Raw genomic sequence first — 57,671 nt, 5'->3', positions numbered from 1 at the left:
TAAATCCTGTTTACGCTCACTTCAATAATATCGGCGATTTGAGCTTTATATTGACTTTTGTCCAGTAGTGAAACAGAAAATGTACCCTTAAGTATTTCCTCTTCATTTTCAAGAAAGATAGAGGCGGCTTCTGCAATTAAAGTATTTATTGCAAGCGAACGTAAATATGCTAATCTATCTGATGAAGTTGAAAGCTTATAGTAAACATCACTTTTAAGATTGTTTCTCACTAAATTTATAAGATACTCTAGGGCCACTTCTTCTTCAATCAACCCAAGGTTTATTCCATCTTCAAAATCGATAATGGTATAGCAAATATCATCAGCAGCTTCTACCAAATATGCTAAAGGATGACGTGCATACCCCTCGCCTTCTCTTTTTAACAAACCAAGATCTGAAACTACTTCATCAAAAAATTCAACATCACTTTGAAATACACCAAACTTTTTATCTGCCACGTGTGATGTAGGTTTCTTAGGAAGTGATTGCTTAGGATATTTCATAAAAGCTCCCAAACTTGCATAGGTCAAACGCAATCCACCAGACACTCCATTTTTAGATTCTGTCAAAATTTTGAATCCGTTGGCGTTACCTTCAAAATCTATTAAATCCTGATACTCTTTATCAGTAAGTTTATCTTTAAAACGCTTACCATTCCCATTTAAGAAATAATCTCCAATAGCTTTTTCCCCACTGTGACCAAAAGGAGGGTTTCCTATATCGTGTGCTAAAGCCGCAGCGGCTACTATTGCTCCAAAATCGTTTGCTTGGTAACCGTATACACTTTCAAGATGCGGGTGTTTTTTTAAAATCTGTTTTCCTACAGTCCTTCCTAATGAACGTCCAACAACAGAAACTTCTAAACTATGAGTAAGACGAGTGTGAACAAAAGAAGTTTTAGATAACGGTATAACTTGAGTTTTGTCTTGCAGACTTCTGAAAGCAGAAGAAAATATAATTCGGTCGAAATCAACTTCAAAACCTATACGAGTTTCGTTTTCTTCAATCCTAAGACGTTTGTTTTTATCGCCTTGCTTTCTAAGTGAGAGCAACTGTTCCCATTGCATCATAAGTAATAATATTTTGAAGGCAAGATACTATTTTCAAAAGGGAAGTCAATATTATTTTTTGAATCGCTCTTAACATTAAGCTAACACATTGGTTACTTATTGATAATTCGTAATTAACGTAGACTTTACAAGGTAGAGGTTTCTTTGCACCAATAAATCAAACGACAAAAATGAAAACACTTTTTAAAACTTTATTCTTACTATTTACGTCAATTACATTCGCTCAAAGCGGATCTATCGTTGGACAACTTACCGACACCGATTACAATAACGAACCACTTCCTTTTGCAAATGTATTTTTAAAGGGAACTTCAATTGGAGTAACATCTGATATAGACGGGTTATATTCTTTAGAAAATATTGAACCTGGCACTTACACCGTAGTATATAGCTATGTAGGTTATGAAACTGTTGAAATTCCAAATGTAAATGTTACTGCTAATAAAGTAACTAATATTAATGTACCGATGGGTGCAAGTGCCGCCGCACTAGATGAAGTTGTTATAAAAACTACAACTCGCCGAGAAAGTGCAGTTGCATTACTTCTAGAACAAAAGAAAGCTGTAGGAATTTCACAATCTATAGGTGCCGAAGATCTTTCTAGAAAAGGTGTAAGCGATGCGGAAGGCGCAGTAACCAAAGTAACTGGAGTGAAAAAACAAGCCGGAACCAAAAACGTTTTTGTTCGCGGTTTAGGTGATCGTTACAATTCAACAACATTAAATGGTTTGCCACTACCTTCAGAAGATCCTGAATACAAGAACATTTCTTTAGACTTTTTCGCTTCAGATATTATCGAGAGCGTAGGAATCAACAAAACTTTCTCTGTACCACTTTACGGCGATGTTGCGGGTGCTAATATTGATATAGTAAGCAAAGAACTTACGGGTCCTGGAAGTTTACAATTTTCAATTTCACCAGGGATAAACTCTCGCGCAATCGGGAAGGATTTCTTAACAATGGATAACGCCAAATATATTGGTAACATCCACAATACTAATGTTCCAATTACAAATTTAAACATTCATTCTTTCGACAATAATTTTAAACCAGAAACTCAGAACGCACAGCTAAATGGCAGTTATTCACTTTCTGGTGGAAAACGATTTGAGCTTGGAGAAAATCAATTGAGCTTTTTCGTTGTTGGAAGTTTAGATAACAATTATGAATATCGCGAAGGTGCTTCAGACAGAATAAATGCAGCAGGTGGATTTAATCAGCAGTTTGATAAAACTGAATACAACTATAATGTATCCAAACTTGCAATGGCAAATGTAAAATTTCGTTTTGAAGAAGGAGATTACATTGCTTTAAACAGTATGTTCATCAAGAGTAATACTCAAAGCATTTCAGATTATTACGGTTTAAAATCTGGATTAACTGAAAACGATGAGCCTGGAAATCCAGTTCGTGCTTTTATTAGAAGACAACAGGAAGAAGAAAACAATCTCTTTGTAAACCAGCTTTTAACTTCACTTACACTTTCAGAGAAATTAAGTTTAGATGCGGGTGCTTCATTTAATACTATCCGCGGATACGAGCCAGACAGAAGAACAAATACGTATGTAATCGATGTAAATAGCGACGTGGCAAAAGCTGCTTCTGGAAGTGCATTAAACAATCGTTTCTACTCAAATCTTGAAGAAGATGATTTAGCTGGAAAACTTTATTTAAACTATGCTTTAAATGGAGAAAACGAATATAGCAACAACAGTAAAATTCGCTTAGGGTACAATTACAGAAACACCGATCGCTCTTTCAATTACACTCAGATAAACTATATTTTAGACAGTCCTACTGTAGTGGATATAGACAATCCAGACTCATCATTATTTAACCAACAGTCTCTGAACGATGGAATTTTCAGACTTACCACCAATCGCGGGGATGGTCGTGACGGTAAAGATCCTTTTAATCCGTTTTCTTATAATGGAAAGAGAACTATACACTCTGGTTTAGGAGAAATTAGCTATGATTTTTCAGAAAAATTTTCAGCGAATATTGGGATGCGTTATGAAAAAGTAAAGCAAGAAGTGTTTTTCGATACTAACCTTGCAACTACAAACGATCCAAATACCGATCCTTCGCTAATTGATGAAAACTTTATCCTTCCAAGTTTCAACTTGAAGTACAATTTCAATGAAAACAGCATATTGCGTTTGGCGGGAAGTAAAACATATACACTACCACAGTTTAAGGAAGTAGCTCCTTTCTTATATGAAAATGTAAGTTTCAACAGCTTTGGAAACCCGTATTTATTAACTGCTGATAACTACAATCTAGATTTAAAATACGAATACTATTTCAGTAGAAGTGAAATAATAGCTGTAACAGGTTTCTACAAAAACATTCAAAACGCAATTAACCGAATTGAAGTTAATTCGGCTGCTGGAGAACTATCATATGTAAATACGGGCGATGCAAATATTGCGGGAGTAGAACTTGAATTGAGAAAAGACATCTTAAATATTACAGATGAATCAGACAACGAAAAGAAATTGACATTTGGTTTAAATGCTTCATATCTGTATTCAAATCAAAAACTTGAGGATGTTCCAACAGATAATCTTACTGTGAGATTTACAAATAAAGAAGATGAATTAGAAGGTTCTTCTCCATTCATTTTAGGAACCGATTTAACGTTTAACTTAAATAAAAACAATAGCGGAATTACAAGTTCAGTTGTTTTCAACTACAACAGTAAAAGTATTTACTCTCTAGGAACAGGTGGTGACGATGCAAATCCTGGTTCTGGAAAGAGCAATATTATGCTTGCTGCTGTTCCTACTTTAGATTTCATCAACAAAATTGCCATCAATAAAAACTTAGGAATCAAACTTAACATTAAAAACATATTGGATCCTGAGTATAAATTGACGCAAGCAGTAAACAACATTGGTGTTGCTAATCCTGCATTGCCTAACGGACAAGAGATTCCAGTTGAAAGTTATAAAAGAGGAGTTTCTTTTAGCGCAGGAGTTTCATATTCATTCTAAAATCATACTGCCAAATAGCAGAAACTATTAACCCAAACTTAATATTAACCTAAACCAAAGGAAACACTACAACAGTTTCTTTGTATCAAACTTTTAAATCAAAATGAAAAAAATGAAAAAATTACTTTTATCAACCTTTGTATTAGCAGCCTTAACAATTAGTAGCTGTAGTAAAGATGATAGTAGCGATCCAGTTGCTGTTACTTGTAATGACGGAATTCAGAATGGAGATGAAACTGGAGTAGACTGCGGTGGTTCTTGCGAGCCATGTGCTGTGGAAGGTCAAAAAGACGGAATCATAAACTCTCAAGACGATCCAGATTTAGATGCATCAGATCTTAAAGGAAATGTTACTGCCGATGTTCGCCTTACAAATGATACTGTTTGGGTTTTAAGTGGTCCATTAAGCGTAAAAGAGGGGGCAACTTTAAGCATAGACGCTGGAACAACAATTAAAGCTGTAGCCGGAGGCACTAACGTTTATGTGGTAATTGAGCAAGGTGCAAAAATTAACGCAGAAGGAACTACTGATGCGCCAATTAGATTTACTTCAAATGCTTCTAACCCTCGCTCTGGTGACTGGGGAGGAATTCTTATAATCGGGAAAGCACCTCTTAGTGGTGGTGGAACTGCTACAACTGAAGTTGTTGATCTTACTTACGGTGGAACAGATGAAAACGACAACTCTGGAGTAATGAAATATGTAGAAGCTTCTTACACTGGTGCTAGAATAAATGGTGATAAAGAATTTAACGGAATTACTTTTTACGGTGTTGGAAATGAAACAGTAATTGAAAACTTAGCAGTTTTTTACTGTGATGATGATGCTTACGAGTGGTTTGGTGGTACTGTAAATGTAAAAAACCTAATTGCAGTAAACATTAAGGATGATATGTTTGACTGGACTCAAGGTTGGACTGGAACTGCAAAAAACCTTTATGGATTACGTGAATCTGACTTTACAGCAATTACTGAAGACCCTCGCGGATTAGAAGGTGATGGTAACCTAGATGGTAACTCTCCTGGTGATACTGGACAGTCTAACCCTACAATTGATGGTTTAGTTTTAATAAACGGATCTATCATTGAAATGGCAGATATGATTAAAGTACGTCGTGGAAGCGGACTTACATTAACCAATGCTTATGTAGCATTTGCTAACGAAGATGCTAAAGCTTCAGACTTTATCGATCTACAAGACGGTAAGGGTAATGCAAATGGATCACTTGTAAACATATCAATTGTTGGAAATTCTTCAACAGGACTTGATATAACAGACGTAAAATCAACTGAAAATGCTGTAATTGAAGTATTAGACGGGACTACTCCAACTGTTAGTAGAGACCTTTTCAATTGGACAGCATACGATTTTGAATAAGTATTTGAATTAGCAAAAACTTAAGCCCAGTTTCATTTGAAAACTGGGCTTTCTTTTTTTTAACAATTACGAATAACATAAAACCAATAGATAATGAACACTTCAATTTAACCATTTGGTAATATCATGTTTACCATAAATAAACATTGAGTTTGTTTCTTTGGTTCAGCTTTAAGAGCAAATTTAAAATCGTTTTAGTTTTTGTCGACTAGATTTTAAACCGGGCTTCACTTCATCGTGAAGCCCTTTTTTGCTTGGTATTAATTATTTAATTCCAATCCTTAACATTCAGGTAACATTAAATTCGGTTCTTTACAGCGACAAAAACTAAAAAACTGATTTTTTAATGCCACACAAGCGCTTGTTAATTAGCATCTTGATACTTTTCTGTTCAGTTGTGTCTGCTCAAGAAGATTCAGGAAATCCATTTACTTTTAAATGGGAAAACGGCTTCAAACTCACTAGCCAAGACAATCAATTCGCCTTAAAATTTGGCGGTCGAATAATGGTCGACCACGCTTATTTGTTTCAGAGCAGCGAACTAAATGATAGTTTTGGACCATTAATCTCAAAAAGTGGAACTGAAATTCGCCGCGCTAGAATTTATTTTTCAGGAGATATTTATAAGAACACCTTTTTTAAGTTTCAAGTAGATTTTGCTGGAGATCAAGTATCGTTAAAAGATGTTTACATCGGATTCAAAAATATCCCAATAGTTGGGAAAGTAACTGTCGGACATTTTAAAGAACCTCTTCGACTTTCTGCAATAAACAGTAGTAAATACACAACATTTTTAGAGCCTGCTCAAAATATAGATTTTGCACAAGTTCGCAATAACGGTATTCTTCTATCCAACGATTTTTTAAACCGTCGTTTATCCGCACAATTTGGAGCTTTTAGAAATGCCGACAATAATAGCAATGATGTTTTTGCAGATGACGGTTATGTAATTGGGGGAAGAGTTACTGGATTAGTAATTAATGAAGAAGAGAAGAACCACCTATTGCATTTAGGAGCAGCTTACAGCTATAGAAACCCAGAAAGCAAGGAATATAGCGTTTCTGTAAGACCAGGTGTACACCTAGCCCCTAAGTACCTCGCTACAGGCCCTATTGAAAACTTAGACTATGTTGGACTTACAAATTTTGAATCTGCATACATTCAAGGAGCTTTTTCATTTCAAGGAGAATACTTAACAGCATCGGTAAACACCTACTCCAACACTTATAAATTTTCAAATTATTACGGGGAATTCAGTTATTTCTTAACAGGGGAAAGCAAGAAGTTTAAAGGATCTTATGAAGGTTTCGACCGAGTAACACCTAACAAAAACTTCGGTGGAAATGGCAAAGGCGCTGGAGCTTGGGAAGTAGCATTACGATATTCTGAAACAGACTTAACAGATAAATCAGTTCTTGGTGAAAATCAAAAAGATATCGCCTTAGCACTTAATTGGTATCCAAATCCAGTTACGCGATTGATGCTAAATTATGTTTGGGCGGATGTTGAAAATAAAGGCCAAGGAAATTATTTACAGGGAAGATTACAAATTGAATTTTAAATTGCATAGTTAACAATTTGGTAACAAACACTCCTTTTTTATATAGGAAATTTGCACCAATTTAATAATCGACAAAAATGGACAATATTTACTTATTAATGATAGTTGCACTTGTTGCTTTAGCCATAGCAGATTTAGTTGTGGGTGTAAGTAATGACGCTGTAAACTTTTTAAACTCAGCAATTGGCTCAAAAGCTATTCCGTTTAAAGGAATATTAATTATAGCCAGTTTAGGAATCTTTATTGGAGCCGTATTTTCTAGCGGAATGATGGAGGTCGCCCGAAAAGGAATCTTCGTCCCCGGGGAATTCTATTTCGATGAAATTATGATCATATTTATGGCAGTAATGATCACCGATATCTTACTGTTAGATTTTTTCAACACTATTGGTTTACCAACATCTACAACTGTTTCAATTGTATTTGAATTATTAGGAGCTGCAGTAATCATGGCGCTTATTAAAATTGGCAATAACGATGCTGAAACAATCTCTTCACTTTCAAAGTATATAAACACTGAGAAAGCAGTTGAAATTATTGTGGGAATTCTCCTTTCCGTCGTCATAGCCTTTACGGTCGGGGCGATAGTACAATACCTATCTCGATTAATTTTCACCTTCCATATAGAGCAAAAGATGAAATATTTCGGAGCTATTTTTGGAGGGATTGCATTAACTGCAATTAGCTACTTCATCTTTATGAAAGGACTAAAAAGCACACCTTTTTACAGTACTTTTAAAGGAGTAGTAGAAAGTAATACAGCTTTAATAATTGGGATAAGCTTTATTATTTGGACCGTTTTCTCGCAACTATTTATGATGGTTACTAAGAAAAGTATCCTGATAATAGTAATTGCAGTAGGAAGTTTCAGTCTTGCTCTAGCATTTGCTGGTAACGACTTGGTTAACTTTATTGGTGTACCAATGGCAGCTTACCACAGTTATATAGATTGGTCTACATCTGGTATTGACCCTTCTGCCTATGCAATGACAAGTCTTGAAAAAGCAGTACCTGCAGAACCATTTTTATTGTTTGCAGCTGGAGCAATTATGGTGTTGACATTATGGTTCTCTAAAAAAGCAAGAACGGTATCTGACACAGAGATCGATTTAGCACGTCAAGGTGATGGTCACGAAAAATTTAGCCCGAATATGTTATCAAGGTTTTTAGTTAAAACCAGTACATATATAGCGACCTATTTTGATCATATTCTTCCAAAATCAATGCAGGAGAAAATAGATAAGCGATTTGAGAAACCTGTTATTGAATTACCAAAGCACAAAGCATATGAGATGCCTGCTTTTGATATGATTCGTGCTTCTATCAACCTTGTTGTTGCAGGTATATTAATTGCTACTGCAACTTCAATGAAGCTTCCTCTATCAACAACTTACGTAACTTTTATGGTTGCCATGGGTACATCGTTAGCAGATAGAGCTTGGGGTCGTGAAAGTGCTGTTTACCGCGTTGCAGGTGTATTAAATGTTATTGGAGGATGGTTCTTTACTGCCTTCGTTGCATTTACTGCAGCAGGAACCTTAACTTACCTAATCTATATAGGAAGAGGAACTATGATTGCTGTACTTCTTCTATTAGCTATTTTATTGTTAGTTAGAAACTACATTTCTCACAAAAACAAGGCTAAACTTAAGTTGAACAAAACAGGTTTAAAGAAAACCGAAAGTAAAACTGTTCAAGGTATTATTCAGGAAAGTGCTGAAAACATCAGTAATGTTGTTTCTCGCTCAAATAAGATTTATACCGATATGTTGCGAGGCCTTGCAAAACAAGACACTAAAAAATTAAAGAAAAGTAAAAAAGGTGTTACAAAACTAAACGAAGAAGTTGAAGAGTTACGTGACAACTTATTCTATTTCATTAAAAATCTTGACGATACAAGTGTTCGTGGAAGTAACTTCTACATCATTATCTTAGGTTATTTAACGGATATAGCTCAATCATTAGAATTCATTTCTAAGGCAAGTTACAAGCACGTTAACAACAACCACAAAGCACTTCGTTTCAACCAAATTAAAGATCTACAAGAAGTTGATAGACATCTTGAGGGCTTATTAAATGAAATTGAAGATATATTCGACAAGAAAGAATTTGAACGTATTGGTCAGGTTTTAAACAGAAAAGAGGAGATTTATGCTAGTCTTTCAAATAAGATTGAAAAGCAAATTGCTCGAACCAGAACTGAAGAATCTAGCCCGAAAAACACTACTTTATATTTCAGCTTACTGCTAGAAACAAAAGACTTAGTGAAAGCCTTGATGAACTTGATGGAAGAGTATCACTCAAGTTATAAAAAAGCGTAATTCATCGCTTTAAAATAAAAATCCCTCAGTAAAACTTTCTGTTATTACTGAGGGATTTTTTTATTCACCTTTTTTAATCGTTCCCTTTTTTAACTAAAACAAAGATTGTTGTTGCGAAGGGTTTTCATGTTCTAACAACCATTTCTTACGATGTAGCCCGCCAGCATAACCCGTTAAGGATCCATCACTCCCAATTACTCGGTGACAGGGAATAATAATCGAAATTGGATTTTTACCATTTGCTGAAGCTGCAGCTCTTATAACTTTGGGATCGCCAAGTTTATTAGCCACTTGCTGATAATTAAGTGTTTTCCCAAAAGGAATATTCAAAAGTTCGTTCCAAACACGTTTTTGAAAATCTGTACCCTTTGGAGAAATTTTCACATTGAAGGTTGAACGTTTACCTTCAAAGTATTCTTGAAGCTGAGTAACCACATCATTTAATTCCTTAGGAATAGTTTCTGAAATAGCTAAGGAATCATCATCCTTAAAAAGTATGGACGATACTCCTTCTGAATTCCCTACAATTTCTATAACTCCAATTGGAGATTGCATAAAAACTGTGTGCATTACTCCGATTTATCTTGAGGTTTGTCAATATCATTAATTTGAATTCCTATTCGCTTAGCTCGTTTTTCCCAATTCTTTCGGGCTTGTAGTTGCAAATCTTCAATATTATCACTCTCGTCCATGATTTCGAGACCTAAAAGAGTTTCTATGATGTCTTCCATAGTAACTACCCCAATAGTATTGCCAAAATCGTCCACTACGGCAGCGATGTGAACACGTTGTTTAATAAACGTCTCAAACAAGTCTGGAATTGGTTTTTCCGCCGAAACCATAAATATTTCTCTCCTGATATCGCTTAATAACTTGTCGCCACGTTCTTCAACAATTTCCTCCAAAATATCATCTCTTAGTACAAAACCAGTAATATTATGCGTTTTATCTTTATAAACAGGAATTCTTGAAAACCTTAGATTTTTATTGGTTTCATGAAATTTTTGAAGAGTCATTTTTTCATCTTCTAAGGTTACAACAGGAAATGGTGTCATTACATCTTTTGCTTGTACACTTTTAAAAACCAAAAGATTTTTAATTACCGTAGTCTCATTTTCTTCAAAAACACCTTCTTCTTCGGCAGCATCGGTAATCGCCATAAATTCTTCGCGGCTCATAGTACTTACATGGGCCGATTTTCCAACCATTTTGGTTACAATCATCAATAGCCAAAGTATTCCCGTATACTTTAAAGGGAAGATTATTATCTTCAAAAACATAGCTGTAAAAGAGCCTAAACTCTTCCAGTATGTAGCTCCAATTGTCTTTGGGATTATTTCTGAAACTATAAGAATTAAAATTGTCATTATAGCTGAAACAATTCCAACTATATTCATTCCAAAAATCTCAACTTTATAGGGTAGTTTCTCTGCTTGTACTCCTACCAAGATTGCACCAACAGTATGTGCAATTGTGTTGATAGTAAGTATTGCGATTAAAGGCTTATCTATATCCTTCTTGAAATTGGTGAGTGTTTTTGCATAGCCTTTTCCTTCTTTGGTTTTCATTCGTAAAAACGTAGGAGTGAAACTCAACAATGCTGCTTCTAAAATCGAGCATAAGAATGAAAATAAAATCGATAAAACCGCATAAACTATTAATAACGTCATATATAGATGGATATTTTTTTTGATAAAAATAAAGATTTATAAACGTTATTAACGATAAGGTCTTGTTAATTACATAAAAAAACCGCCTCATTGGGCGGTTTTAAATGAATTATGTTTAAGAAGCCTTTAATAACGGTCTTAATGTATTTTCCCAACGTTTAGCGTTTTGCAAACTAATAAATGGGTCTGTACTTAGTTCCTCATCATCGTATTCGTTGTAGAAAGTTATTTCTTTACTGCCGGTGTTTTTAATAATTTCAAGCCCAACCCAATCTAATGTTTTTTCGGTTTGCTTGACACTCTTTACTCGGCAAGCTTTTACCTCCTCCATGTTTACAATAGTAAAATCGGCTACTGGATTTTTCTTAGTAGAATAAACCATTTTTTTAGTGTTAGGATCAACACCAATCACTACATTTCCGAGGATTTCTACATTGTCTAACCTAATTCCATTTTTTTCAGAAAGGGAGTTGATAGTTTTTTTTACTTTTCTATCAAGTCCTGATGCGTTTATAATCATATACCCTACAGGTACAGCTATCAGCAATAATATTATTAGCCCAATTAGGGATGCACTTATTTCCATAATAAATAATTTTTTAGATGAATAAATTGAATAAATAATGGCTTGAAAATCAATTCAAACCAGACGAATTAATCATCAAAAATTACCAGAAGAAATGAAATGGAAAGAGATATTGAAAAATCAGTTCACGTTTGTCCTTTAATGAAAAAGAACATTTAATAACTGAAGAATTACAGGTATTTGGAAACTCTTTATTAGAATAAAAAAGCCCGGTTAATCCTGCATTCGAAGATTCATTTTGGGTGATAGTTTGAGAAGCCTCTCCAATTGATACCTTATTAATTTCAAAAGGCTTCCTATTATCATCTTGTTGTAACTGAGAAACAACAACAGCTTTATCTGTAGTAGAAAGTACTTCACTTGCAATAGCAACATTCCCGAATACCAAAAAAGTGGCAATCGTGATTAAGAATGTATTTATATGTTTTTTAGCAAGTTTCACTAAACAAATGTAATCTAAAATTGAATTCGAAAATTTAAATTTTTGCTAATTATTAAATCCACTAAAATATTAAGAGCGATACTTTTTAGACTATAATCTAAAAAACATCGCTCCTATTATCTTATAAGGTTCGCGCTATGAAATAATCTTCACAACGTCTTTAGCAAAGTAACTTGCAATCATAGAAGCTCCAGCTCTTTTTATAGCTGTAATTTGCTCCATCATAACTGCATCGTGATCTAACCAACCTTTTTCGGCTGCAGCTTTTAACATAGAATATTCTCCACTAACTTGATAAACTGCCACAGGAACATTTACCTCATTCTTAATTTCACGAACAATATCTAAATAACAAAGCCCTGGTTTTACCATAACAATATCTGCTCCTTCTTCAATATCCATTATGGTTTCACGAATAGCTTCTTCGCGGTTCGCAAAATCCATTTGGTAAGTTTTCTTATCCTTTGGAATATTTTTTAAATCTACTGGAGCAGAATCTAGTGCGTCTCTAAATGGACCGTAAAATGCAGATGCGTATTTAGCGCTATAAGCCATAATCCCAGTATTGTGGAATCCTTCATCTTCCAATAAGGTTCTAATCTCAAAAATACGTCCGTCCATCATATCGCTAGGCGCAATAACATCGGCACCGGCTTGAGCGTGACTAAGTGACATTTCGGCTAAAACGGCACTACTATCGTCGTTAAGAATTATTCCTTCCGATACAATCCCATCGTGGCCATAAGCTGAAAATGGATCTAATGCCACATCGGTCATTACAAGCATTTCAGGCACAGCATTTTTAACTGTTTTAATAGCACGTTGCATCAATCCATCAGGATTTAGTGCTTCTTTTCCTGTGTTATCCTTCAATTTATCATCAACTCTTACGAAAAGCAAAACCGACTTTAACCCAAGCTTCCATAGTTCCTTTGCTTCTTTTTCAAGCAAATCTAAACTCAACCTATAGTAATTTGGCATTGAAGCAATTTCCTCTTTAACACCTTTCCCTTCAACAACAAAAAGCGGAACGATAAAATCATTCGGACTTAAAATTGTTTCGCGAACTAAACTTCTCATACTTTCACTAGTTCGCAATCTTCTGTTTCTTCTTAATGGATACATATCTATTTTTGATTTACAACTTACGGTTTTAGATTCATTCAAGAATAAATTTAAAATCGCAAATCTGATGTTATTTCAGTTAAACTATTAAACCCACTCTTTAGGGTTTCTTAATACCTCAACGAGCTTTTCTTCTTCACTCCCCGCCTCTGGATGATGATCGTACTTCCATTGAACGTGTGGTGGTAAACTCATTAAAATACTCTCTATACGACCGTTGGTTTTTAATCCAAACAAAGTTCCTTTATCGTGAACTAAGTTGAACTCAACATAACGCCCACGACGAATTTCTTGCCAAGTTCTATTTTCTTCAGAATATGAAAGATCTTTTCTCCTTTCAACAATCGGCAGATAACAATCTAAGAAACTATTTCCAACTTCCGTTACAAAATTGTACCAGTCTTTCATATTCATCTCATCAGTCTTCTTTAAATAATCAAAAAACAACCCTCCAACTCCACGAGCTTCATCGCGATGAGAATTCCAAAAATATTCGTCGCAACGCTTTTTGTACGTTGTATAAAACTCACTATTATGTTTGTCGCAAGCTGTTTTGCACACCTTATGAAAATGTGCTGCGTCTTCTTCAAATAAGTAGTAAGGTGTTAAATCTTGTCCTCCACCAAACCAACTATCTACAATATTTCCTGTAGCATCGTACATTTCAAAATAGCGCCAGTTTGCGTGTACTGTTGGTACCATTGGGTTTTTTGGGTGTAGCACTAAGCTCAAGCCACAAGCAAAAAAATCTGCGTCTTTTACTCCGAAATACGCCTGCATACTTTCAGGTAATTTCCCGTGTACTTCACTAATATTAACTCCTCCTTTTTCAAAAACATTTCCGTTTTCAATCACGCGAGTTCGGCCGCCACCGCCTTCTTTGCGAATCCATTTATCTTCTTGAAACTTCGCCTTACCGTCTATTGACTCTAAGGCTGAAGTTATTTCGTTTTGTAAATTTTTTATGTAGGCTACGAATTGTTCTTTCATATTCTTTTTAGTTTGGGAGTATGGGTCCACAAAAAAGTTGCTTTTGTTGTCATCGCCGGGCAAGTCAAAATTATTTTGAATCTGACTATTTCCTGCAAGGTGTTCCCCCGCCTTTTCTGCGGGGGCTCCTTGTAGGTCTTCTCCTGCAAGTATTTCTTTATTATGTGAATACGCCATATTTTCTATAGATTCAAAAAGAGTGTTAACTATATAATCTTTTGAGATTTTAAAATATTCTGGTTGACTTAGATTTAAATAATGATGAAAAGAGGAAAACTTATACTTTGTAATATCCTGTGTTTCTTTAGGATTTTTATGAATATAAATTAAAAGAGACTTTATATAGTTTTCATCCTTAACCTTTATTCTTTTAAAATGCTTTTCAAATAAGCTTCCCGTACGTCCTGCAAATTTATTGAATGCCTTTGCATAAGCATTGAAAAAATCGGAAATACTCTTAGTAAATTCTTCCGGTTTCGAATTAACTTGAATAAGAAAATGGAAATGATTATCCATTAAACAATAACCAAAAACTTCAACATTCTGAGCAACATATTTTCCAAATAATTGAAGAAAATAGCGTTTGTTTTCTTCAGTCTTAAAAATATTCTCCCCATTAATACCTCGATTGTAAATGTGGTAGTAATGTGATTGTTCAATTGTTTCTAGTTTCATAATCTTTCGTTTTTAATACCTACAAGGTCTTAGAGACCTTGCAGGAAGTCTTAGAGACCTTGCAGGATGGTTTCAAAACCATGCCAAAACGCAGACGAGTTACAGTATATTAGACACCCTTTGATTTGTTTTTTGGTTTTCCAAAACTCTTAAAGTTTCTGTGCTTGCTGCGGTTACTGAAAGAGGTAAAACCAAGATAATTCCAACCACAGGAATTAATAGTACAAGCATAAAAACAATACCATTTCCTATTGCCAAACCTCGGTTTTTCTTAACAAATTGAATGCTTTCAGCATATTTAAAATGTCGTTCTAGCGTATAGTCCATATTTCCAAAGCCTGCGTAATAACTCTGTACTAAAAACAACAAAATTGATGATGCTATTCCAATTACAGGGATAAAACCGATTAGAATTATAGGTATGGTAATCATTAACTCCATCAATAAATTTCTGACATTTAGTCGAATTCCTCGCCATAATTGACCCGCATTGGTTGTGTTTCTATGCGAGTGATCTATGTTGTCCACCCCGTATAAATGCTTTTCAATTTTTTCTGAAACAGGACTCATAAAAGGTGCGCTAAGTGCCATTACAATATGCCTATAAAGAATAAGCCCAAGTGCAATGATAATTAAGGCTCCTATAAATTCGCTTATCGTTTTAAAAGTCTCTGCTCCCCATTCCCAAAACCATACTTTTGATATAAATGCACCAAGATTATCACTTAAACCCCAAGCTGAAAACCCAATTAGGATTGCCGTAAAAAAACTAATTGCCATCGGCACTCCAAAATACTTCCAAAGCCCAAGTTTACTTATAAGCTTGAAAGTTCCAACGTATGCTCTTATGCCTCTTAGAATGTTTTTAATCATAGTTTTGAGTTTCAAACGTTGCAGAATAACTATAATGACAAATTAGGCTATATAGACCAATTTATCATCAAATCCCTCAACCTCTTCAACAGTTTCAATCTTTGCCGCTTCCTCTGCTTTTTGTTTCAAAAAAGTTACAATTTCTTCCTCGCTTTTATTCTTTATTTCTTCATAAAAAATAATTCCCATTAAATTGTTATGGATATCCATGGCTCTATCTAATGGTTCGTTAGGCGAGAAATCCTCGTGCCAATCGGTGAACTTTTTAGCCCAAGCTTTTGCTTTTTCCTCATTCCTCCTCCACTTTAAGCATCTTCGGATTATCAATATCACCCAGAGGGCGTGCCTAAATGCATTTGCCGGATTGTTTAAATGATGCGTATTGCCATATTCTTTCTGCGCAATAAGCATACATTTTTTGGTGGCAATTATTGTTGGAATTCCGTAAAACGGATTTCTAATAAAAAGACCAAGCAACCCGAAGAGTTGCTTGAAATCTAATCTATTAAAAATTCGCCAAAGCATTTAATCTTGTTTGTATTCTTTTACAGCTTCTATAAAAGCACCTGCATTCTCAATTGGAATATTAGGTAAAATACCGTGTCCTAAATTTACTATATAACGATCTTTTCCAAACTCATCAATCATCTGTTTCACCATCTTTTTAATTTCAGACGGCGGACTGAAAAGTCTAGTAGGATCAAAGTTACCTTGTAGCGTAATGTTTCCTCCTGTTAGGTATCTAGCGTTTTTAGGAGAACAAGTCCAATCTACACCTAATGCAGAAGCACCACTTTTAGCCATTACATCTAAGGCAAACCAGCATCCTTTTCCAAATACAATAACTGGTGATTCATCTTTTAATGCGTCGATAATCTGTTGAATATATTTCCAACTAAACTCTTGATAATCGGTTGGTGAAAGCATTCCACCCCAACTATCAAAAACCTGAACAGCATTAACACCTGCCTTTACCTTTTCTTTTAAGTATAAAATTGTAGTATCAGTAATCTTCTGAAGTAATTCGTGTGCAGCAACTGGTTGTGTAAAACAAAACTCTTTTGCTTTGTCAAAATTCTTGCTTCCTTGACCTTGCACACAGTAGCATAAGATTGTCCATGGACTTCCAGCAAAACCAATCAATGGAATTTCATCGTTTAGTTTTTCCTTGGTCATTTTAATGGCTTCCATTACATAGCCAAGTGTGTCATTAATATCTGGTACAATAACGCGTTCCAAATCTTTTTGAGAACGGATTGGCTCTGGAACCCACGGGCCAATCCCAGGTTTCATTTCTACGTGAATATTCATAGCCTGTGGAATCACCAAAATATCACTAAATAAAATAGCAGCATCCATTCCGTAGCGACGGATAGGTTGTACTGTAATTTCGCTAGCGAGTTCAGGAGTTTGGCAACGAGTAAAGAAATCGTACTTCTCTTTAATTTCCATAAACTCCGGAAGATATCTTCCTGCTTGACGCATCATCCATACAGGTGGACGCTCCACGGTTTCTCCGCGAAGTGCTTTTAAGAATAAATCGTTTTTTATCATAGCATTATTATTATAAACCTAACAGATTTGAACTCTTAGGCTTACAGACATTAAGTTCGTAACATTTTTACAGTCTTCGCTATTACACTTTCAACAATTGTAGCGTTTGAAACAACTACATGATCTGTGTAATTTTTAGCTTCTGAAGCAGTTGTTGTGCCAATGCAAACAGCCAAAGCTTCAGTTTTATTTTCTTTAAAGTAACTTCTCACACCACTCGGACTAAAAAACATGATTGCATCAAATTGTCTTTCTATCTTTTTAGGTAGGAAGCTTGTGTTGTATACTTTTATTTCTTCGAAAGAGACATTATTTTCATTTAAAGCTGAAGGAATAACGTCGCTTCTTATATTTCCACAGAAAAAATAAAAATGATCGTTTTTATAATTTTCAACTAAATACGGCGCTAATTCCGAAGCATATTCAGTCATTTTGATCACTTTTTGACCATTTTTCTCTAAAAGAGCTTTAGTTTTTTCACCTACACAATAGCAATTCTGAATTTTAATATTCGCATTTTGAATAGCACTTACAGAGTTTTGACTCGTAATTATAGCATTATCAATTTCAGAAGGCGCTTTAAAATCTATAAAGTCGATTTTTATTGCGTTGTATTCTACCAATGATATCCCTGCGTTAAGCAACAATTCCCTTTGGGAAAAGCTCAGTTTTTTGGTAGATAGAACGCTCTTCATTACAACATTATTAGCAGCCTATTTATTTGTATGCTTTTTAATTTCGGCCATTAATTCTTTTCCTCCATTAGACAGTATGCTTAAAGCACATTCTTTTCCAAATCCTTTATAATCTGATGGCTTTACACTTTTTTCAATTTCAAGCATATCTTTTCCATCTAAAGAAAATAAGCATCCTTTAAACATCACCTCATCATCTACAATTTGAGCATAAGCACCAATTGGCGCAGTACACCCACCTTCTAAAGTGTTTAAAAATTCTCTTTCTATATGGGTGCATATTTCTGAAGCGGAGTGATTCAATTTTGATGTAGCTTCTATTGAAAACGGATCGTTCTCCATTGCTACTACAACCATGGCTCCTTGTGCTGGTGCGGGAATCATCCAATCTAAGTCGATGAATTTTCCTGGCAACACATTAATTCTTTCCAATCCTGCCTTTGCAAAAATTGCTCCCTCCCATTTATTGTCTTTCAATTTCTGAAGACGGGTATTTACATTTCCGCGTAAATCAACCAAATTATGATTGGGATATCTGTGTAACCATTGTGCTTGTCTGCGAAGACTTCCAGTTGCGATTGTACAAGGTTTTTCAAAATCAACCTCAGATTCAACTACTAGAATATCCTGTGATGTAGCTCTTTCTAATACTGCAGTTTGCACTATTCCTTTAGGTAAAAGAGTAGGCACATCTTTCATACTGTGCACTGCTATATCAACAATACCGTTAATCATAGCTACATCTAGCGTTTTGGTAAATATACCAGTAATACCCATCTCGTAAAGAGGCTTGTCTAGGACTAAGTCTCCTTGTGATTTTACGGGCATTAGCTCGGTTTTATAACCTAGATTTTCTAGTTTAGATTTTACAGTATTGGCTTGCCAAAGTGCTAGTTCACTATCGCGGGTACCAATTCGAATGGTTTTTTTCAAGACTAAGCAGTTTCAAGTTGGAAAACTCTTCTAATCAGTTCAATACTTTCGGCAGAGCCTTCTTCGCCTTTTAAGTGATTGACAAAATGTGTAGTAATTTTTTGAATTAGCCTATCGCTGATAATATCGGCTTGTTCTTGATTAAAGCCTTCTATCTTTTTACTTTGATAGTCTATCTCACCTTCTTTAATTTCAGCAAGCTTAAGTTTTAAAGCTCTAATGGTAGGAGCAAATTTTCTGTTGTCCGCCCATTTATTGAAATCTTTTTCAATTTCAGAAATAATCTTTCTCGCTTTTGGCAATTGTGATGCACGTTGCTCTAACGTTTCATCAGTTAAAGCTGAAAGTTCATCCAAATGAACTAGAGTTACCAATTCATTTTCTAAAACATTTTCAGAAACGTTTTTAGGAATTGAAAGATCTAAAATTAAAAGTGGTCTTTTTAAGTATAAAAGTTCCTTTGAAATAGTTGGCTGTTGTGCGCCTGTTGCAACAATAAGAATATCGGTTTGCGCTATTTCACTTTGTATATCGGCATAATCCTTAACCACCAAATTAAATTTACCTGCAACTTTTTCAGCAGTTTCTTTGGTGCGGTTTATAAGGGTTATATGATCGTTTTTTGTGTGTTTTATTAAGTTCTCACAAGTATTTCTACCAATTTTTCCAGTTCCGAAAAGTAAAATATTCTTTTCTGAAACCTCAGGAACCATCTTCATAATGTATTGCACTGCGGCAAAACTAACAGATGTAGCTCCTGAAGAAATTTTAGTCTCATTTTTTATACGCTTACTTGCTTGAATAACTGCATTTGCAAGACGCTCCATAAATGGATTGAAAATATCGTGTTTTTTAGACTCGCGAAACGAATTACGCAACTGACTAATAATCTCGAAATCTCCTAAAATCTGACTATCCAATCCAGTTCCAACAGTAAAAATGTGCGAAACGGCATCATGGTTTTTATAAATATATGCTACTTTTTCAAACTCTTCTACAGTACCATTTGTATATTCGCATAGCAACTTTATAAGCTGATATGGATGTTGTGCAAAACCATAAAGCTCCGTACGATTACAAGTAGAAATAACGGTAAGTGATGGAATTCCGTTTTCTTTCGCTTGCTTTAAGATTTGCTTTTTTGCGTTATCATCAATACTAAAATGACCGCGTATCTCGGCATCTGCTTTTTTGTAGTTTAGTCCAATCGCGTAAAAATGACCCTCAAGGGTTTCACCAGAATATGACTTTAAGTTATTTTTCATCCACAAAGTATATTTGAGAAATAGAAATTAAGGATGCCTAGCTTATTCATTTCTGTAGTATGTAATAGATTTTTAGGCATAATATTTAAAACTAGGCAAATGTACAGTCATAGTTTTTCAAAAAGTAACGCTAGCGGTATCTTTTGTATCGCTACGTGTTAAAATTAATCAAAAAATGACATTTATCATATATAATGCCCTAATTTAGCGGTTTCCCTATGAACAAAATACATTTCTATTTAGAACTATTCTAAATAAATCAATTCGATATTCCAATGGATAATCAAAAAAACACCGCTCAAAGTTTACCTGAAAACGGGGTAGGTTTTTATGAAGAAATAGCAATTGAAACCGGTTTTTTCATTTTAAAATTCAACAACGAAACTAATGAAAATCAAATATTTAAGCGAGAAGTAAGTTCTAACTTTATCCAATTTCACTTTTGCATAAAAGGAGCGGCATCATTTTCATTCAACAATGGCAACTACGTTCTGCCTATAAAAGAAAATAACTCACTTTTACTATACAACCCTCAACGAGATTTACCGTTAGATTTGCACGTAACCCCTAACACCTGGGTGCTTTCGGTATTGCTTCCTATTAATAAGTTCCACAGTTTTTTTTCAACGGAAGCCGATTATATCACCTTTTTAAATGAAGAAAATAAAGACCGAAAATATTACAAAGACAGTCCTATTTCACCTTCTATGGCAATTGTACTGAATCAATTGATGAATTACAACTTACACCCAACTATAAAACCTCTTTATTTTAAAGGGAAAGCTTATGAGCTGCTAAGTTTATATTTTAATCGCCCTGCCGATGCCGACATAGAGCAATGTCCGTTTTTAGCGGATGAAGTGAATATTTCAAAAATTAAACAGGCCAAGCAAATTATTATCTCTAGAATGGCTGAGCCACCTACCCTGCAACAGCTTGCCGATGAAATTAATTTACCAATTAACAGATTAAAAGAAGGGTTTAAGCAAATTTACGGCGATTCGGTTTTTAGTTTTTTATTCGACTATAAAATGGAAGTTGCACGTCAATTATTAGCAACAGGATCACATAACGTAAACGAAGTTGGACTTAAAGTAGGGTATAGTACTTCCAGTCATTTTATATCCGCATTTAAAAAGAAATTCGGCACTACTCCAAAGAAATTTTTAATGGGTCTTAATGTTTAAACATCCTAAATACTAAAGTTTTTAAATGTCTATTGAAACTGAACTAGTAGAAACCATCTTTAAAGATCTCACTTTCACTTTTGAAGAGAAACAATTACTAGCGCAAAGTTTTATAAAATTAAATCTTCCAAAACACAGTTTATTGCTAGAAGCTGGACAGCAGGTTTACGACCAATACTTTGTTGCAGACGGATGTTTACGTACATATTATATTGACCCAGAAGGGAAGGAACACACGGTTCAATTTGCAATAGAAGATTGGTGGATTAGCGATTACACAGCATTTTTTAGCAGCAGCAAAGCAGTAATGAATATTGAATGTATTCAGGATGCTACACTTTTTAAAATATCGAAGAAAGACATGGAATTGCTTTATTTAAAGATTCCAAAGCTAGAATCTTTCTTTCGCAAAAAAATGGAACGCGCCTTTGCCTCTTTTCAAAAAAGAATAATTTCTAATCTCGCTCAATCTGCCTCCGAGCGTTATTTAAATTTTGTAAACTCCTATCCCAATATAGAGCAAAACGTAAAAAACTACCATATTGCTTCCTATCTAGGAATTACCACCCAAAGCCTTAGCCGAATTCGCAAAGAACTAGTAAAAGGTTGATTTATTACCATAGGTCAATTTTTTTGACAATTCTACCCGCTACCTTTGCTGTTATAAATAAGTGAATAGAGTTTAAAGGCTATGAAATTATTCATTAAACAGAATTTAATTCTTTTTACGGTGATAATCGCCGCGTTAACTTGTTCTTGTGGAAACTCACAAAAAGACGAGATAACAAATGAAGAATTAAAGCCATTAACACAAGAAAAGATGAAAAAGGTATTATTTGTATTGACAAGTCACTCTGATTTAGGAGATACAGGAGAGAAAACGGGATTTTGGGTAGAAGAATTTGCTGCTCCTTATTATTTACTTAAAGATAAAGGTGTTGAAATTACAATAGCATCTCCTAAAGGAGGTCAACCACCGATAGACCCAAAAAGCGAATCTCCCGAATCACAAACACCAGCTACGGTTAGGTTTTATAAAGATAAAGAAACGCAAACCATACTTGGCAACACAGTAAAACTAGAAACAGTAGATCAAGCAAACTTCGACGCTGTTTTCTATCCTGGTGGACACGGACCGTTATGGGATTTAGCTGAAGACAAAAATTCTATTGCACTTATAGAGTCATTTTATAATAACGACAAAACAATTGCAGCTGTATGTCACGCTCCTGCAGTATTCAAGAATACTAAAAAAGCAGATGGCACACCTTTGGTTAAAGGAAAAAAGGTTACAGGTTTTACCAATAGCGAAGAAGATGCTGTACAATTAACCAATGTTGTTCCATTTTTAGTTGAAGACATGTTGAAAGAAAATGGAGGAGAATATTCTAAAGGTGAAGATTGGGCTGTTTATGCAGTTGAAGATGGACTATTAATTACAGGTCAAAACCCAGCATCTTCAGAATTAGTTGCTGAGAAATTATTAGAAAAATTAAATAAGTAAAAGTTAAGAAAACCATAGATATATGAAATTAATTGAAGATTTGAAGTGGCGTTATGCTACTAAAAAAATGAATGGAGAAACCATTCCACAAGAAAAACTTGATTATATATTAGAAGCAGCGCGATTAGCTCCTTCGTCTTCTGGACTTCAACCTTATAAAATATTTGTAATCACTAATAAAGAGTTATTACTTAAATTAAAGCCAGCAGCTTGGGATCAAAGTCAGATTTTGGATGCTTCACACGTTTTAGTTTTTGCCTCTTGGGATGGGTATACTTTAGACAGAATAGAATCTGTTTTCAATTACACAATGAATGAGCGTGGATTACCACTTGAAACTATGGACGCATACAAAAACAACCTTTGGAGTATGTACGAACCACTAAGCCAGGAGTGGCATGCGCATCACGCTGCTAAGCAAGCTTATATTTCATTTGGTTTGGCTATTGCAGCTGCAGCAGAGCAAAAAATTGACGCTACACCAATGGAAGGATTTACTCCTGAAACTGTAGATGAGCTTCTAGACTTAAAGAAACAAGGACTAAAGAGTACACTTATTTTAACGCTAGGTTACCGCGATGAATCGGAAGACTGGTTGGTAAATATGAAAAAAGTACGTACTCCAAAAGAAGAATTTATAACTGAGATAAGTTAGAGTTTGATTAATTGTTAGTTTGTAAACCCCGATATTCAACACAAAATTGAATTTTCGGGGTTTTTTTGTTTTAATATTTTCTGCTTGATCAATTGAGGCTTAAATAACACATAAGCTTTTCTAATATTGCCATAGGTTTAATTACCAATATCAATCTTGAAGGTTCAACTTTAAAAGAGTAATTTTGTTTTTTTAAATTTAAATCACAAATGAAAGGAGTTCTCCTAGTAAATCTCGGTTCACCTGATAGCACCGACCCGAAAGACTTAAAAAAATATCTTGACGAATTTTTGATGGATCCACGGGTTATTGACGTTCCCTTTTGGCTTCGCTCTTTTATAGTAAGAGGAATTATATTAAACACTCGACCTAAGAAATCAGCCGAAGCTTACAAAAAGATTTGGTGGGATGAGGGGTCTCCTTTAATTGTAATTTCAGAACGACTTCAAGAAAAAATTCAAAAAAAAACTACAATTCCTGTTGCTTTGGCAATGCGTTATGGAAGCATGACCTTAAAAAAAGGGCTACAAGAATTGGTTGACCAAGGCGTGGATGAAGTTTTAACGATTCCATTATACCCACAATTTGCAATGGCTACAACCGAAACCATTGATGTAAAAGTGGAAGAACTGAAGAAGGAGTTTTTTCCGCAACTTGAAATAACATCACTTCCGGCTTTTTACAATAAGCCAGAATATATTGAAGTGCTTTCAAAGAGTATTGCCGAAAGTTTGGAAGGTGTAGATTATGAGCATTTGCTGTTTAGTTATCACGGTGTTCCTGAACGACATATTTACAAAAGAGATATAACTAAAAGTCATTGTAAAATAGACGGCAGCTGTTGTGTAACAGATTCTCCAGCCCATGAATACTGCTATCGTCATCAATGTTTTAAAACAACCGAATTAGTTGCCGAAAAACTAAACTTAAAACCTGGAACATATTCTAATGCCTTTCAATCGCGTTTAGGTTTTGATCCTTGGCTAAAGCCACCTACAGACAGAACAATTGAAAGATTTGGATTGGAAGGAGCTAAAAAAATTGCAGTTGTAACCCCTGCTTTTGTAAGTGATTGCTTAGAAACACTGGAAGAAATCGCTATGGAAGGTGAAGAAATTTTTCACGAAGCTGGCGGAAAAGAATTCACAACTATACCTTGTCTAAACGATCGCGACGATTGGGTTGATGTTTTAACAGGCTGGATTGACCAATGGCGAATTGCAGATGTAAAAACGGCAATTGCCTAATTGAACCATATCTCTTTATATAAAGAGAATGCAATTTTCAGGGTAATAAATTTTCAGAAACTATATGAAACCTAATCAGTCTGATACTCTTGGCACCGATGCTATTGGTAGCTTATTGGTAAAACAAGCTTTACCCGCTTCAATCGGAATTTTAGTGATGTCACTCAATGTAGTGGTAGACACTATTTTTGTTGGGAATTGGATTGGTTCTATTGCCATTGCAGCAATAAATGTAGTTCTACCTGTATCATTTTTTATTGCCGCTTTGGGTATGGCAATTGGTATTGGAGGATCTTCTATTATATCTAGAGCATTAGGTTCTAACAACAGAGCGAGAGCTCTTAAAACTTTTGGAAATCAAATCACCCTAACACTATTGCTTACTGTAGCAATGGTGATTTTTGGATTGATTTTTATTAACGATTTAATTCCAGCTTTCGGAGGTAAAGGCGACATATTTGAGCCTGCAAAAATTTATTATCGCATAGTATTATACGGAGTGCCCCTTCTCGCCCTTAGTATGATGGGAAACAATGTAATCCGCGCTGAAGGGAAACCAAAATTCGCAATGATTGCGATGATTATTCCTTCCATAGGAAACCTCCTTTTAGACTATATTTTCATTTACATCTTCGATATGGGGATGGCAGGTGCCGCTTGGGCGACCACTATTTCATACTCCTTATCTTTCTTTTACATACTTTATTACTTCTTAAGCGATAAAGCTGAACTAAAAATAAACTGGTCACATTTTGGACTTGACCTTTCCATTTTAAAGGAAATATCGGCTTTAGGGTTTGTAACCTTAGCAAGACAAGCAGTAGTTAGTGTAACCTACCTGTTAATGAATAATATTCTCTTTAATTTTGGTGGTGAAGCTTCAGTTGCAGCTTATGGAATTATTGGGAGAATGTTGATGTTTGCACTCTTCCCAGTTCTAGGAGTTACCCAAGGATTTCTACCCATCGCAGGTTATAATTATGGCGCAAATAAATTCAAGCGCGTAAGAGAAAGCATTAACAAAGCCATATTATACGCAGGAGGATTAGGGATTTTAATTTTCATATTAATAATGTCGTTTCCTGAAACTATAACTTCGGTATTTACTAATGACCCCGACATTCTTTCAGAAACCCCGCATTATATGCGCTGGGTGTTTGCTGCTACTCCTATTATTGCAATTCAACTTATAGGTTCGGCTTACTTTCAAGCAATTGGAAAAGCAGTTCCCGCTTTGCTGCTAACATTAACAAGACAAGGTTTTTTCTTTATCCCTTTAATATTTATTCTTCCGTATTACTTCGGTGAATTAGGGGTTTGGATTTCTTTTCCAGTGGCAGATATACTGTCTACTATCGTTACTGGATATTTTTTAAATAGAGAAATTCGAAAAACCCTAAAAGAATAAATATTAAAAGGTTACTTTTAAACTGTTTTTCTATACTATTTCAATGGAACAATACTACCTATACATAAAATCACTTCACCTTATTTTTATAGTTACTTGGTTTGCTGGACTTTTTTATATAGTTCGCTTGTTTGTCTATCAAATTGAAGCTTCACAAAAACCTTCTCCTGAAAAAGAAATTTTAGGAAAACAACTCAACATAATGGCCTCTCGATTATGGAATATCATTACTTGGCCAAGTATGATTCTAGCAGTTTTCTTTGGAATATGGCTTATTAGTATGCGAATGTTTTGGCTTACTGATGCTTGGATGCAAGTAAAATTAGCGTTTGTAGTCGCGCTTATTATTTATCACTTTAAGTGTCATCAAATCTTTAAACAACTTCAAAAAGGGGTAATTAAACACACTTCAAATTCAATGCGACTCTTTAATGAAGTGCCGACCGTCATTCTGTTTGCTGTTGTATTCTTAGTAATCTTAAAAAGTGCTGTAAACTGGATTTACGGGACTGTAGGAATCATCGCTTTTGCTATGTTATTGATGATGGGATATAAAATGTATAAAAGAATTAGAGAAGAAAAGAACAATTAAGAATTATGAAATTTAAATTCTGATTTAAAGCGGATTAATTATTGCTATCTTTCTTCTTCAAAATGATATAAGTGTACTTTTATAAAAAATCGCTACGTACTAGAATCTTTCTCTCCATGATTTTCTTAGTCATTGGAGCCTCAGTACTTATTGTTATTGTTACCGTTAATCAGTACAAAACAGAAGCTGAAGATTATCATCGTGATCGATTGTTGCGTAAAGAATCGGCTATTCGTGCTAATATTAAATACGTATTAGACAATACTACTTATCCAGAAGAAACAAACCAAATTCCTCTAATTTTTAAGGATAAGATTTACGAAATAAAAGATATCCACGGACTCGAAATTTTCCTTTACGACCTCGATGGGAATCTTTTAAAATCTTCAAGACCCTCTTTTTTCAGAGATACAGTCTCACAAAAAATCCCAGACTTAGTTTTGGATAGGCTTCAAAATTCATCAAATAAAAACTATATAAAAGCATTTGAAGAAGGAGGCCAAAAATACCAATCGTCTTACACTTATATTACAGACAGTTATTTTAAGCCCTTAGCGATACTTAACCTACCGTATATAGAAGACGACGACCTAATCAACAAAGAGCTTATAGATTACCTCTACAGACTTGGAATTGCCTATTTACTAATGTTATTAGTGGCGATTGCAATGGCATATTTTCTTTCAAAATATATTACTCGATCTTTAAAGGAAATAAGTGAAAAGTTATCAGAAACCCGTTTTGATACTCGGAACAAGAAAATACACCTTAGCGACACTCCTTCCGAAATCTCTACACTTATCAATGCGTATAATAGGATGATTGACGAGTTGGAAAAAAGTGCCGCACAGCTCGCAGCTAGCGAACGTGAAACTGCTTGGCGTGAAATGGCAAAGCAAGTAGCACACGAAATTAAAAATCCGCTTACCCCTATGCGACTTACAGTTCAAAGTTTTGAACGAAAATTTGATCGTAACGACCCAGATATTGAACAAAAAATTGCTGAGTACACCAACACCATGCTTCAGCAAATAGACACTTTGAGCTCCATTTCTTCGGCTTTTTCAACCTATGCAAAGATGCCAGCGCAGCAAGATGAAACTTTAAACGTAGTTAAAATCACAAAATTAGCCTTAGAGATTTTTACTGAAGATTATATATATTTCTTTTCAGAAGAAGAAGAAGTTCGCGTACTATTCGACAGAACCCAGCTAGTTAGGGTGGTTACCAATTTGGTTAAAAACAGTATTCAATCTATTGAGCAGAAAAACCCTGAAGAACCACGAATTGACGTGGAAGTAATAGCTAAAGAAGCTTTCGTACATATACGCGTTACAGACAATGGAATTGGCGTACCAGACGAAAACAAAGAAAGAATTTTTGAACCGCAATTTACCACTAAATCTAGCGGGATGGGACTTGGCTTAGGTATGGTGAAAAATATAGTTGAGAGATACGGCGGAACAATATCGCTAACTTCGACTTCAGACAAGACCACTTTTGAAGTTTCATTCCCAACAATGCAATAGGTTTTTAGTAGCTTTGTGGTAACAACTTTTATAAACGTAAGTTCTAGCTGTCGCCGAAATAAAATTCCATACAGACTGGCATCCGAAACTAATAGAATCGAGATCTTAAACTGAAAAAAGTTAGTGTAAAAAAGAAAAAAGATTATCTAAAAAAATATAAAATGAGCTATCAAAACATACTTTCAGAAACTGATAATGGGATTACTACCATCACAATTAATCGTCCATCAAAGTTAAACGCGTTAAACCGTGAAACTATACAAGAACTTCACACTGCTTTTAAAGAAGCAGATGAATCTTCAGAGACGAAAGTGATTATTGTTACTGGTAGTGGTGAGAAAGCTTTCGTAGCAGGTGCAGATATTAGTGAGTTTGCAGATTTTTCGGTAGCAGAAGGGGGAAACCTTGCCGCTAAGGGACAAGAATTACTTTTCGACTTTGTTGCAAACCTAACTACTCCTGTAATAGCAGCTGTTAATGGTTTTGCTCTTGGTGGCGGACTAGAATTAGCTATGGCAGCTCACTTCCGTATAGCTTCAGACAATGCTAAAATGGGATTACCAGAAGTTTCACTAGGTGTAATTCCTGGATATGGAGGTACGCAACGCCTTCCTCAACTAGTTGGTAAAGGTCGTGCTATGGAAATGATTATGACAGCGGGAATGATTGATGCTAACCAAGCCTTGCAGTACGGATTAGTAAATCAAGTAACTACTCCTGAGGCGTTAATTGAAACTACTGAAAAGATTGCTGGGAAAATTATGAAAAACTCCTCTGTTGCAATCAAATCGGCTATAAAAGCGATAAACGCTAATTACGAAGACGGCGTTAACGGATTTAATGTTGAAATTGAAGAATTCGGAAACTGCTTTGGTACCGAAGACTTTAAAGAAGGAACACAGGCATTTCTTAATAAGAGAAAAGCAAATTTTCCAGGTAAATAATACCAAGTAAGATATTTAGTTTAAAGCCTAGCATTACTGCTGGGCTTTATGTTTTTTACAAGGACTTACCACATGTTTAATTGAAAAACCCCACACTTTTCTTAGGAAAAATAATTTAATTTTCTTATATTTATAACTCTCATTAAGAATCACACTAAGTGATAGCAACCTGCCAAAACAGGCGAAGGTGCTAAAGAAATGAGCCTACTTCTAGGAAAAAAATGTTTTCAGCCCATTTATTACAATTTTAAATATTAAGTGTTTTTAGACTCCTAAAAACGCAACGAATAACGAGTTCAAAACTGACAAGTTCTGACCGAAAATTAGATTAAAAGTTTGCGAAATATAAACAACGCAAAATTTTGACCTGTGAGATTATTTATAGAAATGAATAATTATTAACCTAAATATATTTTATATGACTAACATTACATTCAATGAATTGCTTAACGAGCACAAACACCTTTTAAAGGAATCTACTTACGTAAAAGTATTTGATTTTTATATAAGTGGAAATACAGATCCTGAAAAGCTTCAAGGTTTATTATTTCACGAAGAGACCGATTGGATTTACGATTCAAGTTGGGACAAATCGGATAGAGCCAATGGAAAAAACCCAATGAGACAAGAATACACCGATAAAATGAATAAAAAAAGAACCTCATTAGGTGTTAGTCCACTTACTGAAAATGGATATAACCCAGATGAAACATCTAAGAATTTCTGTATTGCGATTATAAAAAACTCGCCAAAGTACAGAGATCTTTAGCATTATAAGTGAATTTTCGAGTTTCAGGATTTTCGTGAAAAGCTATCCGTAAATCAAGGTTTGAAGTATAGCCAATGTAAAACCTTGATAGGCTATCTGAATGCAAGATGTAAACACAATATTCCATAACAGTATAAAACAAAAAACCCAGACGGTTGTCTGGGTTTGTTTGCTCCTCTTCTTGGGCTCGAACCAAGGACCCTCTGATTAACAGTCAGATGCTCTAACCAACTGAGCTAAAGAGGAATTTATGTCTTGCCTTTGCCAGCTTTTGCTTGCTAATACAATCTCTTAGATTGCGTAGGCGGGTGCAAATATAAGCCTTTTTTACATTCATCAAAATAAAAAAATAAAAAAATTTAAAAATTTTAACTTTTTTATCTTTCTGCTTAAACTTGCAGGTTTCTATTATTCAAATAACCAGCGATATATGTCATTTCCATTGGCGAAAAGAACCAAAGCAATTAATATGAAAAATCCAACCATTTGAGCATACTCCATAAACTTATCATTAGGTTTTCTGCCTGAAATCATTTCATATAATAAAAACATTACGTGACCTCCATCCAAAGCAGGAATAGGTAGAATGTTCATAAACGCTAATATAATAGATATAAGCGCGGTTGTTTCCCAAAACCTCACCCAATCCCAAGCTTCTGGGAAAAGGTTACCAATGGCTCCAAAACCTCCAACCTTAGTAGCTCCTTTCTTAGTGAATACATATTTAAATTGCGATGCATAATCCTTCAGCGTATTGTAACCATAACCAAAACCGCCAACAATACTTTCACCTAGAGTATATTCCACCTTAGTCTGACCCACTTGTGAAATAACTTCTTTTCTAGAAACATTTATTCCTATTAAACCTTCCTCATTTGGCTTAACTCTTAGGGTATCTTGACTATTGTTTCTTTCTACAACAATAATATTTTCATCGTTAGTAGATAGCAACTTTTGAAACTCATCATAATATTTAATATTGGTTCCATTAACAGCAATAATTTTATCGTTCTTTAAGAACCCTGCTTTGCCTGCAGGATAATCTGCTAATACAGTGTCTATAATTGTTGATGTTCTTGGAAGAAACGGAAAGTGCGTGTCATTCTGAAACATTTTTGTTCCAGCGTCATCAGGTACTGAAATTGTTTCAATAGTTCCATCTGCATGTTTTACCTCAACCGAGGAAACGTCGCGTAAAAACATATACTTGTTAATTTTCATAACATCTTCAAATGGCTCGCCATTTACTTTTAAGATATGATCTCCATTTCGGAAACCGTATTCTTCAAATTGCTCTGTAACTGCAAAACCTTGAGGAATATCTTCGTTGGTAGTAATACTACTTCCGTTGAAATACAGAAGACTCATATAAATAACAAAACCAACAATAATATTAACTGTAACCCCACCAAGCATAATAATTAGTCGCTGCCAAGTTGGTTTACTTCGGAACTCCCATGGTTGTGGCGGTTGTGCCATTTGTTCCTTATCCATACTCTCATCAATCATTCCGGATATTTTCACATAACCTCCTAATGGCAACCAACCGATTCCATAAACGGTTTCGCCTATTTTCTTTTTGAAAAGTGAAAATTTCACATCAAAGAAAAGATAGAATTTTTCAACTCTGGTTTTAAAAAGTTTTGCGGGAATAAAATGCCCTAACTCGTGAAGGACAATTAACAATGAAAGACTTAAAAGTAATTGTATAGCTTTAACAGCAAATGGACTCATAGTTTCTTGAATAGATATTTATATAAAATAGTCGCGATTTTCAATAGGACACTTAGTCAAAAATCGAACCAATACTTCAATTTTGTAAAGCAAATTGTATATGGCTCTACTGAAAAATCGCACAAAAGTAATCTTTTAGAACTTGCAAAAAAAATAAGCGGTTGTGTTACTTCTTATTAATTAATGAAATATAACTGTATAACTTCAATCGTTTTTGAAAGAAACAAACTACTCTTTCACTATAGTTTTATTGATAACTCCTTCGGATGTTTCTATCTGAAAAAATAAAATTCCACTTGATAAGTCTGAAACATTGATACTTTCTGAAAAAGCTTCAGCATAAAGCAATTGGCCTAAGGCATTAAATATTCTAACTTGAGAAACATTTAATGATTCAGATTTGCTCAATTTGATATCGCTTGATGAGGGATTTGGATACAATACAATTTGATTTTCTAAAGTGAATTCATTAACCCCTAAAATTACTTGATCATTTCTTGAGATAATATCATTTTCAGGATCAAATTGAACGTTTTGAACGGTAAAATTTACAGCCGGCTGAAAGTTTTGCCCATTAAAAGTATTATCAAGAACGATGTCTAATGTTTCACCTTGCGACCCTGTCAATCGCAAAGGCACAGGTACTTCAAAATAAGAGACTGAGGAATGACTTTGCGACTGATTTATCCTCACATTAATACTACCTGTAGTTGTTTGATTCCAACTGATATTAAAACTTGGATACCCTTCGCCATAAACCCAATCATTAAAAAATTCGGAAAGGTTTTCACCGCTAGCATTTTCTAAGTTTCTAATTAAATCAGGCGTTTTTGCGTATCCATAAGAAAGTAATGGATCTGATAAATAATCTTGTAAGCCTTGAAAAAACACTGCATCTCCTAATTTTTTCCGAAGCATATGAATTACCATTGCCCCCTTACTATAAGAAAGCCTGCTGTTAAAAATACGACTCACAGTAGTAGTGTCTTGGGCAGGAATGTAAACCGACCCATTTGGAGCATCGGTAATGTAGGAGGTTTCGTTTTGTTTCCAACTATTAAAAGCACCAGAGCCGTCAAGACTTTCTACAACCATTCCCGACATGTATGTAGCAAAACCTTCATTTAACCAGATATCCTGCCAGCTTCCACAAGTAACTTTATTTCCAAACCATTGATGCCCTAGTTCGTGAGCTATCAATCCACGAGAAAACCCACCCATAAAAGAAACAGTGGTATGTTCCATACCTCCGCCCCAACCAAATTGAGCGTGACCATATTTTTCTTCAGCATATGGATACGGCTCAAACTTGTCGGCAAAAAGATTCATGATATCAACCGTTACAGGAGTTTGGGTTTGCACAAAACTTAAATCTTCTGGATAAACATAATTTATTATTTCAAATGGATTTCCATTGTTAGCAACAGTATGCGAATACACCGAGTAGTTGGTTACTGCAATGGCAACTAAATATGCTGGAATTGGATATTGATGACGAAAATGAGTGGTTTTATTATTTCCATTTACCGTCTGATTTATTTCTAAACCATTGGAAACAGCAATATATTCCTCATTTGAGGGATTATATCGTGGTGTTGTGAGATATACATCAAGCAAATCTATTTTGTCTATTAAATCTTGCTTACAAGGCCACCAAGCTTTCGCTCCAAAAGGTTCAGATAAAGTCCATAAAACAGGATCGCCTTGATGAGTTGCTATCTCAAAAGATCCAAAGCCAGAACTTATCGGGTTACCGGAATAACTTATAGACAGTGAGTCTAAAACACCTTGATTTTGAATCTGCGGTAGTGTAATTACAACCTCATCATTACTGTTTTGGGTGAATGAAAGCGAAACTCCTCTTTGTTTTACTTCTGAAACGGTCATATTATCGACCAATTCAAAAACAATAGAACTCATATTTTCTTTTGCTTCAAAATGTGAAGTTACTTTTCCACTAATATAAGCTTGAGTGGGATTTACATTCAATTCTAAGCGCGCGTATTTTAAATCGTAATTGCCTGTATTCATATTGCGTTGTGGAGCAAAATGACCACTTGCCGATTTTGCTTCAGCTTCACTAATTTCGTCCAAGTAATGATTTTGTGATAATGCAATGAAGGATATAAATAAGAAAAATAGAAGAACTAAATGTTTCATTTCTGTGATATTAAAAGTGGTGACTGAATACCGCTAAATTAAGGTGTTAAATGTATTCATTTTGATAGTTTTAGGGCTTATTTTTGCGGTTTAATATAAATCATCAGTCTAAAATCTTACGATATGCTTACTTTTTTTAAGAAGTATAAATTCTTTGGAATTGTTTTTCTTATCATTTCAATTATCATAATTACCATTATATATTCTGTAATGAAACCGAAAGAAGTGCTACGCGTTTATCAACCTGCCGATGTAACAGCAGAATTAGTAGACACGACAATGCAATACGTAAAAAAATATCACACTATAGCCGATTTTAGCCTTCTAAACCAAAATGGGAAAACGGTAACACAAGACGATTATGCCGATAAGATTTATGTGGCCGATTTCTTTTTTACTACGTGCCAAACCATCTGCCCAATTATGACAGACCATATGGTAAAAATTCAAGAGGAATTAAAAGACGATGATGAAATTTTACTACTATCTCACACCGTTACTCCTGAAATAGATAGCGTACCTCAACTTAAAAAATATGCCGTTGAAAAAGGGGTTAATGATGCTAAGTGGAATTTGGTTACAGGGGATAAAAAAGAAATTTACGACCTCGCTAGAAAATCATACCTCGCTGCAAAAGACGTTCCTTATGAGGAGTACGATTTAATTCACACCGAAAACTTCGTACTCGTTGATAAAAAGAAACGCATCCGTGGGTTTTATGACGGTACAGATCCTGAAGCGATCGAAACACTTCTTCACGATATCGAAGTTCTAAAAAAGGAAGATTCTGAAAAATAGTATTGTAGCTTTTCAATTGAATAATCTATAAGCTTTTCCTTTCTGGGTACAAGTGAATACAATGCAGGATAGAAATCTTAAAAAAGAGGTCAAATTTTTCTGATTCTTGAGTTCTGAATTCTGAATTAAAAAACTTACTTTTGCCTTGTTTAAATTCAATCTAAATAAATAGAAGTGCTAACAATCGCATCTTTAAAGAAAGGACAACGCGGAATTATCAAAGAATTTTCTGTTGATGTAGTTCCGTTGAAGCTATTAGAAATGGGCTGTCTTCCTGGCAATGAAGTCACTTTGGTTCAAATTGCTCCTTTTAGAGATCCATTGTATCTAAACATAAACGGAAGTCATTTAGCTATCCGTTTAGAAATGGCTTCTAAAATTGAGATTGAACTGATTTAACATCAAAACTGCATTCGCACCAAGTTAATGGAGCTGAAATATGGCAAAACAAATTAACGTAGCACTTATTGGAAACCCCAATACTGGAAAAACCTCTGTTTTTAATAGGTTGACTGGGATGAACCAAAAAGTGGGAAACTACCCTGGAATTACTGTTGAAAAGAAAGAAGGTACGTGCAAATTTGGACGTAACTGTAAAGTTCATATTCTAGATTTGCCTGGAACTTACAGCTTAAACGCTTCTTCTTTAGATGAAAATGTTGTTATTGAACTTCTTCTAAACAAAAATGATAAAGATTTCCCTGATGTAGCTGTGGTAGTTGCCGATGTTGAAAACCTGAAGCGAAATCTTTTACTTTTTACCCAGATTAAAGACTTAGGAATCCCTACGATTCTAGCCATTAATATGTCGGATAGGATGAAACGTAAAGCAATTACGCTTGATGTTCCCTTACTTGAGAAGAAATTAAACACTAAAATTGCACTTATCAGTTCAAGAAAAAACCTTGGATTTGATTACTTAAAAGAACTGATTGAAAACTACAATCAGCTTCCTACTAAACCTTGCTTGAATGCATCTAATATTGCCCCTGAGTATTTCGATAGATTGCAAAAGGCTTTTCCTAACCAGGACCTTTACAAACTGTGGCTTGTAATTACACAAGATGTAAACTTTGGAAAATTAGACCGAAACGAATTGCAAGGGGTAGCCTCCTTTAAAACAGAATCAACAAGTAATCTTAAACGCCTTCAGCAAAAAGAAACTATCGCGCGGTATAAGTTTATTAATGAAACTTTAAAAGAAACGCTACATATAGACACTGCCAAAGCGAAGGATTTAAGAAGTAGATTAGACCGAGTTTTAACCCATAAAGTTTGGGGATATGTTATTTTCTTCGGAATTCTTCTGCTCATTTTTCAAGCAATTTTTGATTGGAGTGCATACCCAATGGACTTTATAGACAGTTCGTTTGCCTCGTTAAGTGAGTGGGCAAAAAACACATTACCTCCGGGCGATTTCTCAAGTTTAATTGCAGAAGGAATTATCCCTGGCTTAGGAGGAATTGTAATATTTATCCCACAGATAGCCTTTCTATTTCTGTTTATTTCAATTTTAGAAGAAACAGGATATATGAGTCGTGTGGTTTTTCTTATGGACAAACTTATGCGACGTTTTGGTCTTAGCGGGAAAAGTGTGGTACCCTTAGTAGCTGGGACTGCTTGTGCTATTCCAGCAATAATGGCCACGCGAAATATTGAAAATTGGAAGGAACGACTAATCACTATTTTAGTTACGCCTTTTACAACTTGTTCAGCCCGACTTCCTGTTTATTTAATAATCATCTCTTTGGTGATTCCCGATACAAGGGTTCTCGGTATTTTCAGCTTACAAGGTCTAACCTTAATGTTTATGTATATTTTAGGGTTTGGCGCGGCGATTTTATCGGCCTATATCCTAGATAAAATTCTGAAAGTTAGAAGCAAGAGTTTCTTTGTAGTAGAAATGCCTAACTATAAAGTGCCATTAGCGAAAAATGTAGTAATCACAGTAATTGAAAAAACCAAAGCTTTTGTTTTTGGAGCTGGTAAAATTATTTTGGCTATCTCCATTATTCTTTGGGTTTTAGCCTCATATGGCCCAGGAGATTTTAACGATGCAGAAGAAATTGTAAAAAGTGAATACGCTTCTCAAAATCTATCGGATGATGATTTAGAAATGCATATAAATTCTTTCAAACTTGAGCACTCCTATATCGGTCACGTAGGACATTTTATAGAACCAGCCGTAAGGCCTTTAGGCTACGATTGGAAAATAGGGATTGCCTTAGTGAGCTCATTTGCTGCAAGAGAAGTATTTGTAGGAACCTTAGCCACCATTTACAGCGTAGGCAGTGATGACGAACAGACCATAAAAAGCAGAATGGCAGCTGAAGTAAACCCAGTTTTGGGCGGTCCGTTATTTAATTTTGCTAGTGGAATTTCGTTGCTTTTATTTTATGCTTTTGCAATGCAATGTATGAGTACACTTGCCATTGTAAAAAAAGAAACCAACAGTTGGAAATGGCCTATGTGGCAATTAGTTGTTATGTCGGTTATTGCTTATGTAGTGTCTTTGGCAGCTTATCAGTTCTTGAAGTAGGCCCCTTCCGTCTTTCAAATAGTATAAAACTATTTGAAATCCTCCTTCCCCTAAAAAAGGGGAAGGTGCAAATTTTAAAATCATTACACTATGCAAACAATACTAGTAATAATAGCATTTTTACTTGCAGTTGGATTTTTAATTACAACATTTATTTGGAATCCTTTTAAAACAAGTAAAACTTCAAAAAATAAAATTGGAGATCATTCAGACTGCAGCAAATGCAGTTTTCATTAATTTTTATTGAACAAGTGCTGCCTATGATACTTATAGGCTTTTCCCTATCTTTGTACTATGCAAACAATCTTAGTTTTAATCACCTTTTCTTTAGCAGCAGGCTTTTTGCTTAAAAAGTTTGTCTGGAACCCTATTTTTGAATCTCGCCAAAACTCTAGCAACACCTTAGATGGTGGAAAAACTAAGTGTGGCAAGAAGGATTGTGGGTGCCACTAATTAGCTATTTTTTTCCTCACAAATCAACAATACATAACCAGAATCTTTTCCAGTACTTTCAACAGAAGGATAAGGATTTAAGGTTAAACCATTTATTACAAATTCTTTAGAAGTAAAAAGATTTGTGTTCTTTTCTTCTCCAGGTCTTGTTTCACCAAAAATCAAGGTTACTTCTTCGGTTTTCCCATTTGAAGTTACTTCAGCTTTTACAATAGCTCTTCCTGCCCAAATACAGTTCACTCCTTCAGGACAACGAGAATCTTCGATCACTTCTAGAAATTTTACTGAAACACCTTTTAAAACTACCGTTTCACCTTCTGGCACCTTCACTCCTATTTTTGGGGTTTTAGGTGAATCTTGTCCAAATGAAAGACTTGAAATAAGAATTAATATAGCAAATAATGAGTTTTTCATAGTTGTGAATTTTATAATTTTTAAAGATAATTAAAATTAGTCTACTTCTTGTTTTTTTAGTTAATCAGATAAATACAATTGTTTGTTTTGCTTTTTATTTTCTTTCATAACACATTGTAAACACTTGCACAGGCCTGATACTTACCCTCTGAATAAAAAGAAATCATCCTTTATGTTTTCAATTTTATCGTCTCTGTTAGTAAGGATATAATCTAGGGCTTTGCCAGTAAACTCCTTTCCTTTTTTAGTAAGGGAAACAATGTTGTTGTCAATGGTGATCATATTGTTTTTTAACGCCAGGTCCACCACAGATTTCGATCTAACTTTTTGCCAATTTATGTGCTCTTGCAAGTGATTTATATGACGTTCGCTCTTTTCTGTATGATTATTCAAATGCAGTAAAAAAGTAATTAACGAAACTTCTGTTCGCTGTTGTTTTTGTCTGTATAAAACTGAAATCAAACCTTTTTTAGGTGCGAATAAATAAACAAGTAGGAAAACAATTCCTAAAACAGTTGTCATAGAACCCGATATAGAAGCATCCAATAAATGTGCCAACCAATATCCAGCTATTGCAGAAAACACTCCAAACACAACAGACAAAATCAACATTCTTTTTAAATCGTTGGTAAGTAAATAGGCAGTTGCTGCAGGTGCAATCATTAAGGCTACTACCAAAAGAGCTCCTACTGCATCAAAGGCACCAACTATGGTTACTGAAGAAACAGACATAAGTCCATAGTGTAAAACTACTGGTGAAAACCCTAAGGCTGAAGATAAACCAACATCAAAAGTACTCACTTTTAATTCTTTAAAAAACAGAATTAGAAGTGTTATAGAAACTAGTAAAACTCCGCCCATCACCCAAAGTGATTTTGGCCCCATATCCATTCCTGAAATCAACATCCTATCGAAGGGCGCAAAGGCAAGTTCTCCTAATAGAACAGCATCTACATCTAAGTGTATATCGTTGGCGTTCTTGGCGATTAAAATAACCCCAATACTAAACATTGTAGGAAAAACTAAACCTATGGCCGTATCTTCCTTTACTAAGCCCGTTTTCTGAATCACCTCAACAAGTATCACAGTTATGACTCCTGTAAGCGCAGCGAATAATATAAGTAAAGGCGAGTTTAAATCTTGAGTAATGAAAAATCCAATTACAATTCCAGGTAAAATTGAGTGACTAATAGCATCGCTTATTAAAGCCATTTTCCTAAGAACTAGAAAAACTCCAGGTATAGCACATGCAACTGCGACAATAGCTGCGATTAGTTGTATTTCCAGCTGTGGATTACTCATCTTTTAATTGTTGGTTATACAAGTTTTTAGCTTCTTCAAATCCAATATTGGTCAAAGACCACTCTTGGCCTTTTAATGTTATCCATTCTTTTTCTTCCATTTTACGAAGGGAATTTTTAGAAAATCCTTGGAAATTATTCAAAATACGAATGGCGTGTGGATGTGAAATATTTTGATGCGTTTTTGCAATATCGTACATAAACTGAAGTGTTTTCTTCAATTGTAAGTCATTTCTGTTTTGTCTAAATCGGATTTCTCTAAATAGAATTCCTCTACCTGGAGAGAAAATAAATGAAAACAACACGAATACTGCGGCTACTAATACAATTACTGGCCCTGTGGATAAGTTGTTTTGAGTTGCGCTAATTGCAGTTCCGAATATTCCTGCTAAAGCTCCAATTATAGCTGCTAGTATTACCATAGTGCCTAGACTATTTGTCCATTGTCTAGCAGCGGCAGCAGGCGCCAATAGCATTGCGCTCATCAATACCACTCCCACTGTTTGAAGTCCGAGAACAATAGCCAAAACAATGAAAAATGTAATAAGTGAATCGATAAATCGCACATTAAACCCCAAGGTTTTAGTGTAATCCATATCAAAAAGCATCATTTTAAATTCTTTCCAGAAAAGCAGAAGTATTATTAAACACACTCCTGTAACACCAATCATTATGAACACATCACTTTCAACTAGTGTAGCTGCTTGTCCAAATAAATATTTATCTAATCCTGCTTGATTGGCATTAGGTTGTTTTTGAATATAGGTAAGCAACAACATTCCAAAACCAAAGAATAACGACAGCACCAAACCAAGTGCAGTATCACTCTTTAGGTGGGTTTTTGTTGTGATTCCTCGTATCCAGAAAGTTCCAATCAACCCACAAATTAATGCTCCCAATAATAAAATATAAGTGTCCTTTGAACCAGTAATTAAAAAAGCAATTGCGATTCCTGGTAAAGCTGCGTGCGAAATTGCATCTCCTAACAAACTTTGCTTTCGAAGCACTGCAAAACTCCCTAACATCCCGCAAATAGCCCCCAACACCGCAGTCCCCAACGTAATAGTTCGCAGGGTATAATCGGTCCAGAGTAGATTAAAATATTCAAGCATGGTTTGTAGTTATATTATAGACACTGTCAATTCTTTAAACTTAAACTTTTAGACTTCCCTTTAATCTCTTTCTTTTCATCGTTAATTATAGACAATAGCATACTATCCACTACCGACTACTCTCTAACAACTAACTTCTATTTATTAACCGCCACCTTATAATTAATCCCGTAGGTTTTTGTAAGGTTATCATCATTAAAAATATCTTTCACGGGGCCTGTTGCAATTTTCTTCACGTTTAAAAAGGTTACCCAATTAAAATATTCTGGAACGGTCTGTAAATCGTGATGAACTACAACGAGAGTTTTACCTGCCTTTCGCAATTCTTTTAAGATATTGATTATAGCAATTTCGGTTGTGGCATCCACGCCTTGAAAAGGTTCGTCCATAAAGTATATAGAAGCGTTTTGAACTAAAGCTCTCGCCAAGAATATTCGCTGTTGTTGCCCCCCACTTAACTGACTGATTTGCCTATTTTTAAATGAAAGCATTCCTACCTTTTCCAAGGCTTCAAGAGCAGCTTTCTTTTCTTTTTGCCCAGGGCGTTTTATCCAACCTAAACTGCCATATGTACCCATTAGCACCACATCTAAGGCTGTAGTAGGAAAATCCCAATCTACACTTCCTTTTTGAGGCACGTAGGCTACAAGCTTACGTTGCTTTTCGTAAGGTTTTCCAAAAATTGAAATACTCCCTGCTATGGGCTTTATTATCCCTAAAATAGATTTAATTAAAGTGGATTTTCCCGCACCATTTGGGCCAACTATAGCCATTAGCACACCTTCGGGCACCTCCAAATCTATATCCCATAGTACAGGCTTGTAGTTGTAAGCAACCGTGAGGTCGTCAACACTTATCGCTAATTTTTCATTCATATTATTTAAATATTTAGGCCAATTCTTCGGCAAGATCAGAACATCGCAAGAAGGCCCGCGACGAAGTCTTGAACTACCCTTCTTTACTTAAAGAATTCATTTTCATTGATTTCGTTTTCGATTTCGATTTCAAAACTATCGCAGCGCTTCCACTATTGTATTCACATTGTACTTAAACATTCCAATATATGTTCCTTCTTCGGTCCCTGGATTTCCAAGAGCATCACTATACAAAGATCCTCCAATAGTTACATCGTGATTTTTTGAAAGAACGGCTTCACGAAGGGCTTCAATAGTACGACGCGGAACAGAACTTTCTATGAAAATCGCTTTAACTTTATTGTTGATAATAAAATCTGAAAGTCTCTGAACATCTTGCACTCCAGCTTCTGTAGCTGTAGAAAGTCCTTGAAGACCTACCACTTCAAAGCCGTATTTATTTCCGAAGTAATTAAAAGCGTCGTGAGCCGTCACTAATATTCTTTTCTCCTTCGGAAGCGTTTCAATCTTGTCTTCGACTTCAATTTCTAACGCATCGAGTTTTTCTTGATAAACTCGATTATTTTCACTGAAATAATCTGATTTTTCTGGATGCGCTTCGGATAATTCTTCAGTTACTTTATTCGCAAACTGCTTAAAAAACTGAATATTAAACCAAACGTGAGGATCGTAATTTGAAGCAAATAATTTGGAAGAAATCAATTCGTCTTTTTTAAGGAACTCCCCTAACCCAATGGTTTTTTTACCACTAGCTTCCATTCGCTCAAATACATCTACTAGTTTTCCTTCCAAATGCAAACCACTGTAAAATATTATCTCGGCATTGTAGAGTTTTGAAACATCGCCTTCACTTGCTTTATATAAATGCGGATCTACTCCAGCTCCCATTAACCCTTCTACTTGAATTTCATCTCCACCAATATTCTTCACTAAATCGGTTAGCATCGTAGTAGTGGTAACCACTCTAATTTTGCCATTATCTTCGGAAGCATTTTTGCATCCAAAAAGCATTATCGCTAAGCCAATTATTAAAATCTTCTTCATTATTTTTAATATTTATTGAGCTATTTTATAAAGTGAACAAACCTTAATTTGTCTGTACGTAAAGGTTATCGGCAATAGTTTTTGATATAAAGAAGTTTTCATTTTGAACCTCAATAACCATTGAGCCATCAAAAAATTCTTTTCCCATTACCGTAATTCTGGTGCCTATACTGATATTTTTTTTATCTAAATATTGCAAAAACTCCCCTGAGCTTTCTTTAACACCAACACAAATACCTATTTGGTTTTTCTTTAGTTCTGAAAGCAACTTTTTTTCTGTTCGCTTCATTACCCCTTGCTCATTTGGAATAGGGTCCCCGTGAGGATCGAAGTCTGGATTGCCTAAAAAATCGTCTAAGCGGTTGATCAATTCCTCACTTTTAATGTGTTCTAATTGTTCAGCAATGTCGTGGACTTCATCCCAATGAAAATTGAGCTTTTCAACTAAAAAAACCTCCCAAAGTCGATGCTTTCTAATTACATCCGCAGCAATTTTTCTTCCTTTTTCAGTTAACTGAGCCCCCTTGTATCTTTTGTAAACAAGCATTTTCTTTTCAGCCAGTTTTTGAACCATATCGGTAACTGACGATGGCTTAGTTTCCATTCTTTCTGCAATAGCATTGGTGCTAATCTCTCCTTGGCTTTCCAATTCTAGGTGAAAAATCGCCTTTAAATAGTTTTCTTCTGCAAAAGTCATAACAAAATTAAGTTTACGCAAAGATATAATTTTTTTAGTTTAAAAAATATTTTTAGCCTAACCTAAAAAATAAAATTTAATTATGCTTCTATCTTCTATTAAACTATAAATACACCTTCAAAATACTCACACTATTCACTACCCAAAACATCAAAAATGTGTATATTGATTTTTTAATTTAAAACTTAATTGACTTGAAAAATTCTTATTTAAACCTTGAATTAATTTCTTATAATTCAACTGATAATACCCCTAAAGACGCAGCAAAGGTTGTTTTCATTTCTGAAGAAAAGCAATTGGAGAAGCGCAATCTAAATTCTTCGTTATCGAAAAAGATTACTTCAGTTTTCAAAAATGAAAAAGATGAAATTATTACCACATTTGAAGATTCACAAAGCTTTTGGGTGATTGCTACCACTGACGATGCTGAAAAAAACAGAAAACTCGGAATTTCACTTTACAAAGCATTAGCAAAAGAAAATTCTGAAATTTCTATTCTGGGAGGCTTAGACAATTTGACAGATAAGTCAAAAAACGCCTTTTTGGAAGGTCTACTTATGGGGAGTTATAAATTCAACCCTTACCTTAAGAAGAAAGAAAACAAAGAATTGAAAGTTTATGTTTCAAGTGACGAATTTTCTGAAACCTCTCTCACTCAAGTAACGAATTTAATTAACGGGGTTGCATTAACTCGAACATTAGTAAATGAGCCGCCAAATAAATTGGATTCGGTTATGTTTTCTGAAAGAATAGCTGAAGCAGGAAAAAAGTACGGTTTTGACGTTGAAGTTCTTCAAAAGGATAAAATAGTGGAATTAGGTATGGGCGGACTTTTAGGTGTAAACCAAGGTTCGGAAGTTCCTCCTACTTTTAACATTATGACCTATAAACCTAAGAATGCAAGCAATAAGCAACCGCTTGTTCTGGTAGGTAAAGGTGTGACTTTCGACACTGGAGGATATTCCCTAAAAACTGGAGGACATATGTCTACTATGAAATCTGATATGGGTGGAGCAGCAACTGTGGTTGGAATTATGGCCGCTGTAGCAAAAAACGAACTTCCATATTATGTAATTGGACTTGTACCTGCTACTGATAATAAAATCGATGGAAAAGCGCTTTTAGTGGATGATGTTATCACAATGATGGATGGCACCACGGTAGAAATTCAAAACACAGATGCTGAAGGTAGACTTATTTTGGCAGACGCTTTATCCTATGCCAAGCAATATAAGCCAGAACTTGTAGTGGATATGGCGACCTTAACCGGTGCGGCTGCGGCCATTACTGGACCTTTTGGAATAGCCATGGCTGGAAATAAGCAAGAGAAAATGGATGAGTTAAAACAAGCTGGAGAAAACACCTACGAACGTCTCGTTCAGCTACCGTTTTGGAAAGAATTTGAAGAACTTCTTAAGAGTGATGTTGCCGATTTAAAAAATATTGGAGGTCCAGTAGGGGGTGCTAGTACAGCTGGGAAATTTCTAGAACACTTTACCGATTACGATTGGATACACTTAGACATCGCTGGTCCTGCATTCTTAAAAGATGCACAAGGTTCAAATCCTTCGGGAGGAACTGGAGTTGGCGTTCGCCTTTTATACGACTTTATTAAAACAAGAACTGAAGGAGGTAAATAAAGTAAAGTTTGTTATTTCAAGTGATATAAAGTGTTTATGATAAATGCTGAGAAAAAGACTTAAGACCACTTTGCTATAGGACATATGACTTAGGACTATATGGGTTTTTATTTTGAAATTAAATTAAAGTTGGTATTATAAAGTTAAGACACTTTGAAAAAAGAAGATGATAAATTAAAAGCCTTGCTGTGGAGCTACGAAATAGTTATAGCAGATCAACCTGCACCACAAAACAATCAAAATTACGAACAACTAAAAAAAGATTTAGCTGAATATCTAAACGATTTATTGGTTGGCGATTATAACAAACTTATTTCTATTCTATATCGAATTGATATCGCCCAAGAAAAGGCAGTTGCAGAACTTGCTAAAAATGCTGAGAACGAATCACCTGGTGAAACCTTGGCTAGATTGATAATCGAAAGACAATTGCAAAAAATCGAAACTAGAAGGAAATATCGAAAAGAGTGAAAAATTAAACCCCAAAGTCTAATTGTCTTTGGGGTTTAATTTTTTATAGTTTATTAAAAGCTACAATCCTCTTTCCTTTTGAATCTGCTCGTAAGCCTCCTGAACTTTTTTGAACTTTTCTTCCCCACCTCTGCGGTGAGCTTCATCAAGATGCGTGAGTTTATCTGGATGGTATTTTTTAACCATGGTGCGGTAGGCAGCTTTAATTTCTGCCGGCGTAGCATTTCGGTCTATTTCAAGAATTTTATAAGCACTATCTGGATTTTTAAAGAACATTGCTTTAATACTCTCAAAATCGCGAGCAAAAACCCCCAAGAAACCAGAAATTCTGTTTATTTCATTTACCTCAGCAGTAGAAACAGTGCCGTCTGCATTGGCAATACTGAACAAAAAATGAAGAATCTGCAATCTACTTTCATAACGCGTCCGTTGACGTAGAAGCGTGCCGATAGTTTGGGCAGAAATCTCTCTGTTTTTAATTACTTCGTTAAAAACTCTAAAAGTGGCATTTGCCCGATCTTTCCCGTAAGCTTGAACAAAATACTGTCTTACAAAGTCTAACTCTGTCTGACTCACTTTCCCGTCGGCCTTAATTACTAATGAAGCTAAGGAAAGTAAGTTTAACTCAAAATCGGCTGGCGTAACTTGTTGACGTGTAGATCCAAAAGAAGTTTGAAAAGTTTTACCTCTTACGCTTATGTTATCCAAGAGACTTCCAATAAAAAATCCTGCAATTGCACCTGGAAAACGGTATAAAAAATAACCTAAAACGGCTAATAACCAACGAAGCATAAACGTGAAATTTGTTTTTTTGAAGCGACAAAAGTACTGAATTAAAAAAACAAAACTCAAATTTCAAATAAAGGAAAACCACCAAACTTCAAAACCCAAAATCCAAATAAGTATAAAATTCCGAAATATCACTATTTAAGATTTTCTAGACCTTTGGAGTTTCGAGCTTACAATTTGGGATTTTTTGGGATTTGGATTTTGTTATTTGGAATTTTTCTAGATAAGAATTAGTATCTTTGCATCAAAAATTTAATACACTTAAAAAAGAAATATTATGTACCCAGCAGAACTAGTAAAACCAATGCGTGAGGACCTAACTAAAGTAGGTTTTTCCGAATTATATACAGCAAACGACGTTGAAGAAGCACTTAAAAAAGAAGGAACTACTTTAGTAGTTGTTAACTCTGTTTGCGGATGTGCAGCTGCTAATGCTCGTCCAGGTGCTGCTATGTCTCTTCAAAACGATAAAAAACCAGATAACCTTGTAACTGTATTTGCAGGAGTTGACCGTGAAGCTGTAGATGCTGCAAGAGCACAAATGGTTCCTTTCCCTCCTAGCTCACCATCTATGGCGTTATTCAAAAATGGTGAATTAGTACATATGTTAGAGCGTCATCACATTGAAGGGAGACCAGCTGATATGATTGCTGAAAACCTTAAAAATGCATATAACGAATATTGCTAAACAGAAATACAGCCGGTGATTAAGCTGAACAAACCCTTAACCATAGTTATAGGCATTTTAGCTTTGGGAGCAATAGCTTACAACTTGTATGAAAACCCTAGTGTTTCGTATTTGTTAGGGAAGGAAGTAAATAACTGGCTTTATAGAGGCTTTTGGCTACTAATTATTATCGTTAGCGTTTATAATTATATTTATATAGACCGAAACACACTAAAGAACAAGTCGAAGTCCAAAAAATAAAGTTTTCAAAAAGGAGAACTGAAAATAAGCGAATACAAAAACCGTCTTAATTAAGGCGGTTTTCTTACTTTTGACAACCAATGAAAACACTTTTAAAAATTATTAGTTATCCTTTTACAGTATTGTTTTACCTGCTTTTCGGTATTACAATAATGATTTTTCACCCTATTCAATGGGTTGCTTTTAATTGGTTTGGATACTCAGCACATAAAAAAACTGTCGATATTTTTAACTGGACAATCCTGCGTTGTCTGCACGCTGTTGGAACTAGATTTCACGTTGAGATAAGTGATAATATTCCTGTTAACGTTCCTATTATAATTGTTTCCAATCATCAAAGTATGTGGGATATTTCGCCGATAAGTTGGTACTTGCGAAAGCATCACCCTAAGTTTATTTCAAAAATAGAATTGGGTAAAGGAATTCCTTCTATTTCCTACAATTTGCGTCATGGGGGCTCGATTTTAATTGACAGAAAAAATCCAAGACAAGCTATTGTTGAAATGGTTAAGTTTTCAAAATATCTTCAACAGCACAATCGAAGTGGGGTTATTTTTCCTGAGGGAACACGAAGTAAAACCGGAGTTCCAAAGCCATTTAGAAGAACTGGATTGCAAACGCTTTTCAAAAAAATCCCTGAAGGATATGTTGTTCCCGTTACCATCAATAATTCTTGGAAATTACAGCGCAACGGGATGTTCCCAATTCAAATGGGGGTTTGTTTAGAACTAATTGCCCACCCAGCTTTAAAAATTTCGGATTATGAAGTTGAGGCCCTAATCGATCAGGTGGAAGAGACTGTGGTGTCAAAGATTCATAAATAAAAGCTAGTGCTTTTGAAGAGAAACTAGACTCACACTGCTGCTCGAGCCTATAAATTAGACTTAAAAGCACTTAAATTATCGTATTTAACTGATGAATACGAAGAAAACCTACAACCGCTTTCCCAAGATTGCCACCTATTGTTTACACTTTAATTAATTTTAAAAATAATGACTTCAACACCCATTTTCGACGACGTTTCAGTAGAAGAAATAATCCGCAATACAATTGCATTTGTTAAGGATGAATTGAAAGATGCAGAAGGCGGACACGATTGGTTTCATATTGAAAGAGTTTACAAAAATTCAATGCTTATTTCCGAAGGCGAAAAAGTTGATAAGATTGTAGTTGCCTTAGGAGCTTTGCTTCACGATATAGCCGACTCAAAATTTCACAATGGAGATGATACTGTTGGGCCAAAAAGAGCGAGCGAATTTTTAAAAACCCAAAACGTTGCCGAAGAAATCATCGAGCACGTGGTGAAAATCATAGAAAATGTTTCATTTAGCGGAGGTAATAAAACTCAGAAATTCACTTCCCAAGAACTCGAAGTCGTACAAGATGCAGATAGATTAGACGCCTTAGGAGCAATTGGAATCGCTCGTGCTTTTAATTACGGAGGTTTCAAGAATAGAAAACTTTACGACCCCGAAATCACACCAAAATTAAATATGTCTCCTTCGGAATACAAAGCTTCTAACGCTCCCACTATTAACCATTTCTACGAAAAACTTTTGCTTCTAAAAGATAGAATGAACACCGAAACCGGACGTAAAATCGCAGAAGAAAGACACGTGTTTATGGAAACATTTCTGGAACAATTCTACGCAGAATGGAATGGTGAAAAATAAAACTCTGCGTCCTCTGTGTCTCTGCGGTGAAATATTTACCGCAAAGGCGCGAAGAACGCAAAGAAATGAAAAAACCTATCAAACTTGACGTCTAATAGGTTTTATAGTTTCAGGATTTTTTTTAGTCTTAAGTCCTACGTCTTATAGCGCAGCGGTCTTATGTCTACTTCAAGTGCTGAGCAAAAAAGCCCATCATCGTCTTATAAAAATCCAAGCGGTTCTCTTCTTTAGCAAAACCATGTCCCTCATCGTATTTCACCATGTAAGGCACTTCCACACCTTTACTGCGTAAACTCTCAACAATTTGGTCGGCTTCATCGATGTTTACTCTTGGGTCGTTAGCTCCCTGAACAACAAATAGTGGCTTAGTAATTTTATCTACGTGCAATGCTGGAGAGATTTCATCCATAATTGCTTTTTCTTCTGGGATTTCTGGGTTGTACCAGATTTTGTATAATAACTCACGATATTTTTCCCAGTATGGAGGGATAGTGCCCATAAATGTATGAAGGTTACTAACTCCAACATAATCTACACCACAAGCATATTTTTCAGGAGTTTTTGTCATTCCTCTTAATACTGCATACCCACCGTGACTTCCTCCGTAAATTGCAACGCGATCTTTATCTACCCAGCCTTGAGCAATTGCGTAATCTACACCGTCTTCTACATCGTCCATTGCTTTACGTCCTATCTGACCAAAACCAGCTTTTAAGAATTCTTTTCCATAACCACCCGAAACTCTAAAGTTAACGTGTAGAGTAGCATAACCCCTGCTTGCAAATAATTGTGCTTCTGGATTGAAACCCCAATAGTCTCTAACCCCCTGTGGTCCTCCGTGAGGATTTACTATTAATGGCAATTTTTGACCTTTTTTATAATCTGCAGGTAAAGTGATATAGCCATATAAAGTAAGTCCATCGCGACTTTGAAATTTAATTGGCTTCATAGTAGCCATGTCTTCAGCTTTAAGATGTGGTAAAAGCTTGTATAATAATGTTACTGTATCCTTTTCAACATCATAAATATAGTACTCCCCTACAATTTTATCACTTGTTACAGCAATCATATATTGAGATTCATCATCTGTTTTTCCTATGGTGAAAAATTGCTTTTCTCCAAATTCCTTTTTTAAACGAGCATATATCTTTTTATAGGTTTCGCTCACTGGTTTAACAACAGTTTTCTCCCCCGTGTAGCTGAAGTAATCTATTTCATAGTTTCTCTTTCTTGAAAGTGAAACTCCCGAAACATCAAATGTATCGTTACTGAAAAGTGTTTTAAGCTTCTTATTTGCTTTTAAGTCGTAAAGTTGGATTTCAATTTTATCGCCATCTAGGTTTGAGATAACATAGGCATCATCAGGATTTTTAGTAGCTGGGTTAAATGAGATAATTCCAAATGTATCTCCAAACTCTGTAAGCTTTACACGTTTAAATTCTCCGTCAATTTTATAAAGTAATTCCATATTAATACCATCTACAATTCTATTGATGGCACGTAAGTTTCCTTTTCTATCAAAATCGTAAGAGCTTACAGGTGGATCACCGGCTTTTACGGTATATAGCTTCGTAACTTCACCTGTATTAATATTAAGACGGTAAGGCTCCTCTTGCTGTGGATTGTCTTTATTCATCTGAACAATCACGTGATCTTCATCTTCTTTTAAAGATTCAATAATATTTACCTTTACCCCTTCAAAAGGTGTTAATTCACTTTTATTCTCTCCCGTTACATCCACTCCATAAACGTGGTGGTTTTCATCTCCACCTTTATCCTGCATGTATAGAATTCTGTTATTATTTGCCCAGAAATAGCCACGAATTACATCTTCATCTTGCTTAATAAGTAAAGTTTCTTTTTGGGTAGCGGTTTCTTTTAAATACAAATCTCGTTCTCCAGTTTCTCTTCTTTTTAAGTAGCTAATAAACTTGCCGTCTGGTGAAAGTTGAAAAGAATAAGCTTCAGGAGTTTTAAAATAATCTTCAACAGAATATTTAAAATTTCCTTTAGACTTTGCCGCTAGTTTCGCCAATTCCTCATCGGTTGATGGTAGCACTGTATTTCCTGGTTTTGTTTTTACTGTTTTCTTCAAGGTTAGTGGATATTTTTGTCCCATTTGTTCAAAAGTTCCTTCAATAGTTTCTCCAGAAACTGCACCAGTATAGGTCAGACCCATTTTGGCGGAAGTAATGGTAACATTTTCGTCTTGCAAAACTACAGAATCAAGTTCTATTCCGCTTGCTCCTTGCATAGGAACATCCAGGGTTGCACTATGCCCATCATCTGTAGGAGAAATGTTGAAAATAAGCTCCATCTGCATTCCCTGAACTTCGAGAGTTCCGCTGTATGCTCCGTCTAATTTTTGCGCATTTACAGTTCCTATTAAAAATAGCATTGTAAGTGCGATTGAAAACTTCAATATTGTTGTCATAAGTGTTTGGTTTAAAATATTAGTTTGATTGAAAGGTAAATTGTTACGCCTAGTATGACGCCAATGGCAAATTTTATTATTTGAATTCGCCTTGCGGTCTTGTTCTTCATCATAATTTATTTTTAATGATATAGTCACCTTGCCAATGCTTCACAATCGAAATTGATTTATCATTAGTTTTCATTATTACTTGTGATGAGATTTCAATTTTAGGGTTTTGTGAGTTCATATTACGAAGTTTTAGTTGTGGATTTCTAAAACAAAGCTGCAACACAAAACACTATAATAAAAGAGAAGCATCCCGAGATTTAGGAAAATAGGGATGCACTTAAAACGTGGGAGACACTTAAAATATTAGCGCTACGGTATATTTCAGTTATTCTGAAGTTGCCGGAATTCGTCAACCCTATATTTATAAATTTCGGGTTGAAACGGGTTTTTAGGCGATATTCTTGATTTCTTTAATGTAAAAAGAAGGGTTTAATCCAGTATCTTTTTTGAAGTATTTAGTAAAAGAATCTGCCGATTTATAACCTACTTCTTCAGCGATAGATTGAATAGAATACGACCTGAAAATTACATCGTTCTTAAGACGAAGTATAGCGTAATTGATGCGAAGATCATTGATGTATGTATTGAAGTTTTTTCCGTAGTGCGAATTGATGACTTTAGAAAGATAAGAAGTATTTGTGCCTATTTTCTTGGCAACATTATAGGAGCTACATTCTTGTTTTAAGAAATATTCCTGCTTTTCAAGTTTTTTAAGACCATCTAAAATTTGCTGCTTAATGTCTTCGGGTACATCATTACTGTTTTTTTCTTCTAAATCCTCATCCTTCGTATCTATAATTTCATCCGATTGCTTGGCAGCTTCAATTTTGGCCAGTAATTGCTCGAATTTAAACTCATTTGCCTTTTTGTTTTTATAAAAGCGAAGTAAAACGAAAAGTAGAATTAGTATTACAAGGGATGCGCTTAACATTAAATAGTTAAGGTAGGATTGCTTTTTTTCTTTTTCGGTTATTAGTGAATTGACTTCATTTCTAAAAGCTTCTCTTTCATTCTCTAATAGTGATTTTTTAGCACTGTCCTTGAGTTCAGTCTGTTTTTCTTTTGAAGTAAGGTATTTTTCAAAATAGAAACTCGCTCTTTCAAAATTTCCTGTTTGTTTATAGGCTTCGGCAAGTTTCTCATAATAATCTTTCATAAAGCCTTCTTCAACAGAAGTAACATTATAATCATCCAAACCCTTCTGTAAAATTTCGCTTGCTAAGTGATAATTACCTTCTGCCAATTCAATTTTACCTATAAGGTAAGCATAATTTATTTTTATAAGATCGTATTCGGTTGGACAAACATCGAAATATTTATGATAGAGTTTTTTAGCCTCTTTAAATCGTTTTTCTGTATAAGCAATCTCAGCTTCTGCAGCATACGAAAAAGCCATATAGCATGTATCTAAATCCTTTTCAGAAAATTGTTTTATTTTATCGACATACAATTTTGCCGAATCTACTTTTTCTATCTCGAGGTAAGAATTTGATAAGTAAAAACTTATCATTGCTATTTTGGAGTTTATAGATTTTTGTGTGAAAGTTGAATCTACCGTTTTATTTTCAAAGAAATCAAGCGATTTTTTACGAATATTTATTGCCTTTCTAATATCGCCACTAACATCAAGAACGGAAGCAATTTTATTATAGGCTATCTGTTTATAAAAATCACTCTTATACGTTTCAGCCAACTGAAGAAGGTCTTCATAATACTCCAATTGTGTTGAAATATCACTAACTACCAATTGCAAATCCGACAAATAGGCCAGTGACTCCATTTCTTGTTCACGCAAGTTATGTTTTTGGGCAAAATGCATATTTTTTTCAGACTGTTCGCTAGACTCTTTAAACATCCTATTATGGTAATAGGAAACGGCAATAGCGTTTAGACCAACCCATTCATTTATTAAGTCATTCTCTCGTTGACTTTTTAAAATATAAGCATTTGCAGCAGTGATGGTTCTATCTACGTCGGTATATGAATATTTTTGTATTGTATCGTTAATACTATCGAAAGATAGATGTGAAAATTCACCTTCCGATTGAGAAAGTGAAGTTGATATTGAAAGTACTATTAAAATAGCAGAACAGAAAAATTTCATTTTTGCTGAAAGTAAGTCGTAAATATACTAAAGCAAACAGAAAATATTTGTAATAATGTTACAGATTACACAGTTTATAAAATAACAATTAAAGTGTGTTGTAATAAAACGTTTATTTGTTAAAATTAAGATGAACACAAAATTAAAACAACTTCAATTGTGGATTTTTAAGTTCTAAAAAATGAGATGTATCTAACGGCTTTTTTGATTTATCTTTTAGATATCGATTTTTAGCTATTGCCATAGTGTTTTTAATTTGCTCACTAATAGTCCCTTCTCCTTTCATACGTCTTCTCCAATTACTGTCGTTTAGACTTCCTCCGTGACATTCAGCTATTTGATTTAACAGTCGTTCTGCTTTATCGGGGATGGTTTTATACGCCCAGTCTTTAAAAATTTCAGCAATTTGTCCGTTCAATCTTACAATAGTATAATTCACATCAACCGCTCCAAGTTCTGCTACTTTCTTAACTAGTGGTAGAATTTCGTGACTGTTTAATGAAGGGATTATCGGCGCCATCATTACCCTTACTGGAATGCCATTTTCAGATAAAACTTCAACTGCTTTTAACCGTTGTTTGATACTGGCCGTGCGAGGTTCCAATAATCTTCTAGTGTCTTCGGAAAGCGACGTAATAGAAATATTAACTTGAACTATGTTCAGTTTTGCCATTTCCTTCAGTATATCTAAATCACGCAGTATCAATGAATTTTTAGTGATAATTCCTGTAGGATGTTTCCATTTCAACATAACCTCTAAACACTTTCTTGTTATTTCGAGCTTGCGTTCAAGAGGCTGATAACAATCGGTATTTCCAGAGAAAACAATAGTATCACCTTCCCAATTCTTAGAAGTTATTTTCTCTTCTAAGAGTTGCGGTGCATTTTTTTTAAAAAGAATTTTTCGTTCAAAATCCAACCCAGCACCATAACCCCAATATTCGTGACTATTCCTTGCATAGCAATAAACACACCCGTGTTCGCAACCTTGGTAAGGGTTTGCAGAAAACTCCATTCCAACATCGGGACTATTTACTTTGTTAACAAACGTCTTTGGGAATACCTCAATATAGTTAGATTTATTTCTATCGGCCTCCTCTCCTTCTACCTCACAGAAATTTAAATATTCATCTAAAATTTCGTGCTTATTTTCGAAAAATCTATTTTGAATATTTTTCTGAGCTCCGCGACCATTTAAAGTTTTTTTAGACATACTGAAGTTGAATTATTAATTTCAAAGTTAAACACTATGTTGGAATTTATCCTTTTTATATTGGATTATTTCCATGAAAATATTTATTCAAATTCCAATAACTAGCAGTTTATTCTTCAATATTCAACCTAAGAAACAACAGAATCACATTGATATCCAATGCTTTAATAGTAAAAGGAAATTCGGGTGAAGTCAATTATGACAAGGGTTTAGCTCAATTTTTAATTTTATGAAATCCATTTGTGTTTTATTAAAATCGATGTATGTTTGTTAGCAAAACCCTAATTCTCTAATTAAATAAACATTTTTTATGAAAAAAATTTTACTTGTTTGCATATCTTTTGCTTGTACAGCAATAGGTTTTGCTCAGAACATCGAAAAGGAATTCTTACTTTCTGAATATCGTTCTTCAGACGGATTTGAGTATGAAAAATACACTTACAACTCAGATATGTTATTGAGTTCTACAGACGCACTTCTTATAGATGATAACGTTAGATATAGAGATACTTTAACTTACGATGTAGCAAACAATGTGATTAAACTAGATGGATACCAGCAAATAAACGGCAATTGGACCCACGTTTATTATTTGGACTACGAATACGATCAAGACGGAAATCTTACAACACGTAAAAATTACAATAGTTTTGGAGGCTCTACTTTTGAGCTAGGAGGAATTTATAAATATTTTTATAACAGCAACAACCAACTTGAGTCTTGGGAGCTATACTTTAATGAAACAGATTTAATTGAAGTTGGCACCGTTACCTATAACGCCGATGGCAAAAAATTAGAAGAGTTTGTAAAAGACACTTGGCAAACTGGTACCTTGAGCGACTCTTGGAAAATCGAATACACTTACAATTCTGATGGTACTTTATTAAGCTCAAAACCGTCAATTTGGGATGGAACAGCTTGGTATGTTCCTGGAGTAGAATGGTTTTACTACGACGACAATAAAAACTGCATTAAGTGGGAACACAAAACCCCAAGCGGAAGTAGAGTTACAAATAAACATTTATATGAATACGACACCGATTACATAGTTGAACAACTAGTGTTACCTGTAAATCCAGAGGACGGTGCAAAAACAAAAAGTTTAGTTGAAATGGTTAACAAACCAATACTTGAACACTGGTACACCGAGAATGATTTAGGTGAGTTAATTTATGTTTGTGATTATATTTATGATTATGAAGAACTTGGAACAATGGGTGTTTCAAATCAAAATTTATTTGCAAATAATTTACGTATGTTCCCTAATCCTGCTACAGACCAATTTACAGTTTCAAGCGATAAAAATATAATTACCGCTATTGACATTGTAGACACAACTGGAAAAGTGGTTCTTAAAGAAACTAATTTAAATAAGAAAGAAGCAAATTTGAACGTTGCTAACCTTCAATCTGGTGTTTACTACATTAGATCAACAACTACAAAAGGAATTAACACTCAAAAATTAGTAGTTCAATAAGTTAGAAACATTAACAAACGTTATTTGTAAGTTGGGTTTTGCCTTGTGCATTTCCCAACTTATTTTTTTTATTTCGAAACCAGATTGTTGTTAATTAAATCATGCCAGCACGCTTTTTGAAAATAAGATTTCATTAAAATCTAACACAAATTCAGACAACATTCATTACAATTTTCACGCTAAGCTTTGAAATGTTCAGACTCCTAAAGATTTCCTCAACTTTAAATAATTGTTAATAACCATTTGACAACAAATTGCCGTTTCAATCAAATCACATCGATATAATTTTCATCTTTATACTTTGAATACTATTTATAATTTTTAGTACGCATTCTTATGGAAATTACCCACGTTATTAAAAGAGATTTCACCACCAAACTCTTTCATTTACAAAAGATTACAGATGCAATTTTAAAAGCAATGACCGCTGCAAATCACGGTGGACCTGAGGATGCAAAGCGCATATCTGAGATGGTTTATGAAGCTTTGCTAGAAAGAAAAAGCATGGATGGGAAATATATCCCAACTGTAGAAGAAGTTCAAGATTTTGTGGAAACGAAATTGATGGAAAGTGGATTTTTTGATGTAGCAAAAGGGTATATCCTTTATAGAAATCAACAAACCCAAAAACGAAAACTAAATATATTTGAGAAACGAATAAATTTAAAGCCATACGAATATCCAGCGCTTTATGAATATGTTCCAGCTATTCGTCATTCATATTGGATTCACACCGAATTCAACTTTACTAGCGACATCCAAGATTTTAAAACTCGTCTTACCGACGTAGAACGCAACGCTATTAAAAATACAATGCTGGCTATTTCTCAAATTGAAGTAGCAGTGAAAAACTTCTGGGGTGATTTATACCATAGAATGCCAAAACCAGAAATTGGGTCGGTAGGATCAACCTTCGCAGAAAGTGAAGTTAGACACCACGATGCATATTCACACCTTCTTGAAATTTTAGGCTTAAACGAGGAGTTTAAAAACCTAAAGAAAAAGCCAGTAATTATGATGCGTGTTCACTATTTAGAAACCGCACTTAAGAATGCTAAAAGTGAAGACAACAAGGAATACGCTGAATCTGTTTTACTATTCTCACTCTTTATCGAGCACGTTTCGTTGTTCTCACAATTCTTGATAATTATGGCCTTTAACAAGTATAAAAACATGCTTAAAGGAATTTCAAACGTTGTTGAGGCTACTTCAAAAGAAGAACAAATCCACGGAGACTTCGGAATTGATTTAATCAAAATCATCAAAGAAGAAAATCCAGATTGGTTTGACGAAGGCTACAACAGTATGATTCAAGAAATGTGTAGAGAAGCTTTTATCGCCGAGAGCAGAATTATCGATTGGATTTTTGAAGATGGCGAATTAGACTTCTTGCCAAAAAATGTTGTAAACGAGTTTATCAAAAACCGTTTCAACAAGTCGCTTGAAAGTATCGGAATTGAAAAAATATTTGACATAGACGAAAGTTTATTAGCGGAAACTGAATGGTTTGACGATGAGATTATCGGTACTAAGCACGGAGATTTCTTCGTAAAACGCTCAATAAACTACAGCAAAAGAACCCAAAGTATAACCAGTGATGACCTTTTTTAAATGAACGAACTAAACACCAACCTCGACACACAGACCACAACGTCAAATTCAGAAACTGACCACTTAGTAAACGCTAGAAAAGAAGCATTACACAATACAAGTGAAGAAAAACAAGGCTTTAAATGGCTTACAGAACACAGTCGTAACTTTTTAGCTTCTGGCTACCTTACACCAGGGGTAACTC

Annotated in this window: 52 protein-coding genes, 1 tRNA gene, 1 pseudogene and 1 riboswitch (2 of these 55 only partly in view); of the genes and pseudogenes, 26 read left to right on the top strand and 28 right to left on the bottom strand. The window is 34.8% G+C overall.

The window, feature by feature from the left end; translation table 11 throughout:
* Positions 1-1,067, bottom strand: the 5' portion of a protein-coding gene (locus G3A46_RS02845; RefSeq protein ID WP_165147582.1) for a deoxyguanosinetriphosphate triphosphohydrolase. The gene continues 262 nt to the left of window position 1, outside the view; 1,067 of the gene's 1,329 nt are visible here — the first part of the coding sequence; its start codon is at positions 1,065-1,067; its stop codon lies off the left edge, out of view.
* 173 nt (positions 1,068-1,240) lie between these two features.
* On the opposite strand from G3A46_RS02845, the gene G3A46_RS02840 reads away from it, so the two are divergent.
* From G3A46_RS02840 to G3A46_RS02825, 4 genes are all read left to right on the top strand, one after another.
* Positions 1,241-4,066 carry a TonB-dependent receptor gene (locus tag G3A46_RS02840; RefSeq protein WP_165145964.1) on the top strand — a complete coding sequence of 942 codons (2,826 nt, stop codon included), beginning with the start codon at positions 1,241-1,243 and terminating at the stop codon, positions 4,064-4,066.
* Between the two features lie 112 nt (positions 4,067-4,178).
* Positions 4,179-5,444 (top strand): hypothetical protein, encoded by a 1,266-nt coding sequence (locus G3A46_RS02835; protein WP_165145961.1) that lies wholly within the window; start codon positions 4,179-4,181, stop codon positions 5,442-5,444.
* A 346-nt stretch (positions 5,445-5,790) separates the two neighbouring features.
* Complete coding sequence (locus tag G3A46_RS02830; protein ID WP_165145958.1) at positions 5,791-7,005, top strand: porin; 1,215 nt, start codon at positions 5,791-5,793, stop codon at positions 7,003-7,005.
* Positions 7,006-7,082: 77 nt separating this feature from the next.
* Positions 7,083-9,326: an inorganic phosphate transporter gene (locus G3A46_RS02825; RefSeq protein ID WP_165145955.1), complete on the top strand. Its 2,244-nt coding sequence runs from the start codon at positions 7,083-7,085 to the stop codon at positions 9,324-9,326.
* Between the two features lie 93 nt (positions 9,327-9,419).
* Here the strand turns inward: G3A46_RS02825 and G3A46_RS02820 are convergent, their stop codons facing one another.
* The 13 genes and pseudogenes from G3A46_RS02820 to hemA form a co-directional block, all read right to left on the bottom strand.
* Complete coding sequence (locus G3A46_RS02820) at positions 9,420-9,896, bottom strand: methylated-DNA--[protein]-cysteine S-methyltransferase (protein ID WP_165145951.1); 477 nt, start codon at positions 9,894-9,896, stop codon at positions 9,420-9,422.
* On the bottom strand, positions 9,896-10,996 hold the full coding sequence (locus tag G3A46_RS02815) for a CNNM domain-containing protein (protein WP_165145948.1): 1,101 nt from the start codon (positions 10,994-10,996) through the stop codon (positions 9,896-9,898). The genes G3A46_RS02820 and G3A46_RS02815 overlap by 1 nt, the downstream gene beginning before the upstream one ends.
* A gap of 115 nt (positions 10,997-11,111) precedes the next feature.
* Positions 11,112-11,582, bottom strand: coding sequence for a hypothetical protein (locus G3A46_RS02810; protein ID WP_165145945.1), 471 nt, complete (start codon positions 11,580-11,582; stop codon positions 11,112-11,114).
* 82 nt (positions 11,583-11,664) lie between these two features.
* The gene (locus tag G3A46_RS02805) at positions 11,665-12,024 is read right to left on the bottom strand and encodes a hypothetical protein (protein WP_165145942.1); all 360 of its coding nucleotides are present in this window, start codon (positions 12,022-12,024) and stop codon (positions 11,665-11,667) included.
* 135 nt (positions 12,025-12,159) lie between these two features.
* The gene (hemB, locus tag G3A46_RS02800; protein WP_165145939.1) at positions 12,160-13,149 is read right to left on the bottom strand and encodes a porphobilinogen synthase; all 990 of its coding nucleotides are present in this window, start codon (positions 13,147-13,149) and stop codon (positions 12,160-12,162) included.
* An 87-nt stretch (positions 13,150-13,236) separates the two neighbouring features.
* Positions 13,237-14,139: an oxygen-dependent coproporphyrinogen oxidase gene (gene hemF, locus G3A46_RS14315; protein ID WP_241836863.1), complete on the bottom strand. Its 903-nt coding sequence runs from the start codon at positions 14,137-14,139 to the stop codon at positions 13,237-13,239.
* Positions 14,140-14,460: 321 nt separating this feature from the next.
* Positions 14,461-14,814 (bottom strand): annotated as a pseudogene (locus tag G3A46_RS14310) (transposase); the annotation flags it as partial.
* A gap of 99 nt (positions 14,815-14,913) precedes the next feature.
* Positions 14,914-15,687 carry an EI24 domain-containing protein gene (locus tag G3A46_RS02790; RefSeq protein WP_165145933.1) on the bottom strand — a complete coding sequence of 258 codons (774 nt, stop codon included), beginning with the start codon at positions 15,685-15,687 and terminating at the stop codon, positions 14,914-14,916.
* Between the two features lie 42 nt (positions 15,688-15,729).
* Positions 15,730-16,212: a hypothetical protein gene (locus tag G3A46_RS02785; RefSeq protein ID WP_165145930.1), complete on the bottom strand. Its 483-nt coding sequence runs from the start codon at positions 16,210-16,212 to the stop codon at positions 15,730-15,732.
* A complete protein-coding gene (gene hemE, locus G3A46_RS02780) occupies positions 16,213-17,241 on the bottom strand; it encodes a uroporphyrinogen decarboxylase (protein WP_139856187.1) in 1,029 nt (342 codons plus the stop codon).
* 50 nt (positions 17,242-17,291) lie between these two features.
* Positions 17,292-17,936 carry a uroporphyrinogen-III synthase gene (locus tag G3A46_RS02775; RefSeq protein ID WP_165145927.1) on the bottom strand — a complete coding sequence of 215 codons (645 nt, stop codon included), beginning with the start codon at positions 17,934-17,936 and terminating at the stop codon, positions 17,292-17,294.
* A gap of 18 nt (positions 17,937-17,954) precedes the next feature.
* Positions 17,955-18,869, bottom strand: a complete 915-nt coding sequence (gene hemC / locus G3A46_RS02770) for a hydroxymethylbilane synthase (RefSeq protein WP_165145924.1) — start codon at positions 18,867-18,869, stop codon at positions 17,955-17,957.
* 2 nt (positions 18,870-18,871) lie between these two features.
* On the bottom strand, positions 18,872-20,134 hold the full coding sequence (gene hemA / locus G3A46_RS02765) for a glutamyl-tRNA reductase (RefSeq protein WP_165145921.1): 1,263 nt from the start codon (positions 20,132-20,134) through the stop codon (positions 18,872-18,874).
* Positions 20,135-20,409: 275 nt separating this feature from the next.
* On the opposite strand from hemA, the gene G3A46_RS02760 reads away from it, so the two are divergent.
* From G3A46_RS02760 to G3A46_RS02715, 10 genes are all read left to right on the top strand, one after another.
* A complete protein-coding gene (locus G3A46_RS02760; RefSeq protein ID WP_165145918.1) occupies positions 20,410-21,321 on the top strand; it encodes an AraC family transcriptional regulator in 912 nt (303 codons plus the stop codon).
* A gap of 25 nt (positions 21,322-21,346) precedes the next feature.
* Complete coding sequence (locus G3A46_RS02755; RefSeq protein WP_165145915.1) at positions 21,347-21,931, top strand: Crp/Fnr family transcriptional regulator; 585 nt, start codon at positions 21,347-21,349, stop codon at positions 21,929-21,931.
* 81 nt (positions 21,932-22,012) lie between these two features.
* Positions 22,013-22,825, top strand: a complete 813-nt coding sequence (locus tag G3A46_RS02750; RefSeq protein ID WP_165145912.1) for a type 1 glutamine amidotransferase domain-containing protein — start codon at positions 22,013-22,015, stop codon at positions 22,823-22,825.
* 22 nt (positions 22,826-22,847) lie between these two features.
* A complete protein-coding gene (locus G3A46_RS02745; RefSeq protein WP_139856193.1) occupies positions 22,848-23,480 on the top strand; it encodes an NAD(P)H-dependent oxidoreductase in 633 nt (210 codons plus the stop codon).
* A gap of 209 nt (positions 23,481-23,689) precedes the next feature.
* Positions 23,690-24,727 (top strand): ferrochelatase, encoded by a 1,038-nt coding sequence (hemH, locus tag G3A46_RS02740; protein WP_165145909.1) that lies wholly within the window; start codon positions 23,690-23,692, stop codon positions 24,725-24,727.
* A 64-nt stretch (positions 24,728-24,791) separates the two neighbouring features.
* Entirely contained in the window at positions 24,792-26,135 is a 1,344-nt protein-coding gene (locus G3A46_RS02735) for an MATE family efflux transporter (protein WP_165145906.1), read from the top strand.
* Positions 26,136-26,178: 43 nt separating this feature from the next.
* Positions 26,179-26,727, top strand: a complete 549-nt coding sequence (locus tag G3A46_RS02730) for a CopD family protein (protein ID WP_165145903.1) — start codon at positions 26,179-26,181, stop codon at positions 26,725-26,727.
* 116 nt (positions 26,728-26,843) lie between these two features.
* Positions 26,844-28,256, top strand: a complete 1,413-nt coding sequence (locus tag G3A46_RS02725) for an ATP-binding protein (protein ID WP_206735944.1) — start codon at positions 26,844-26,846, stop codon at positions 28,254-28,256.
* Positions 28,257-28,417: 161 nt separating this feature from the next.
* Positions 28,418-29,200 (top strand): enoyl-CoA hydratase-related protein, encoded by a 783-nt coding sequence (locus G3A46_RS02720; RefSeq protein WP_165145897.1) that lies wholly within the window; start codon positions 28,418-28,420, stop codon positions 29,198-29,200.
* 134 nt (positions 29,201-29,334) lie between these two features.
* A riboswitch (SAM-I-IV-variant riboswitch) is annotated at positions 29,335-29,431 on the top strand.
* Positions 29,432-29,618: 187 nt separating this feature from the next.
* A complete protein-coding gene (locus tag G3A46_RS02715) occupies positions 29,619-29,969 on the top strand; it encodes a hypothetical protein (protein WP_165145894.1) in 351 nt (116 codons plus the stop codon).
* Here the strand turns inward: G3A46_RS02715 and G3A46_RS02710 are convergent.
* The 4 genes from G3A46_RS02710 to G3A46_RS02695 all read right to left on the bottom strand — a co-directional run bounded on the left by G3A46_RS02710 (position 29,935) and on the right by G3A46_RS02695 (position 33,863).
* A complete protein-coding gene (locus G3A46_RS02710) occupies positions 29,935-30,096 on the bottom strand; it encodes a GIY-YIG nuclease family protein (protein ID WP_165147579.1) in 162 nt (53 codons plus the stop codon). The genes G3A46_RS02715 and G3A46_RS02710 overlap by 35 nt on opposite strands.
* A gap of 45 nt (positions 30,097-30,141) precedes the next feature.
* Positions 30,142-30,215 (bottom strand) — tRNA-Asn (locus G3A46_RS02705).
* 162 nt (positions 30,216-30,377) lie between these two features.
* Entirely contained in the window at positions 30,378-31,703 is a 1,326-nt protein-coding gene (gene rseP, locus G3A46_RS02700) for an RIP metalloprotease RseP (RefSeq protein ID WP_165145891.1), read from the bottom strand.
* Between the two features lie 228 nt (positions 31,704-31,931).
* Positions 31,932-33,863, bottom strand: a complete 1,932-nt coding sequence (locus G3A46_RS02695) for a M1 family aminopeptidase (protein ID WP_165145888.1) — start codon at positions 33,861-33,863, stop codon at positions 31,932-31,934.
* A gap of 123 nt (positions 33,864-33,986) precedes the next feature.
* Between G3A46_RS02695 and G3A46_RS02690 the strand changes: the two genes are divergently transcribed.
* The 4 genes from G3A46_RS02690 (at position 33,987) to G3A46_RS02675 (ending at position 37,437) form a co-directional block, all read left to right on the top strand.
* The gene (locus G3A46_RS02690; protein WP_165145885.1) at positions 33,987-34,661 is read left to right on the top strand and encodes an SCO family protein; all 675 of its coding nucleotides are present in this window, start codon (positions 33,987-33,989) and stop codon (positions 34,659-34,661) included.
* Between the two features lie 174 nt (positions 34,662-34,835).
* Positions 34,836-35,060, top strand: coding sequence for a FeoA family protein (locus G3A46_RS02685; protein ID WP_165145882.1), 225 nt, complete (start codon positions 34,836-34,838; stop codon positions 35,058-35,060).
* A 40-nt stretch (positions 35,061-35,100) separates the two neighbouring features.
* Complete coding sequence (gene feoB, locus G3A46_RS02680) at positions 35,101-37,200, top strand: ferrous iron transport protein B (protein ID WP_165145879.1); 2,100 nt, start codon at positions 35,101-35,103, stop codon at positions 37,198-37,200.
* Between the two features lie 90 nt (positions 37,201-37,290).
* Positions 37,291-37,437 carry a hypothetical protein gene (locus G3A46_RS02675; protein ID WP_158319109.1) on the top strand — a complete coding sequence of 49 codons (147 nt, stop codon included), beginning with the start codon at positions 37,291-37,293 and terminating at the stop codon, positions 37,435-37,437.
* A 216-nt stretch (positions 37,438-37,653) separates the two neighbouring features.
* On the opposite strand, the gene G3A46_RS02670 is transcribed toward G3A46_RS02675, so the two are convergent.
* The 6 genes from G3A46_RS02670 to G3A46_RS02645 all read right to left on the bottom strand — a co-directional run bounded on the left by G3A46_RS02670 (position 37,654) and on the right by G3A46_RS02645 (position 43,096).
* Positions 37,654-38,067, bottom strand: a complete 414-nt coding sequence (locus G3A46_RS02670) for a hypothetical protein (RefSeq protein ID WP_165145876.1) — start codon at positions 38,065-38,067, stop codon at positions 37,654-37,656.
* Positions 38,068-38,208: 141 nt separating this feature from the next.
* On the bottom strand, positions 38,209-39,369 hold the full coding sequence (locus G3A46_RS02665; protein ID WP_165145873.1) for a metal ABC transporter permease: 1,161 nt from the start codon (positions 39,367-39,369) through the stop codon (positions 38,209-38,211).
* Positions 39,362-40,480, bottom strand: coding sequence for a metal ABC transporter permease (locus tag G3A46_RS02660; RefSeq protein WP_165145870.1), 1,119 nt, complete (start codon positions 40,478-40,480; stop codon positions 39,362-39,364). Before G3A46_RS02660 ends, G3A46_RS02665 begins: the two co-directional genes overlap by 8 nt.
* Before the next feature lie 137 nt (positions 40,481-40,617).
* Entirely contained in the window at positions 40,618-41,355 is a 738-nt protein-coding gene (locus tag G3A46_RS02655; protein ID WP_165145867.1) for a metal ABC transporter ATP-binding protein, read from the bottom strand.
* 135 nt (positions 41,356-41,490) lie between these two features.
* On the bottom strand, positions 41,491-42,399 hold the full coding sequence (locus tag G3A46_RS02650) for a zinc ABC transporter substrate-binding protein (RefSeq protein ID WP_165145864.1): 909 nt from the start codon (positions 42,397-42,399) through the stop codon (positions 41,491-41,493).
* 43 nt (positions 42,400-42,442) lie between these two features.
* Positions 42,443-43,096, bottom strand: a complete 654-nt coding sequence (locus G3A46_RS02645; protein WP_165145862.1) for a metal-dependent transcriptional regulator — start codon at positions 43,094-43,096, stop codon at positions 42,443-42,445.
* A gap of 194 nt (positions 43,097-43,290) precedes the next feature.
* Here G3A46_RS02645 and G3A46_RS02640 point away from each other — a divergent pair, with 194 nt between their 5' ends.
* The gene (locus G3A46_RS02640) at positions 43,291-44,736 is read left to right on the top strand and encodes a leucyl aminopeptidase (protein WP_165145860.1); all 1,446 of its coding nucleotides are present in this window, start codon (positions 43,291-43,293) and stop codon (positions 44,734-44,736) included.
* 153 nt (positions 44,737-44,889) lie between these two features.
* Positions 44,890-45,207: a hypothetical protein gene (locus G3A46_RS02635; protein WP_165145858.1), complete on the top strand. Its 318-nt coding sequence runs from the start codon at positions 44,890-44,892 to the stop codon at positions 45,205-45,207.
* A 60-nt stretch (positions 45,208-45,267) separates the two neighbouring features.
* Here the strand turns inward: G3A46_RS02635 and G3A46_RS02630 are convergent, their stop codons facing one another.
* Positions 45,268-45,999, bottom strand: a complete 732-nt coding sequence (locus tag G3A46_RS02630) for a TerB family tellurite resistance protein (protein WP_165145856.1) — start codon at positions 45,997-45,999, stop codon at positions 45,268-45,270.
* 274 nt (positions 46,000-46,273) lie between these two features.
* Here G3A46_RS02630 and G3A46_RS02625 point away from each other — a divergent pair, with 274 nt between their 5' ends.
* The 3 genes from G3A46_RS02625 (at position 46,274) to G3A46_RS02615 (ending at position 48,597) form a co-directional block, all read left to right on the top strand.
* Positions 46,274-46,684 carry a BrxA/BrxB family bacilliredoxin gene (locus G3A46_RS02625; RefSeq protein ID WP_139854360.1) on the top strand — a complete coding sequence of 137 codons (411 nt, stop codon included), beginning with the start codon at positions 46,274-46,276 and terminating at the stop codon, positions 46,682-46,684.
* Positions 46,685-47,004: 320 nt separating this feature from the next.
* Positions 47,005-47,748: a lysophospholipid acyltransferase family protein gene (locus tag G3A46_RS02620; RefSeq protein WP_165145854.1), complete on the top strand. Its 744-nt coding sequence runs from the start codon at positions 47,005-47,007 to the stop codon at positions 47,746-47,748.
* A 168-nt stretch (positions 47,749-47,916) separates the two neighbouring features.
* Positions 47,917-48,597 (top strand): HD domain-containing protein, encoded by a 681-nt coding sequence (locus G3A46_RS02615; protein ID WP_165145852.1) that lies wholly within the window; start codon positions 47,917-47,919, stop codon positions 48,595-48,597.
* A 163-nt stretch (positions 48,598-48,760) separates the two neighbouring features.
* Here G3A46_RS02615 and G3A46_RS02610 read toward each other — a convergent pair whose 3' ends face one another.
* The 3 genes from G3A46_RS02610 to G3A46_RS02600 all read right to left on the bottom strand — a co-directional run bounded on the left by G3A46_RS02610 (position 48,761) and on the right by G3A46_RS02600 (position 54,399).
* Positions 48,761-51,031, bottom strand: a complete 2,271-nt coding sequence (locus tag G3A46_RS02610) for a S9 family peptidase (protein WP_165145850.1) — start codon at positions 51,029-51,031, stop codon at positions 48,761-48,763.
* A gap of 439 nt (positions 51,032-51,470) precedes the next feature.
* Positions 51,471-53,186, bottom strand: coding sequence for a helix-turn-helix domain-containing protein (locus G3A46_RS02605; protein ID WP_165145848.1), 1,716 nt, complete (start codon positions 53,184-53,186; stop codon positions 51,471-51,473).
* 142 nt (positions 53,187-53,328) lie between these two features.
* A complete protein-coding gene (locus G3A46_RS02600) occupies positions 53,329-54,399 on the bottom strand; it encodes a PA0069 family radical SAM protein (protein ID WP_165145845.1) in 1,071 nt (356 codons plus the stop codon).
* 310 nt (positions 54,400-54,709) lie between these two features.
* On the opposite strand from G3A46_RS02600, the gene G3A46_RS02595 reads away from it, so the two are divergent.
* From G3A46_RS02595 to G3A46_RS02585, 3 genes are all read left to right on the top strand, one after another.
* Complete coding sequence (locus G3A46_RS02595) at positions 54,710-55,876, top strand: T9SS type A sorting domain-containing protein (RefSeq protein WP_165145842.1); 1,167 nt, start codon at positions 54,710-54,712, stop codon at positions 55,874-55,876.
* Positions 55,877-56,212: 336 nt separating this feature from the next.
* On the top strand, positions 56,213-57,487 hold the full coding sequence (locus G3A46_RS02590) for a ribonucleotide-diphosphate reductase subunit beta (protein WP_165145840.1): 1,275 nt from the start codon (positions 56,213-56,215) through the stop codon (positions 57,485-57,487).
* Positions 57,488-57,671, top strand: partial view of a ribonucleoside-diphosphate reductase subunit alpha gene (locus G3A46_RS02585; protein WP_165145838.1) — the 5' end (the start) only. The gene runs 1,604 nt beyond the window's last position; the window shows 184 of its 1,788 coding nt (coding positions 1-184); the start codon lies at positions 57,488-57,490; the stop codon falls past the right edge of the window.

The organism is Aequorivita sp. KMM 9714, from assembly GCF_011065475.1.
GTDB lineage: Bacteria > Bacteroidota > Bacteroidia > Flavobacteriales > Flavobacteriaceae > Aequorivita > Aequorivita sinensis.
Note: the sequence above shows the minus strand (reverse complement) of the source record. Positions and strands in the feature narration are given on the sequence as shown.

Bases quoted from the DNA above. Each gene is read 5' to 3' on its own strand.
- G3A46_RS02840 (WP_165145964.1), top strand. From the start codon at position 1,241: ATGAAAACACTTTTTAAAACTTTATTCTTACTATTTACGTCAATTACA.
- G3A46_RS02835 (WP_165145961.1), top strand. From the start codon at position 4,179: ATGAAAAAATTACTTTTATCAACCTTTGTATTAGCAGCCTTAACAATT.
- G3A46_RS02830 (WP_165145958.1), top strand. From the start codon at position 5,791: ATGCCACACAAGCGCTTGTTAATTAGCATCTTGATACTTTTCTGTTCA.
- G3A46_RS02825 (WP_165145955.1), top strand. From the start codon at position 7,083: ATGGACAATATTTACTTATTAATGATAGTTGCACTTGTTGCTTTAGCC.
- G3A46_RS02820 (WP_165145951.1), bottom strand. From the start codon at position 9,896: ATGCACACAGTTTTTATGCAATCTCCAATTGGAGTTATAGAAATTGTA.
- G3A46_RS02815 (WP_165145948.1), bottom strand. From the start codon at position 10,996: ATGACGTTATTAATAGTTTATGCGGTTTTATCGATTTTATTTTCATTC.
- G3A46_RS02810 (WP_165145945.1), bottom strand. From the start codon at position 11,582: ATGGAAATAAGTGCATCCCTAATTGGGCTAATAATATTATTGCTGATA.
- hemB (WP_165145939.1), bottom strand. From the start codon at position 13,149: ATGTATCCATTAAGAAGAAACAGAAGATTGCGAACTAGTGAAAGTATG.
- hemF (WP_241836863.1), bottom strand. From the start codon at position 14,139: ATGAAAGAACAATTCGTAGCCTACATAAAAAATTTACAAAACGAAATA.
- G3A46_RS02790 (WP_165145933.1), bottom strand. From the start codon at position 15,687: ATGATTAAAAACATTCTAAGAGGCATAAGAGCATACGTTGGAACTTTC.
- G3A46_RS02785 (WP_165145930.1), bottom strand. From the start codon at position 16,212: ATGCTTTGGCGAATTTTTAATAGATTAGATTTCAAGCAACTCTTCGGG.
- hemE (WP_139856187.1), bottom strand. From the start codon at position 17,241: ATGATAAAAAACGATTTATTCTTAAAAGCACTTCGCGGAGAAACCGTG.
- G3A46_RS02775 (WP_165145927.1), bottom strand. From the start codon at position 17,936: ATGAAGAGCGTTCTATCTACCAAAAAACTGAGCTTTTCCCAAAGGGAA.
- hemA (WP_165145921.1), bottom strand. From the start codon at position 20,134: ATGAAAAATAACTTAAAGTCATATTCTGGTGAAACCCTTGAGGGTCAT.
- G3A46_RS02760 (WP_165145918.1), top strand. From the start codon at position 20,410: ATGGATAATCAAAAAAACACCGCTCAAAGTTTACCTGAAAACGGGGTA.
- G3A46_RS02755 (WP_165145915.1), top strand. From the start codon at position 21,347: ATGTCTATTGAAACTGAACTAGTAGAAACCATCTTTAAAGATCTCACT.
- G3A46_RS02750 (WP_165145912.1), top strand. From the start codon at position 22,013: ATGAAATTATTCATTAAACAGAATTTAATTCTTTTTACGGTGATAATC.
- G3A46_RS02745 (WP_139856193.1), top strand. From the start codon at position 22,848: ATGAAATTAATTGAAGATTTGAAGTGGCGTTATGCTACTAAAAAAATG.
- hemH (WP_165145909.1), top strand. From the start codon at position 23,690: ATGAAAGGAGTTCTCCTAGTAAATCTCGGTTCACCTGATAGCACCGAC.
- G3A46_RS02735 (WP_165145906.1), top strand. From the start codon at position 24,792: ATGAAACCTAATCAGTCTGATACTCTTGGCACCGATGCTATTGGTAGC.
- G3A46_RS02730 (WP_165145903.1), top strand. From the start codon at position 26,179: ATGGAACAATACTACCTATACATAAAATCACTTCACCTTATTTTTATA.
- G3A46_RS02725 (WP_206735944.1), top strand. From the start codon at position 26,844: ATGATTTTCTTAGTCATTGGAGCCTCAGTACTTATTGTTATTGTTACC.
- G3A46_RS02720 (WP_165145897.1), top strand. From the start codon at position 28,418: ATGAGCTATCAAAACATACTTTCAGAAACTGATAATGGGATTACTACC.
- G3A46_RS02715 (WP_165145894.1), top strand. From the start codon at position 29,619: ATGACTAACATTACATTCAATGAATTGCTTAACGAGCACAAACACCTT.
- G3A46_RS02710 (WP_165147579.1), bottom strand. From the start codon at position 30,096: ATGGAATATTGTGTTTACATCTTGCATTCAGATAGCCTATCAAGGTTT.
- rseP (WP_165145891.1), bottom strand. From the start codon at position 31,703: ATGAGTCCATTTGCTGTTAAAGCTATACAATTACTTTTAAGTCTTTCA.
- G3A46_RS02695 (WP_165145888.1), bottom strand. From the start codon at position 33,863: ATGAAACATTTAGTTCTTCTATTTTTCTTATTTATATCCTTCATTGCA.
- G3A46_RS02690 (WP_165145885.1), top strand. From the start codon at position 33,987: ATGCTTACTTTTTTTAAGAAGTATAAATTCTTTGGAATTGTTTTTCTT.
- feoB (WP_165145879.1), top strand. From the start codon at position 35,101: ATGGCAAAACAAATTAACGTAGCACTTATTGGAAACCCCAATACTGGA.
- G3A46_RS02675 (WP_158319109.1), top strand. From the start codon at position 37,291: ATGCAAACAATACTAGTAATAATAGCATTTTTACTTGCAGTTGGATTT.
- G3A46_RS02670 (WP_165145876.1), bottom strand. From the start codon at position 38,067: ATGAAAAACTCATTATTTGCTATATTAATTCTTATTTCAAGTCTTTCA.
- G3A46_RS02665 (WP_165145873.1), bottom strand. From the start codon at position 39,369: ATGAGTAATCCACAGCTGGAAATACAACTAATCGCAGCTATTGTCGCA.
- G3A46_RS02660 (WP_165145870.1), bottom strand. From the start codon at position 40,480: ATGCTTGAATATTTTAATCTACTCTGGACCGATTATACCCTGCGAACT.
- G3A46_RS02655 (WP_165145867.1), bottom strand. From the start codon at position 41,355: ATGAATGAAAAATTAGCGATAAGTGTTGACGACCTCACGGTTGCTTAC.
- G3A46_RS02650 (WP_165145864.1), bottom strand. From the start codon at position 42,399: ATGAAGAAGATTTTAATAATTGGCTTAGCGATAATGCTTTTTGGATGC.
- G3A46_RS02645 (WP_165145862.1), bottom strand. From the start codon at position 43,096: ATGACTTTTGCAGAAGAAAACTATTTAAAGGCGATTTTTCACCTAGAA.
- G3A46_RS02630 (WP_165145856.1), bottom strand. From the start codon at position 45,999: ATGCTTCGTTGGTTATTAGCCGTTTTAGGTTATTTTTTATACCGTTTT.
- G3A46_RS02625 (WP_139854360.1), top strand. From the start codon at position 46,274: ATGTACCCAGCAGAACTAGTAAAACCAATGCGTGAGGACCTAACTAAA.
- G3A46_RS02620 (WP_165145854.1), top strand. From the start codon at position 47,005: ATGAAAACACTTTTAAAAATTATTAGTTATCCTTTTACAGTATTGTTT.
- G3A46_RS02615 (WP_165145852.1), top strand. From the start codon at position 47,917: ATGACTTCAACACCCATTTTCGACGACGTTTCAGTAGAAGAAATAATC.
- G3A46_RS02610 (WP_165145850.1), bottom strand. From the start codon at position 51,031: ATGACAACAATATTGAAGTTTTCAATCGCACTTACAATGCTATTTTTA.
- G3A46_RS02605 (WP_165145848.1), bottom strand. From the start codon at position 53,186: ATGAAATTTTTCTGTTCTGCTATTTTAATAGTACTTTCAATATCAACT.
- G3A46_RS02600 (WP_165145845.1), bottom strand. From the start codon at position 54,399: ATGTCTAAAAAAACTTTAAATGGTCGCGGAGCTCAGAAAAATATTCAA.
- G3A46_RS02595 (WP_165145842.1), top strand. From the start codon at position 54,710: ATGAAAAAAATTTTACTTGTTTGCATATCTTTTGCTTGTACAGCAATA.
- G3A46_RS02590 (WP_165145840.1), top strand. From the start codon at position 56,213: ATGGAAATTACCCACGTTATTAAAAGAGATTTCACCACCAAACTCTTT.